Raw genomic sequence first — 52,103 nt, 5'->3', positions numbered from 1 at the left:
TCGGGGTGGGGGTTTTATCGTCCCCGTTTTCCTTGTCTCCGGCGCCCCGGGTTGGCTGGGGGGGCGCCGCCCGCGTGGGTGTCGCGCCCCCCCCCCGCCCCCCCCCCCCCCGCCACCCCCTCCCACGCAGTCCCCCACCCGCACCACCCGCCGTCCCCGCCTGCCGGGGCGGCCGACCCCACCGGAGCAGCAGATGAGCCAGACCGCAGCGATCCCGCTCAGCGGCACGCTCGACCGGCCGGTCCTGCGCGGACGGGCCGTCTCCCGTTCCGAGACCGTCCTCGCCTGGACCGTCGCGGTCGTCGCCGCCGTCCTGCTCACCGCCGCCGTCCTGTTCCTGTCCGCGGGCGGTCGCTGGTTCGTCGTCGAGACGCCCTCGATGGGCGACGCCGCCCCGGTCGGCACGCTCGTACTCGACCTGCCCGTCGACGTGGACACGCTCGCGGTCGGTGACGTCGTCTCCTTCGCGACCGACGCGAACCCCGGTGTCGTCTACACGCACCGCATCATCGGCATCGACGCCGAGGGCCTGCACACCCGCGGCGACATCAACGGCGCCACCGACCCGTGGACGCTCACGCAGCACGACGTCATCGGCGCGCCGGTGCTCCTCGTCCCCCACCTCGGCTGGCTGTTCCGGGCCGCCCCGATCCTGCTCGTCGGCACCCTGCTGATCTGGACCCTCACGAGCGCCTTCACCGACCGCGTGACGCGCACCTGCCTCCGCATCGCCGGCGGCGCCCTCACGACCTCGTACGCGGCGTTCGTCCTGAAGCCGTTCGTCAACGTCACGACCATCACGAACACCTCGAGCCCGCACGGCGTCGAGGCGACGATCGTCTCCTCCGGCATCTTCCCCGTCCGCGTCGACGCCCACGGCGGCAACTCGGTCCACCTGGTGGACGGCCAGGTCGGACGCGTCGTGATCGAGGAACTCACGAAGAACGGGCACTACCAGTTGACCTCGAACATCGACCTCGACCCGATGGGCTGGGCCGCGCTCATCCTGGTGTGCCTCGTGCCGCTCGTGCTCTGCCTGGCCGTCGGTCGTGTCGAACCGGTGCGTACATCGTGACCGGCCGCCCCCTGCGCTCCCTGCGCGACGGCCGGGTCGTCGCCGTCCTGCTCGTCGTCGCCCTCGCCGTGGTCGTGCTGCTGAACCAGTTCGCCCCGACCCGCTCCGCGTACAGCGCGACGGTGACGAACTCGACCAACTCCGCGGCCACCGCGCCGTACTTCACCTGCGGCGCCGCAGCGCTGGCCGACGCGTCTGGTGCGTTGTTCGCGTACGACCTCGACGAGGCCGCCGGGTCGCGCACCGCCGCCGACTCCTCCGGCAAGAACGCTGCGGGCACGTACCAGGGCTCCATGGCCACGACCGCGAACCCCGGGGCCTGCACCCGCGACGGCGGCACCGCCTACACGCTCAACGGGTCGACGAGCTTCGTCTCGACGCCGCGCTCGTACGCGAACCCGACGACCTTCAGCGAGGAGGTCTGGTTCCGCACGACCGTCGCCGGCGGGCTGCTCATCGGGTTCGGCAGCAACCAGGTCACCACCTCGGGGCAGCACGACCGGCAGATCTACGTCAACACCGCCGGACAGCTCGTGTTCGGCGCGTACAACGGCGCGACGCAGGTGATCACCTCGCCGAAGGCCGTCACGGACGGCGCGTGGCACCACGTCGTGTCGACCATGTCGCCGACGAACGGCATGCGCCTGTACCTCGACGGCACGCTCGTCGCGTCGAACTCCGCGTTCAAGGCACCCGAGAACTACACCGGGTACTTCCGCATCGGCTACGACACCATCAGCGGGTGGCCGGGTGCCCCGGGCAACTACTCCTTCACCGGCCAGATGCGCTACGCCGCCGTGTACTCGACGGAACTGACCGCGACGCAGGTCGCGAACCACTCCGCAGCCGGTCGCTGACGCGGCCACGAGCCGGACGGGAGGCGCGTGGCGGTGTTCGCCACGGGCCTCCCGTCCGTCCGTGAGCGGGTGGGGGAAACCCCCACCCGATCGTGCGGCCACCACCGTCGAGGGGTGCTCGCGTCCGCCCCTACTGTGAAGCCGTGCAGAAAGCGACCGCCCTCTGGAGCTCCGCAGTGGACCTCCTCCTCGACGCGTTCCTCGGGTTCGTCTGGTTCGTCCTCGTCGTCACGCTCCTCGCCACTTCGATCGGCAGCATCCCCGCGGCCGGTGTCGGGGTGCTGCTCCTGGTGGCCACCACCCTGACGGCTCGATGGGGCGCCGAGGTCGAGCGCCGCCGCGCAGCGGCCCTCCACGACGTCGAGATCCCCCGTCCGGTCCGCAGGGCGACCCGCGTCACCGGACCCTGGCGCCCCGTGGTGCAGGCGTTCGTCGACCTCGCCGACCCGGTGACCTGGCGGGTCCTGGCGCACCACCTGGTGTCCACCGTGCTCGGCTGGGGCTTCCTCGGGCTCGTGACGCTCGCGCCGTTCGTCCTGACGTCGCCCCGGACCGGTCCGCTGCTGGGCCTGCTGCCGAACGGCACGGCCGGCAGTGTCCTCGCCGGCGTGGTGCTCCTCGTGGTGACCGTGCTGTACGTGTGGGGCGCCGGCAGCCTCGACCGGGCGCTCGCGCCGCTGCTCCTCGGTTCGAGCCGGACCGCGGCGCTGCAGGACCGCATCGACCGCCTCACGGACGCCCGGCAGGGAGCGGTCGACGCCGCGACGACCGAACGGCTCCGCATCGAGCGCGACCTGCACGACGGCGTGCAGCCGCGGCTGGTGGCGCTCGCGATGACCCTCGGCATGGCGCGATCGCGGTTCGACAGCGACCCCGCGGCCACCCGGGAGCTCCTCGACCAGGCGCACCGCGACGCGAAGGACTCGATCACCGAGCTCCGGCAGCTCGCCCGGGGGATCCACCCGGCGATCCTCACCGACCGCGGGCTCGACGCCGCACTGTCCGCCGTCGCCGCGCGCAACGCCGTCCCCACGGCCGTCGACGTGGCGCTCACCGCCCGACCGCGGCCCGAGGTCGAGGCGGTCCTGTACTTCGCCGTCGCCGAGGCGCTCACGAACGTCGCGAAGCACTCCGGCGCCGCGCGGTGTTCGGTCACCGTCGAGCAGGTGACCGGCGGCATCCGCACCGTGGTGTGGGACGACGGCGTCGGCGGTGCCGGCACCGACGGACACCCCGGCGGAGGCCTCAGCGGGATGCGGGACCGCGTCCGTGCGGCCGGCGGCACCCTGCTGACCGAGAGCCCCGTCGGCGGCCCGACCCGAGTGACCGTGGAGGTCCCGTGCGCATCGTGATCGCCGAGGACGCCGTCCTCCTCCGTGCCGGACTCGTCCGCCTGCTCACCGACGCCGGACACCAGGTGACGGCCGCCGTCGACACCGCTCCGGCCCTGCTCGACGCCGTCGCCACCGACCGCCCCGACCTGGCGATCGTCGACGTCCGGATGCCCCCGACCTTCACCGACGAGGGGGTCCGGGCCGCCGTCCTCATCCGGGCGCAGCACCCCGGGGTCGCGGTGCTCGTGCTCTCCCAGTACGTCGAGGAGCGCTACGCCGCCGACCTCATCACGAGCGACACCGCCGGGCTCGGGTACCTGCTCAAGGACCGCGTGGTCGAGGTCGACGAGTTCCTCGGTGACGTCGCCCGGGTCGGCTCGGGCGGCACCGTGTTCGACCCCGAGGTGGTCGCGCAGATCCTCGCCCGCTCCCGCCGCACGGACGGCATCGACACCCTGTCCCCTCGGGAGCTCCAGGTCCTGCAGCTGATGGCCGAGGGACGGTCGAACAGCGCGGTCGGTGCCGAGCTGCACATCACCGAGAGCTCGGTCGAGAAGCACGTGTCCGCCGTGTTCACCAAGCTCGGCGTCCCGGCGGAGGGCACCGGCAACCGCCGTGTGCTCGCCGTCCTCCGCTACCTGTCCGAGGCCGCTGGCCGGGGACGCTGACCGCGCACCTGCCCCGACATCCCATCCCGCACCACCACCCGAAGGAACGAGTTCCCCGTGACGACGACCGCCCCGCCCACCAGCACCACGCCCCCGCCGGCTCCCCGGCGCCCCCGCACCCTGCGGACCGTCCTGCTCGTGGTCGGCTCCGTCCTGCTCGTCGCGCTGCTCGCCCTCGTCGTCGTGCAGTCCGTCGCCGCTGCCGACCGCCAGGACCACTCCCGGACGAGCGCCGTCGACGAGTCCTTCGACCGCATCCGGATCGACACCGGTTCGACCGACGTCCGCGTCGAGCGGGCCGACGTGGACCGCACGGAGATCGTCTTCGTCGCCGGGGACACCCGACTCCGTGAGCGGCACGCGGTCCGCGACGGGGTGCTCGACCTCACGGTCGCCGGCCCGGCGTGGAGCATCGTCGACCTGTCCGTCGGGGTCCGTCAGGGCGCAGGCCTGACGGTGCGGGTGCCGTCGGACGCCGCAGACGTCCCGATCGAGGTCGGCGCCACCGTCGGCGACGTGCTGCTCGCCGGCACCTGGGGCGACGTCGTCCTGACGAGCACCGCCGGTGACGTCGCGTTCGACGGTCGCGCGGACACCCTGACCGTCGAGGCGACCTCGGGGGACGTGGACCTCGCACTCGGTGCGGCACCGCGGAGCATCTCGGTCGACACCACCTCCGGCGACCAGGAGGTCCGCCTGCCGGACGGCCGGTACGCGATCACCGCCGAGGCGACCGTCGGCGAGGTGGACAACGAGCTCGGCACCGACCCGGGTGCCGCGCAGCGGTACCGGTTCACGGCGGTCGCGGGCGACATCGAGATCGAGCGCGCGCCCGGTCGCTGACGGGTCGACGGACGGACGGGAGGAGCGTGGCGGGGTCGCCACGCTCCTCCCGCCGCCGCACCGGAGGCCCCGGGTACGCTCGGGGCGTCCGGTACCAGCCGGGTCCGCCCTCGTCGAAAGGCACCCGTGCGTCTCCGAGCCCTCCTCGCCACCGTCGTCGTCGGAGCGCTCGCGCCCGTCCTGCTCGTCGCCGGACCGGCGTCCGCCCACGACGTGCTGGTCTCGTCCGAACCGGCGGCCGACGCGACGGTCGTGGGAGACCTGGACCGCATCACCCTGACCCTGTCCGAACCGCCGCTCAGCGGCCTGCAGACCGGCATCGTGATCAGCGTCACCGACGCGCAGGACGCCGAGCACACGTCCGGTGACGTGACCGTCGAGGGCAACACCATCGGCAAGGACCTCGACGTCTCCGAGACGGGTTCGTACCTGGTGCGGTGGCGGAGCGTGTCCGTCGACGGGCACCCGATCTCCGGCGAGTACCGGTTCGCGTCGAGCGGCCCGGCAGCGCTCGACCCCTCGACCTCCGGCGTTGCGGAGACACCGGCCCCGACCGCTGCAGCGTCCTCCGCAGCACCGACCGCGACCGCGACGGCGGACGCCGCGTCCGGGACCTCCGACGAGGTGTCGGCGACCCAGGCGGCGGCCGCCCCGGTCGATCACCGACACCACACGATCCTGCTGCTGATCGTCGCGCTCGTCGTCGTCGGGTTCGCCGGCGTCGTCGGCGTCCGCGCGCTGCTGGCTCGTCGGAACGGCGTCCCCGCTGACGGCACGGCTGCGGACGGCCCGTCCGCGGACGGCCCGACTGCCGACAGTACCGCCGAGGACGGCACGCGCCGGTGACCCGGGTGGGGCAGAGCCCGTCGGCTGCGGCTGCCCGCGCGGCGCTCGCCGCCGTCGCCGGTCCCGGCGCCGTCCCGCTCGTGCCCGCGATGCCGAGCACCGCAGACCCGCGGGCGGCCGCCGTGCTCATGCTCTTCGGCGTCCTCGACCGGGTGCCCGCCGAGCGCGCAGCCGCGGCCGACGCCGTGCACCGCGACCTCGACGTCCTGCTGCTCGCACGAGCGTCGACCCTCCGCTCGCACCCGGGCGAGATCGCGTTCCCCGGCGGGCGCATCGACCCCGGTGACGCCGACGCGCCCGCAGCAGCCCTGCGCGAGGCCCGCGAGGAGACCGGGCTCGACCCCGCCGGCGTCGAGGTCCTCGGCACCCTGCCCGCCGTCCCGCTCGCGCACTCGAACCACCTGGTGCGGCCGGTGCTCGGGTGGTGGCGCGAACCGACACCCGTGCGGGTCGTCGACGAGCGGGAGTCCGCCGCGGTCTTCCGGACACCCGTCGCCGACCTCCTCGACCCGGCGAACCGTGGGGTCACCGTGCTGCGCCGAGGCGGTCAGGAGTGGCGCGGGCCGGCCTTCACGGTACGGTCGGACGAGGGCGCGCACACGCTCTGGGGGTTCACCGCGATGCTCCTCGACGCGCTCTTCGACCGGCTCGGTTGGGCGGAGCCGTGGGATGCCTCGCACGAGCTGCCCCTGCCGTCCGGACGCTGACCGGACGTCGTAGGGTCGGGGCATGACCGTCGTCGCCCTCGTGTTCGCCGCCCTCGCCGCGCTCCTGCACGTGTACATCTTCGTGCTCGAGTCCGTCCTCTGGACCACTCCGCGAGCGCGGAACACCTTCGGCACCTCGGAGCAGGAGGCCGCGGCCACCCGCTCGCTCGCGTTCAACCAGGGCTTCTACAACCTGTTCCTCGCCGTGCTCGTGCTGGTCGGCATCGTCGTCGTCGCGTCCGGCGGTACCGCGGTCGGCCTGACCCTCGTCGTCGCCGGGACCGGGAGCATGCTCGCCGCCGCACTGGTGCTGTTCACGAGCGACGCGACGAAGCGCCGGGCCGCGAGCACCCAGGGCGCCCTGCCGCTCCTGGCGCTGGTCGCGCTCGGGATCGCCGCGCTGGTCTAGACGAGGTCGGCGAGCAGCGTCTCGACCCGCCGCCGGACCTCGTCGCGAACCGGACGGACCTGCTCGATCGGCAGGCCGGCCGGGTCGGTGAGCGCCCAGTCCTCGTAGCGCTTGCCCGGGAACACCGGGCAGGCGTCGCCGCACCCCATGGTGACGACGACGTCGGCCTGACGCACCGCGCCGGTGGTCAGGACGGCGGGCTGCTCGCCCGCGATGTCGATGCCCTCCTCGGCCATCGCCTGCACCGCGACCGCGTTGATCCGGTCAGCGGGTTCGGACCCGGCGGAGAACACGTCGACGCGGTCACCGGCCAGGTGCCGGAGCCACCCCGCCGCCATCTGGGAGCGGCCGGCGTTGTGGACGCAGACGAACAGGACGGCGGGCTTCTGGTCGGGCACGGTGACTCCGGTGGTCGGTCGGGAAGGGTGCGCTCATCCTGCCGTACCGAGGTGGACGGACGGGACGGCCGACGACCGGGCCGGGCGACGGACGGGAGGCCCGTGGCGGGCCGGCACCGTGCCTCCCGTCCGTCCCGTGGCGCCGGAGGGTCAGCTCGCCGCGGGCTGACAGCGGGGACACCACCAGACGCGTCGGGGCGCGGAGCCGACCACCTCGACGTCGTCGCGGGCGCGCACCCGCGTCCCGCAGCGCAGGCACGGCCGGCCGGCGCGGCCGACGACCCAGTGGCGCTCGCCGCGACGGAGCACCCCGGTCGTCACCTGGTACGCGTCGGGCGTGGTCGCGGAGTGTCGGAGCATCCGCTGCGCAGCGTCGAGCAGCGCGGTCACGTCGACCGTGCCGATCGGCCGGTCCGGGTGCAGCCCGCGCACGAAGCCGAGCTCGTTCGCCCAGAGGTTGCCGAGCCCCGCCACGCGCCGCTGGTCGAGCAGGACGGTGCGCACGGGCAGGTCCGGATCGGCCGTGCAGCGGCGGACGGCCTCGTCGCGGTCGAAGTCGTCGTGCAGCAGGTCGGGTCCGAGGTGCCCGACCGCCAGGTGCTCGTCGCGGGTGGCGAGCAGTTCGACCACGGGCAGGGCGATCCCCCACACCGTGCGACCGTCGTCGAGGGCCATGCGCACCCGGGCGTCCTGCGCGGCGCGTGTCGGCAGCCGCTTCCCCGCGCCCGTCGTGGTCCACGAGCCGGTCATCCGCATGTGGGTGTGGAGCGTCGTGCCGTCGTCGAACCGGGTGAGCAGGTGCTTGCCGTGCGTGGCGTGCTCGACGATGCGTCGACCGCCGAGCGGGGTGCCGGCGTCGGCGCCGCCGCGGAGCTCGCCACGGGCGACCAGGGCGCCGTCGACCGCACGGAGTCGGGTTGCCAGGCGGTGGACGGAGTCGCCCTCGGGCATGTCGTCACGCTAGGCGGGGCCACCGACAGCGGTGCTGCGTGCGGTAGGTTCCTGCGGAACGCAGTCCACGCTGCCGGGAGGGAGCGCGTCCATGGTCGAAGGACACCGCTCGCCGCCGACGATGAGCGACGTCGCAGCGGTCGCCGGTGTCTCCAAGAAGACCGTCTCGAACGTGCTCGCCGGGTACGAGCACGTGTCGGCGCGGACGCACGACCGCGTCATGGCCGCTGTCGAGCAGCTCGGCTACGAGCTGAACGTGTCGGCCAGGAACTTCCGCTCCGGCCGCTCACGCGTGCTCGGGCTGGCGCTGCCCGAGCTCCGTCAGGCGTACTTCGCGGAGCTCGCGGACGCGGTCATCCGCGCTGCCGGGGCGCTCGGGTACACGGTGCTCGTCGAGCAGACCGCCTCCGGCGAGCGGGAGCCGGACGCCATCACCCGGATGCGCGAGCACTCCATCGACGGGATCATCTACAGCCCGCTCGCGGTGCGACCCGGGGATGCCCCGGCCCTCGACGTGAAGTTCCCGCTGGTCGTGCTGGGGGAACCGGTCGAGGACAGCGACGCGACGTTCATCACGATGTCGAACGCAGATGCCTTCCGTGACGCGACCGAGCACCTCGTGCGGGCAGGCCGGTCGTCCATCGCCTTCGTCGGTGCAGACCCGGACGGTCCGGTGCGGACCGCGGAGGAGCGTCTGCGCGGGTACCGCTCGGCCCTGGACGCACACGACCTGCCGTTCCGGCCGGAGCTCGTCGTGTCGACGCCGCTCTGGCACCGGGCCGACGGGGCGGAGGCCGCGACGCGACTGCTCGCCGGTGGCCGCGCAGTCGACGCCGTCGTCTGTTGCAACGACGCCCTGGCGCTCGGGGCGATGAGCGCCCTGCAGCTCGCAGGTCGGTCCGTGCCGGGCGACGTGGCCGTGGTCGGGTTCGACGACATCGAGGAGTCGGCGTACTCCACGCCCGCCCTGACCACCGTCTCCGCCGACCTCGACCGGGTGGCGGCGACCGCCGTGGACATGCTCGTCGGTCAGCTCGAGCGGGGCGAGGCCGCGGTGGCAGGGGTGGTCCGGTCCCCCCACCGACTGGTGGTGCGGGCCTCGTCGGTGGACGGCGCGCGGACGGACTGACCCCGGGTCGACAGGACTGGTGCTTGACGTCCTCGCCACTGCCCGTTACCTTCCATTTACACCGGTGTAAATCCGGCAACCCGAGAGTCCCGCACGCCGCTGTGCCGGACGGATGGCAGGTGTTCAATGAAGAAGCACGTCGCAGTCGTCGCGCTCGCTGCAGCCGCGGCGGTGGCCCTGGCCGGGTGCGCCGGCTCCCCCGGGTCCTCGTCCTCCGACGCCCACGTCGACCTGACGTTCTGGCACGGGTACACCGAGGCCGACGGCAAGGTCCTCGACCAGATCGTGAAGGACTTCAACGCCTCGCAGTCGAAGGTGACGATCTCCACCCAGACCAAGACGTGGGCGGTCATCGACGACACGATGCTCCCCGCGCTCTCCGCGAAGAAGGGCCCCGACCTCGTCGCGATGACGTCGGACCGCCTGCCGGTGTACGCGCAGAAGAAGGCCCTGGTCGACCTCGACGACTTCTACGACGAGACCTCCAGCAACACGCGCGAGCTCAAGGAACAGGCGGTCGCCATGGAGACCGTCGACGGCAAGCGCTACGGCGTCCCGAGCGGCTTCGTGCCGCTCTCGGTGATCTACAACAAGAAGCTCTTCGCCGAGGCCGGTATCGACTCCTTTCCGACCACCTGGGACGAGTGGGTCGCCGACGCGAAGAAGCTCACGAAGGACACCAACGGCGACGGCACACCGGAGCAGTACGGCCTCGTCCTGCCCGACCACCAGACGGTGGGCAACGGCATCTGGCCGAGTCTGTTCGCGGGCAACGGCGGCTCCGTCACGAACGAGGCGGGCACGAAGTCGACCATCGACTCCGCGGCGAACCGCGAGACGCTCGCGTACTGGACCAAGGCCGTGACCGAGGACGGGATCTCGCCCACGGGTGTCGACGGCATCGCCGCGGACAAGCTCTTCACCGCGGGCAAGACCGCCATGGAGATCGGCGGGCCGTGGATGGCCAGCGTCGCCGAGGGCGCGGGCATCGACTACGGCATCGCGGCGATCCCTGCAGGTCCGAAGGCGCAGACCGCGTCGGCGATCGGCATCTCGCTCGGCGTCACCGCGCAGACCGACGACGCGAAGCAGCGCGCCGCCGAGCAGTTCCTCGCCTACTTCAACGAGAAGACCGTCGCCACGAAGTGGGCGCTCGGCTCCGGGTGGCCGCCCCTGCGCACCGACATCACCGCGAGCGACGTCGGCCAGAACCCGACCGTCGCGACCCTGACCGGGCTGCCCGGCACCACCATCCCGCTGCTGCCGGGTGTGGTGAACAGCGCCGACGTGCTCACCGCCGTCGACACCGCCACGCAGAAGGCGCTCGCCGGCGGCAACCCCGCCGAGCTGCTCGGGGCCGCGGACGCCAGCGTCCGCTCGGCCCTCCGATGAGACCGGCGGGCGGGGACCTGCGCTCCCCGCCCGCCTCCTTCCGCTCCGCCAGCACCGCCCCCAGCAGGGAGACCCCATGACCACCCAGCAGCTCGGTCGCCGCCCGCGCTACCGTCCGCCCGCACAGCTCGGCGGCCGAACCCCCGTCGGCGGCACCTTCCGCCGACGCGCGACCATCGTGGGCTTCCTCGCCCCGGCGATCGTGGTCATGGGCGCCTTCGTCCTCTGGCCGATGGTGTCCGCACTCCGCCTGTCGTTCACCGACGCGAGCGGCTTCGGGGACCCGTCCTGGGTCGGGCTCGCGAACTACACGCGGGTGTTCACCGACCCGGACGTGCTGCGGTCGATCGGCAACACCGCGCTCTACTCGGTGCTGTTCACTCCGGTCGCGATCGCCGTCGCGCTGGTGCTCGCCCTGGTCCTGAACCACCCCGCGCTGCCGTTCCGCGGGTTCTTCCGCTCGGCGCTCTTCCTGCCGTTCATCGTGTCGCTCGCGGTCGCCGCCTTCGCGTGGTCGTACCTGCTCGACCCGCAGATCGGCTTGCTCAACCACTGGCTGCAGGTGGTCGGCATCCGACTCGGCAACGTGCTGCAGGACCCGACCCTGGCCATGCCGACGGTCGTGCTCGTCGCGGTGTGGAAGAACTTCGGTTTCTACATGGTGATCTTCCTCGCCGGCCTGCAGGAGATCCCGACGAGCCTGTACGAGGCGGCGCAGCTCGACGGTGCGAACGCTCCGAAACGCTTCGCCCACGTCACCTGGCCGATGCTCAGCAACACGATGGCGTTCGTCGTCATCGTCGCACTCATCGCAGCACTGCAGGCGTTCGACCAGATCTACGTGCTCACCGGCGGCGGTCCGTACCGCTCGACCGAGACGATCGTCATGCAGGTCTACCAGTCCGGCTTCAAGGACCTGGACATCGGGTTCGCGAGCGCGCTCGCCTACGTGCTGCTCATCGCGACGCTGCTGCTGAGCCTCGTCCAGTTCCTGTTCTTCGGCAAGCGCGGGGAGGACACCGCATCATGACCGCCCTGCCCCGCCCCGCGGTGCTCGCCACCCGCCGCACCGCAGCCCGGAAGCCCCTGCCCCTGCGCTGGCTCGGGTTCGCCGCGGTGCTCGTGGTCACGCTCGCCGTGCTGCTCCCCGTGCTCATCATCGTCTTCACGGCGTTCAAGCCCGCGAGCGAGGTGAACGCCTACCCGCCGACCCTGTTCCCGCACACGTGGACGCTCGACAACTTCCGCGCGATCTTCACGCAGCTGCCCTTCGCCCGACTCATCGGCAACAGCTTCGTGTTCGCCGGCGGGGTCACCCTGTTCGCGCTCGCCTTCGACGCCCTGGCGGCCTACGCACTGGCCCGGCTCGACTTCCGTGGCAGCAAGGTCCTGCTCATCGTGATCATCGCGAGCCTGATGATCCCGTTCCAGGCGACCCTGATCCCGATCTACCAGCTGGTCTCGGACCTCGGGTGGGTGAACACCTTCGCGGGCCTCATCGCACCGCGGGCCGCCGACGCGTTCGGGATCTTCTTCCTCCGACAGTTCTTCGTCGCACTGCCCCGTGACCTCGACAACGCCGCGCGCATCGACGGTGCGTCGGAGTGGCGGATCTTCCGGAGCATCATCCTGCCGAACGCCGTCCCCGCCCTGCTGACGCTCGGCATCTTCACCTTCGTGAACAACTGGAACGACCTGCTCTGGCCGCTCGTGTTCACCACCGACCAGGACATGGGGACGATCACCTCCGGCCTGACCCTGCTCACCGGGCCCGGCGGCATCATCCCGCAGGGCGTCATGATGGCCGGCGCGCTCATCGCCGTGCTCCCCCTCGCCGTGATGTTCCTGCTCGTCCAACGCCGCTTCATCGAGAGCGTCGCGAGCACGGGGCTGAAGTGACCGCCCCGGTCGCACCCGACTCGCGGACGGCCGGCACCCCGACCGTCCCGACCACGAAACGAGACACCATGCACTGGTCCGACGACGGCCGCCTGCACTTCGCCCTGGGCATCGAGGACACCTTCGTCCCGCAGGCCCGGCCCGGCGAACGCGCGATCGACGAGTACGAGCTGACCGACCACTACCGGCGCTACGCGTCCGACCTCGGGCTCGCCGTCGACGTCGGCGCAGAGCTCCTCCGCTGGGGCGTCCCGTGGTACCGCGTCTCGCCCGAGCCCGGCGTCTGGGACTGGTCCTGGGTCGACCGCGTGATGGCCCGCTTCCGCGAGACCGGACTCACGCCCGTCGTCGACCTGCTGCACTACGGCACGCCGCTGTGGCTCGAGGGACAGTTCGCGAACCCCGACTACCCGACGCACGTCACCGAGTACGCGGCACGCTTCGCGGCGCGGTACGGCGACGTCGCCACCGACTACACGCCGGTCAACGAGCCCGTGATCCACGCGCTCTTCACCGGCGAGTACGGCTACTGGCCGCCGTACCTGACGGGCGCGGCGGGCTCCGCGCGGATGGCGACGGCCCTCGCGACGGGGTTCGTGTCGACGCAGCACGCGATCGCCCGGGAGCTCGGTGACGCCGCCCACTTCGTGCACGTCGAGGCCGGCATCCGCTACGTCGGCGACGTCGACGCCCCCGAGCACCGGGACACCGTGGCGCGGCTGCGCGACCAGGCCTTCCTCGTCGAGGACCTGGTCACCGGCGGCGTCGACGCGGACCACCCGCTGGCCGCCGGGCTCCTCGCCCACGGCACGACGCCCGCTCAGCTCGACTGGTTCCGCGAGCACGCCGTCCGCCCCGACGTGATGGGCGTCAACTACTACCCGCTGCACTCCACCGAGGTCTTCGAGCGGGGTGTCCACCACGGCGGCGGCTTCGCCGACCCGCGGCCGTACCGGGACACCGGCACCGAGGGCCTGCGCGACGTCCTGACCACCTACGCCGAGCGGTACGGTGCCCCCGTCATGCTCACCGAGACCTGCGTCACGGGCACGGTCGCGGAGCGGATCGCCTGGCTCGACGACTCGGTGTCGACGCTGCACGAGCTGCGGTCCGAGGGGCTGCCCGTCGTCGGCTACACGTGGTGGCCGTTGTTCGACATGTACGAGTGGACCTGGCGGCACACCGAGGCGCCCCGCTCAGAGCACCTGCTGACCATGGGGCTCTACGACCTGGTCGAGGACGGCGAGGGCGGGCTGGACCGCGTCCGCAACCCGGTCGCGGACGCGTTCGCGCGGCACGCGCGGTCGGCCGCCGCGATCGCGGCCTGAGACGTGTCCGCGGCCGGCCCGCGGACACCGGTCGCGACCCGAGGGCGACCGACACCGGACGGGAGGCCCGTGGCGACCCCACGGCGTGCCTCCCGTCCGACGACCAGCACCACCACACCACCGATCGGAGTCCCATGTCCCTCCGCACCGGCGCCCTCCGGGCGCCCCGACGAGCGCACGCGCTCGTCCTCGCCGCAGCCGCCACGGCTGCCGCGCTCCTGGTCGGCGTCGTCGGGCCCGCGCCCGCCGAGGCCGTCACGACGGGCAACGGTGCCCTCGTCTACTCACCCGCCGCCGGCACGTCCTTCAACCCCGAGGGCGGCCGCGCAGCCGGCACCACCTACGCCAAGATGGTCGTCCTGAAGAACAGCGGCTCCGCGAACGGGCAGCAGTTCGTCACGTTCGACCAGCTCGTGCTCGAGAACGGCGTGCAGGTCTACCCGATCTACCGGTCGACGAACGACGGCACTTCGTGGTCGCGGGTCGCCACGGTGACGCCGAGCAAGCAGTTCCCCGCGCTGACCCGCACCGCGCAGCCGTCGCTGTACGAGACACCGATCCAGCTCGGGTCGATGCCCGCCGGCACGCTGCTGCTCAGCGGGATGATCATGCCGTCCGACCGCTCGAGCAGCCGGCTCGTGATGTACAAGAGCCTCGACCACGGGCTGACCTGGTCGTTCGTCAGCACCGTCGACACCGGCGGCCCCGCGACGTACGACCCGAGTCCGACCTCCACCACCTCGACCGTGTGGGAGCCGTCCGTCGCCGTGGACGCGAACGGCGGCCTGGTGACGTACTTCTCGGACGAACGGCAGAAGGCGAAGGGCGTCCTGCAGGCCGTCAGCTACCGCCGGTCCACCGACGGCGGCGCGACCTGGGGTCCGCTCGTCAACGTGTCCGCGCCCACGAACACGAGCGATCGACCGGGCATGATCACCGTGACGCGGATGCCGAACGGCAACTACATCGCCACGTTCGAGGTCGTGAACCGCCCGAGTCGGACGAACAACACCGCACCGGTGTACTACAAGACCTCACCGGACGGCCTGACCTGGAGCCCGGAGACGAGCATCGGCACGAAGCTCGCGTTCGCCGACGGACGCGGGCTCGGCTCCTCGCCCGAGGTGCGGTGGATCCCCGAGGCCGGCAACCCGAACGGCATGGTGGTCGTGTCGTCGAAGTGGTCGGTCGACGCGTCGGGGAACATCGACGGCGGGCAGACCTTCGCCGTGAACCGGAACCAGGGCTCCGGCGCGTGGGAGCAGCTGCCGTACGCCGTGACCTACGACGCCCGCGACACCGAGGGCGGCACCTTCTCGGGCTTCGCGCAGAGCTTCGACTCGAGCGCTGACGGGAAGACGCTGTACCAGGCGACGAACGTCGAGAACCTGTCGACGACGTACAACGACGTCCGCGTCGGGTCCGTCCCGATCAACGCGCTGCGGTACGAGGCCGAGTCCGCCACCCGCACCGACACGAGCACGGTCACGCAGGTGGACGCCGTCGGTGGGCAGAAGGTCGGCAACATCAACAACGCCACGAGCAAGGTGCAGTTCACCGTCCAGGTGCCGACTGCGGGCACCTACACGATGAACGTCCGGTACGACAACGGCACCGGCGCGACGAGCACGCACACCGTCTCGGTGAACGGGGGGACGCCGTCCGCGGTGAGCTACACGCCGACCGTGAACTGGGGCCGCTTCGGCTGGGCGCAGAAGAGCGTCACGCTGAACGCCGGCACGAACACGATCACCTTCACCAAGGGGACGGGGTTCGCGGAGCTGGACCAGATCCAGCTGTACCGGTGAACGGGCGGGAGGCGCGGTGCCGATCGGTACCGCGCCTCCCGCGCGCCGGGTGCTCAGGCCGCTGCGGCGTGCTCCCGGAGCGCCGGGCAGTGCTCGGCCGTCGGGTGCTCGGTGATCGCGATGACCTCGTCGAGCCGGTCCCGAGCCGCCTCGAGCTCGGCGAGCTGCGCGGTGATGCGGTCGCGCTCGGCCACGAGCAGTGCGAACGACTCGGGTGTCGCCACCCCGGCGTCGACGCACGGCAGCAGCTGCACGATGGTGCGACTCGGGAGTCCGGCGGCGAAGAGCTGCTGCACGAGCTGCACCCGTTCGACGGACGCCGCGGCGTAGGACCGCTGGCCGCCCGCGGTCCGCTCCGCCGTGAGCAGCCCCTGCTCCTCGTAGTACCGCAGCGAGCGCACGCTCGCCCCGGTCGCTGCCGCGAGGTCACCGATCCGCACGTCGTCTCCGATCTGCACTTGCACCTGACACCGATGTGAGGTCCTACCGTAGCCGAGCCGCCGCGGGAAGTGCTCGCCCGGCAGGAGGACACCATGGACATCGCCGGATCCGTCGCACTCGTCACCGGGTCGAACCGGGGCATCGGCCGCCGCTTCGTCACGCAGCTGCTCGAGCGCGGCGCGTCGAAGGTCTACGCGACTGCACGCCGCCCCGAGCTCGTCGACGTCGAGGGCGTCGAGGTGCTGCCGCTCGACATCACCGACGAGGCGTCCGTCGCCGCTGCGGCAGCCGCCGCGCAGGACGTCACGCTGCTCGTCAACAACGCCGGGATCGCCGGGACCGGCTCGCTGCTGCGCGACGACCTGGCCGACGCCCACCGGCTGCTCGACACGCACCTCTGGGGGAACCTGTCGATGCTGCGGGCCTTCGCGCCGGTCATCGAGCGCAACGGTGGCGGCGCGGTCGTCAACGTGCTCTCCGCGCTGTCCTGGTTCGCGTACCCGGGATCGGGTGCCTACGGCGTCGCGAAGGCCGCGGAGTGGAACATGACGAACGCCGTCCGGCTCGAGCTGCGCGACGCCGGGATCACGGTCCAGGGGCTGCACCTCGGCGCGGCCGACACCGACATGATGGCCGGGTACGACGGCCTCATGACCGACCCGGCAGACGTCGCACGGGCCTCGCTCGACGGGGTCGAGCAGGGGCTCTCCGAGGTCGTCGTCGACGAGTGGAGCGCCATGGTCAAGGCGTCGCTCCAGCAGACGCCGGACGTGCTCGCGGCACAGCTCGGCTGACGGCAGGACGGACGGGAGGCGCGGTGCCAGCCGGCACCGCGCCTCCCGTCCGGAGGGTCGCGTCGATGTCAGAAGGCTCGGAGGCCGAACCGGTGGGTCGCCGTCCGGAAGTCGGGGTCGCCGAGCTCGATGGCCCCGCTGGACAGCACGGACAGGTCCCGGGTCCTGTCGAGCCATGTCGCCCGGCACCAGGACTCGCCGTGCTTGCTCCCGAAGTGGATGCCGAGTGGGTGGGTCTGATCGTCGAGGACGGCGTCGTGCACCAGATCGGCGACGGCGGTGGTGACCGCCCGGTCGTCCGATCGGAGGACGGCAGTGGTGAAGGACGACCACCCGCCGACGAGCAGGTGCGATCGGAGGCTGGGTTCGATGGCGCTCAGTGTGTCGGGGTGCTCGACGTCGACGTACCAACCGGTGCTCGGGTGCTCCAACGAGAGGACTGTCCGGTCGTCGCGCCACGATCGCGGGAGCGTTCCGGTCTGCATGGACGACCGTTCGTCCCAGTCGGAGGCGACATCGGCGAGGAACTCCTCGAGGGTCAGCCCGACGGCCGCGGCGTCCACCTCGAGCGCACTGCCCGTGCCGAGCGGGACCTTGAACGCGGCGAGCACCTCGGCGAATGCGCCGGTGCGGAGTTCGGCCGTGTAGTAGGTCTCCGTACCGGCGGCGTCGTAACGACCCCAGCTCGAGCGTTCTGTTGCAGCGTGGTCGCCGTGCCGACCGCGAGTCGGCGCGGACACCGGCGGGTGGTTGCTCTTCGCGACGCGGTACCCGGTGTCGCTCCGAGCAGGGAGGAGTCGAAGCCCCGTCGTCGTGCAGGTGCGTGACCCTCGGCTCGTCACGTGTCCGCGGTGCCGTCCATGAACGACTGCACTGCTCGCCCGAGCTGCGCAGCGTCGTCCTCACGGACGGCGGTCAGCGGAGTGCGCTCCTCGAGGAACGGGTTGGCGCCGATGAACCAGGCGCGGGCGACGTGCGCACCCTCGTGTTCCGCGATGGCGTTCCACGTGCGAGAGAGCAGCCGGAGTCGCCGCTCGAAGTCGTTCCCCGGGCGAGGACCGTCGGACTTGGCCCACTTCAGCGGGAGCTTGCGGTCCTTGCTCCCGGTAGCGGCGGCCACGAGCGTCGGGCCGAGAGCCGCGTTCAGCTCCTGCACGAGTTCCCGCAGGTCGAGCCGCGTCGACCGCGCGTGGTGCATCCCTGCTGCAACTGTCATGCCCCCCGTTTTACACCCTGACCCTTCGCGCCACCACCCGTCGATGCTGCGAGGCGACCGTAGACGGACTGGAGGCGCGGTGCCAGCCGGCACCGCGCCTCCCGTCCGTCACCCGGTTGCGTCAGGACCCGGAGCGCTCGCCCGACCGGCCGACGGACGTCTCCCCCGGTGCCGGATCGTGGGTCGCGTCGACACCGGGGTCGGCCGACGCCGTGTCGGCGTGGTCTACGGGGGCGTCCGAGGTCGCGGTGCCGCCTCCGGTCGACTCCGACTCCGACTCCGTTCGGCCGCGCAGTCGGCGGCGGAGTGCGCGGAGCGGTCCTCCGCCCCCGGTCCGTTGCGCGGGGGCCTCGACCTCGAGGCCGTAGTACGCGCCCACGTGCTCGAGCAGCACCTCGCGCTCGGCCCGGTCGTAGGCACGGCGCTCCCGTCGGAACGCGATCACCATCGACCAGCAGGTGAGGAGCAGCACCACGCTGAAGGGCAGCGCCGTCGTGATCGCCGCGGTCTTCAGCGCGTCGAGTCCGCCGGTCAGCAGGAGGGCGATCGCGAGCAGGGCGGTCACGAGCGCGAAGAACACCCGGAGCCAGTTCTTCGGCTCGAGGTCACCGCCCGAGGCGATCATCGCCATCACGAGGGACCCCGAGTCCGACGAGGTCACGAAGAAGATGCCGATGAGGATGATCGCGCCGAAGGTCAGCACGACACCGGCCGGCAGGTCCTGGAGCAGACCGAACAGCGCGCCCTCGACGTCGACGGTGCCGTCGGAACCGACCAGACCGCCCCGGCCGGAGACCTCGCGGTTGATCGCCGCACCACCCAGCACCGAGAACCACAGGAACGTGAGCAGGGTGGGGACGAGCAGCACGCCGAACACGAACTCGCGCACGGTGCGGCCCTTCGACACCCGGGCGATGAAGATGCCGACGAACGGCGCCCACGACATCCACCAGCCCCAGTAGAACGTGGTCCAGGCGCCCTGCCACTCCTCGCCGGCCGAACCCTGCTGGGCGGTGACGTTGAACGAGAGCCCGACGACGTTCTGCAGGTACGCGCCGATCGACTGCACGAAGTCGCGGAGCAGGTACTGGGTCGGTCCGACGACCAGGACGAACACGAGCAGCGCCGCGGCGAGCAGCAGGTTCACGTTCGACAGGATCTTCATGCCCTTCGCCACACCGGTGACGAGCGACACGATGGTGAGCGCGGTGATCACGGCGATGATCGCGATCTGGCTGACGGTGCTGCTCTCGGCGATGCCGGCGCTCTCGAGGCCCGCGCCGATCTGCAGCACACCGAGGCCGAGCGACGTCGCGACGCCGAACAGCGTGCCGATGAGCGCCACGACGTCGATGAAGTTGCCCCAGCCGCCCCGGACGCGGTTGCCGAGCAGGGGTTCGAGTGCCCACCGGATCGACACCGGGCGGCCGCGGCGGTGGATCGCGTACGCCAGGGCCATGCCGAGGACGACGTAGATCGCCCAGGCGTGGAGACCCCAGTGCAGGAAGGTCTGGGTCATGGCCTCCTGCGCCAGGTGCTGCTCCGACCCGGAGACACCGGGACGCGGGTCGGCGAAGTGGCTCAGCGGTTCGGAGACGCCGTAGAAGACGAGCCCGATGCCCATGCCGGCGGCGAAGAGCAACGAGAACCAGGAGCGCGTGCTGAACTCCGGCTCGTCCTGGTCCTTGCCGAGCTTGATGTCGCCGAACCGGCTGAAGCCCACGAACAGGGCGAAGGCGACGAAGAATGCAGCCGCCAGCACGTAGTACCAGCTGAAGTTCCGGACGATGCCGGCCTGCAGCGCGGTGAAGACGGCCTCGGCCGACGCCGGCGCGACGAGCGTCCACGCGACGAACGCGAGCACGGTGACGGCGGCGGGCCAGAAGACCCAGCGGGACAGCCCCGGGGTGGTCCGGACGGGCTCGCCCGGGCGGAGCTGGTCGGCGGCGGGGTCAGGTGGTCTCGTCGTGGCCATCCGTCCATGGTGCCCGACCTCCTGTGCGGTTGCTCAGGATGACGGACGGGCCCGCGACGGCGGAGGGTCGTCCGTCCGCCGCCGCGAGCGTGCCGCTACCGCTGCTGCAGGAAGTCGGCGATCGCCGTCCCGCCGCCGTTGAAGCGGATCGTGCGGCCGGCGGTCGACGGGTCCTCGACGATGTCGGCGACCACGTGGGCCACGTCGCCGCGCGGGACCTGCGACGCCGAACCGTCCCAGTCCACCGAGCCGGTCGGCTCGTCGTCGGTCAGGGTGCTCGGCGCGACGACGGTCCACTGCAGCCCGGAGTCCCGGAGGACGGCATCGGCGATCATCTTGGACTGCGCGTACGCGAAGAAGTCCTGGTCCTGCGGGATGCCGTGGTCGAGCTTCGACCCGGACCACGAGACCATCACGTACCGGTCGACCCCGGCCTGCGCGGCACCCTGCACGGACAGCACGGCGGCGTCGCGGTCGATCGCCCAGGTGCGGTCGGCGGAACCGCCGCCGGCCCCGGCCGACCACACGACGGCGTCGTGCCCGCGGACCAGGTCGGCGAAGTCGGTGAGCGACTGCTCCTGCACGTCGGCGACCCGGGGTTCGCCGCCGTGGGCGCGCACCTCGTCCTGCTGGTCGGGGTTGCGGATCACGGACGTGACGCTGTGGCCGCGCTCGGTGAGGATGCGGGTGGCGAGGAGTGCGACCTTGCCGTGGCCGCCGAACAGGATGACGTTGCTCATGCCGCGGACGCTACGCGGAGCGGCTCCGAGCGACAGCAAGCCGCCGCGTCCCCCGAGCGTCGCGCGAGTACCGTCCGACCTGACACGACGGGAGAACCATGAGCAAGCAGCACGAACAGCACACCCTGGTCCGCACCCTGGCACTCGGGGTCCTCAGCGGCGGTCGGAGCGGCACCCCGCTGGCCGTCCTCGCCCTGAACCACGACAACAAGGCCCTGAAGGGCGACTGGCAGCAGTGGAAGGCCTTCAGCACGCCGCTCGGCCGCGGGCTGCTCGTCGCCTCGGCGATCGGTGAGCTCATCGGCGACAAGTCCCCGAAGGCCCCTGCCCGCATCTCCCCGATGGGCCTGATCGGTCGCATCGGTGCCGGCGCGTTCGCCGGTGCGGCGCTCGGCACGACGGGCAGCCGTGACCTCCGCATCGAGGGCGCGATCCTCGGCGGTGTCGGCGCGATCGTCGGCAGCTTCGCCGGGTGGGCGGCCCGCAAGCTCCTCAGCAGCTCGGGCCTGCCCGACCCGGTCGGCGCGCTCGCCGAGGACGCGGCGGTCATCGCCGGCTCCGTCAAGGCGATCAGCGCGTCCTGACCGGACCGACACCGGGCGGGAGGCCCGTGGCGGACCCGCCACGGGCCTCCCGTCCGTCCGTCGTCCGCCCCGTCGCCGTCCCGCCCACCGTTCCGTCCGACGGGGAGCACCACCAGTGCCTGCCGCGCACGGGAGCGCGCGCCTAGCGTGGCCCGCATGGACATCGTCGTCATCGGAGCCACCGGACACATCGGCACCTTCCTGGTCCCCCGCCTCGTCCGGGCCGGCCACCGCGTCACCGTCGTGACGCGCGGTACCAGCAGCCCCTACGCGGACTCCCCCGAGTGGAACCAGGTCGAGCGGATCACCGCCGACCGCGAGCAGGAGGACCGCGACGGCACGTTCGGCGCCCGCATCGCCGCACTCGGCGCGGACGCCGTCGTCGACCTCGTCTGCTTCACCCTCGGGTCGGCCGAGCAGCTCGTCCGGGCACTCCGCGGCAGTCGGACCCACCTGGTGCACTGCGGCTCGATCTGGCGCGCGGGTGTCTCGCACGTCCTCCCGATCACGGAGGACACCGCCACACCGCCGTTCGGCGAGTACGGCACGCAGAAGGACGCCATCGCCCGGATGCTCGAGCGGGAGACCGCCGACGGGGGTGTCACCACGACGTCGATCCACCCCGGGCACATCAGCGGTCCGGGCTGGGTGCCGATCGGTCCGCTCGGCAACCTCGACCCCGCGGTCATCGAGCGGCTGGCGGCGGGCGAGGTCGTCGAGGTGCCCGGCCTCGGCGCGGAGTCGATGGCCCACGTGCACGCCGACGACGTCGCGCAGCTGTTCCAGCTCGCGGTCGAACAGCGGGACGCCGCGGCCGGACGAGCCTTCTTCGCGACGGCGTCGACCGCGCTGACCGTGCGCGGGTACGCCCACCTGGTCGCGTCGTGGGCCGGTCGGGAGGCACGGCTCGAGTCCGTCAGCTGGGACCGGTTCCGCGAGACCACGGCTCCCGAGCACGCCGACGCCAGCTGGGAACACCTGTCCCGCAGCCAGGTGTTCAGCACCGAGGAGCCGCAGCGGGTGCTCGGCTACGCACCGGCGTTCACCGCGTCGGAGACGGTCCGCGACGCCCTGCGTTGGCAGGTAGAACACGGCGACCTCGACGTGCCGGAGACCTTCCGGCCCTGACCGCGACCGTCAGCTCGACGCGGTGCGCTCCGGGAGCGCGAGTGCCCCGCGTCGGTGCACCGCCCAGACCGTCGTCGCGAAGCCGACGAGCACGGCGGCGTCGACCGTCACGGCGGTCCACCCGCCCGCGTTCCAGAGCACGCCGGCGACCGCCGACCCGACCGCGCCGCCGGCGAAGTTCCCGGTGACGAACGCCGTGTTCAACCGGCTGCGAGCCGCGGGGTCGATCGCGAACAGCCGTGTCTGGTTCAGCACGTTCGCGGCCTGCACCCCGACGTCGAGCAGCAGCACCGCGACGAGCACGACCACGATCGACCGCGCCCCCAGCCCGGCGACCACCAGCGAGACGAGCACCAGCACGAGCGCGGCACCGGTGACCGGGACCGACCAGCCGCGGTCGTGCAGCCGCCCGACGCGCTGCGCCGCCACCGCCCCGGCGAGCCCGACCAGACCGACGGCGCCGATCGCGGTGGTCGAGTACCCGAAGGGTGCGCTGCTGAGCAGGAACGTCAGCGCCGTCCAGAACATCGTGAACACGGCGAACACCGACGCGCTGACGACCAGCGTCACGCGGACCGCCCGGTGTGCCCGGACGACGCCGACCACCGACGCGAGGAGCTGCGGGTACCGCACCCGCTCGCGCCGTGGCAGGCGCGGGACCGCCCGCGCGAGCAGGAACGCCAGCACGACCGCGACCACCGCGGCGAGGACGTACACGCTCCGCCACCCGGCGACCTCCGCGATCACGCCGCTGACGGTCCGGGACAGCAGGATGCCGGTGAGCACGCCGGACGCGATCGTCCCGACCACCCGACCGCGTGACGCCGGGTCGGCCAGGTCGCCCGCGAGCGGGATGAGGAGCTGTCCGGCGACCGTCGTGGCGCCGACCAGCGCGAGTGCGACGAGCAGGGCGCTGAACCCCGGGGCGAGTGCGGCGGCGAGCAGGGCGACGGCGGAGGCCGCGAGCACGCCCGGCATCAGCCGACGACGGTCGACCACGTCGCCGAGCGGGACGAGCAGCAGGATCCCGAGGGCGTAGCCGACCTGTGTCAGCGTGACGAGGAGCCCCGCGGACGCGGGCGTGGTGCCGAGGTCGGCGGCGATGTCGTCGAGCAGCGGTTGCGCCCAGTACAGGTTGCCCACCGCGGCACCGCCCGCGACGGCGAAGAGCAGCGTGCGGCCGCGGGTCATGGCCGCCGGAGGCTGCTCCCCGCTCACCGGGAGACGCCCTGGTCGGTGTCCGGGTCACGGCGGAGGAGCAGGCCGATCGCCCACGGGCCGGGCTGCAGGCGGACGGCCGCCTCGGCCAGGACCCGTCGCTCGTGTTCCCGGTCGCGGGTGAGCTCGTGGACCCCCTGCTCGGCCTGCCACCGGAAGCGCAGGCGTGCCCACGGTCCCGGTCGCCCGGACAGCGGTGTGGTGACGGCGGAGGTGTCGGTCACGCGAGCTCCTGTTCCGTCGCGTCGGCCGTCGTCCGGCCCGTGCCACGCTCGGCGATCCGCTCCGTCGCGGCCCACGACGCGAGCACCCGCAGTGCGTCGGCGGTCGCGCTGCCCGGGGTCGCCGGGTAGATCGTCAGCGACAGGCCGGGGTCCTCGATGAGTTCCAACGACTGGAAGTGCAGCTCGATCGGTCCGACCACGCCGTGGTCGAAGGACTTCACGCCGGCGTAGTGCCGCCGCACGTCGTGGGACGCCCAGAGCTCCCGGAAGTCCTCGCTGCGGATCGCCAGCTCGCCGATGAGCGCCGCGAGCTCCCGGTCGCCGGGGGCCCGACCGACCTCGCGCCGGAGGATCGCGACGTTCGTGTGCGCCGCGCGGTCCCAGTCGCGGTAGAAGTCCCTCGCCCTGGAGTCGAGGAAGATGTACCGCGCGAAGTTCATCGGTCGGTCGCCCGTGACGATCTCGGCGTGCAACGCCCACCCCAGCGTGTTCGCGGCGACGATGTCCTGCCGGTTGTTCACGATCATCGCGGGCGCCTCGGTCACGACGTCGAGCAGGTACTGCAGCTCCGGGCGCACGGCGGCGACCGGGACGGACCGGCCCGCCCATCGGGGGCTCGTGTTCTGGTGCCGGGCGAGGTCGCGCAGGTGCTCGTGCTCGGCGGCGTCGAGCTGCAGCGCCGTGGCGACGGCGTCCAGCACGCTGTCGGAGACGCCCTGCAGGTTCCCGCGCTCCAGCCGCGTGTAGTAGTCGATGCTCACGCCGGCCAGGCGGGAGACCTCCTCGCGCCGCAGGCCGGGGACGCGCCGACGGGTGCCGGAGGTCGGGAGGCCGATCTGCTCCGGGCGGATGCGTGCGCGACGGCTGGACAGGAAGTCGCGGGCTTCGTCACGGTGGTCCATGCGCCCCACGGTACGGCCGTGCGGGGTCCGCAACGAGGTGCTGCCGGAACCCCCGTCAGCGTCCGGCGGTCAGGGGCACGGACAGGATCCGGTCGTCGCCGTCGCGGGGGTCGCCGCGGCCGTCGGTGTTGTTCGTCACGAACCAGAGCGTGTCGTCCGGGCCGGGGAGCACCGTGCGGATGCGTCCGTGCTCGCCCCGGAAGTACACGGTCGAGCTCGACGGGTCCGAGACCGGGACGGCCCGGACGGACTCCCCCTTGAGGTTGGCGACGAAGACGGTGTCGCCGATGACGGTCAGGCCGCTCGGCGACGCGTCGTCGGTCGACCACTGCTGGACCGGATCGACGAACCCGCGGTCCTCGCCACCGCTGCCCTCGACCTCGGGCCACCCGTGGTTCCCTCCTGGCTCGATGACGTTGAGCTCGTCCCAGCGGTTCTCGCCGAACTCCGCCGCGAACATCGTGCCGTCCTCGGCCCAGCCCATGCCCTGCACGTTCCGGTGCCCGAGCGACCAGACGGGCGAACCCGCGAACGGGTTGTCGTCCGGTACGCCGCCGTCCGGGGTCACGCGCAGGATCTTGCCCGCGAAGGAGTCGCGGTCCTGCGCCTCGGAGCGCTGCCCCGCGTCGCCGACGCTCGCGTAGAGCATGCCGTCCGGGCCGAACGCGATGCGCCCGCCGTCGTGGAAGGTGTTCGCGGGCAGCCCGTCGACCACCGTCGTCGCCCCGCCGAGCCGGTACGAGCCGGTGTCCCCGGCCAGGTCGTACCGCTCGATCCGGTTCCCGTCGTCGGCGGTCGAGTAGACGAACAGGTCGTCGTCGTGCAGCGCGAGGCCGAGGAGCCCGCCCTCGCCGCCGTGCCGGACACCCTCGACCGTGCCGACCTCGCGGGTCGACCCGTCCGCCCGGAGTTCGAGCACGCGCGCGGAGTCCCGTTCGCTGACGAACGCATCGCCGTCGTCACCGACCGGGACCACCGACCACGGTGCCTCGAGGCCGGAGACGACGTCCGTGGTCCGGCCGTCCGGTGCGAGCTGCCCCGCGGCGAGGTCGGCCGGTGGACTCGCGGTGCTGCGCAGCCCGGCGGGGTCGTCCGGCCCGGTCGCCGCTCGGTCGTCGGAACAGGCGGTCAGACCGAGCGTGGCCACGGCGGCCAGTCCGAGGGCGGACCAGGTGCGTCGGCTGCGGCGTGTGCGGGTGGTGTCCACGGTGTTCCTCCCGGGTCGTGTCCCGAGTCCACACGGCCCCGTCGGGAAACGGCTGGGGGTTCCCGCCGGAACCCCTCACCGCTGCGCAGCGCGGCCTACCGTCGGCCCCACACCCACGGAAGGACCACCGCATGACCACCATCGCCATCGTCGGCGCAGGCAAGGGCCTCGGGCGCGCCGTCGCGGACCGCTTCGGCCGCGAGGGCTTCGACATCGCCCTGATCTCCCGCAACCAGGACCGACTCGACGCGCTCGCCGCCGAGCTCCGGTCGTCCGGGTACCGCGCGCAGGGCTTCGCCGCGAACGTCCGCGACGGGGACTCGCTCCGCGCTGCGCTCGAGGCCGCCACCGAGCAGCTCGGCCCGATCGAGGTGCTGCAGTACAGCCCGCTGCCCGCCAAGGAGTACATGCGACCGGTGCTCGAGACCACGGCACAGGACCTCGTCGGTCCGGTCGAGTTCTCGGTCTACGGCGCGGTGAACGCCGTGCGCCAGGTGCTCCCGGGCATGCGCGCGATCGGCACGGGCACGATCCTCTTCGTCAACGGGGGCAGCGCCGTCCGTCCCGGCGCGCGGGTCACCGGCACCTCGGTCGCGTTCGCGGGCGAGAGCGCCTACGCGCAGCTCCTGCACGACGCGGTCGCCGAGGAGCACGTGCACGTCGGCCAGCTGATCATCCCGTTCGGCATCGACGACGGGCAGGACGACCACTCGTCGGCCGCGGTCGCCGAGCGGCTCTGGACGATCCACTCCGAGCGCGGCGAGTTCCGGACGTACGCCGAGCCGCTGCCGGAGTGAGCGGCGACGGACGGAAGGACCGTGGCAGCATCGCCACGGGCCTCCCGTCCGTCTCAGCGCGCGGTCCGCTCGATGGCGTCGGCCATCACCGCGGCGACCGAGCGGTTCGCCTCGGCGGTCGGGTGGATGCCGTCCGGTGTCGTCCCGGGCAGGTATGCGCCGTCGGCCGCGCGGAGCGACCGGAACGGGTCGACGAACGCCCAGCCGTGGGCGTCGGCGTCGGCGCGCAGTGCATCGGTCAGGACGATCTGACCCGAGCGGCGGTCGGCACCCCACCGGCTCCACGTCCAGTCGGACGGCGGACCGGCGACGACGAGCACCCGCGCCGCCCCGACCTTGCGGACGATCGCGCCGACGTCCGCGATGGTGCGGTCGAGCGGCACGCCCTGGTTGACGTCGTTCGTCCCGACCTCGACCACGAGCACGCGGGCCTGCGGGACCGGGCCGATCTCGGCGAGCACCTGGTCGGCGCGGTACCCGCTGTGCGCGTACCCGCCGACGGCGTGCAGCCGGTCGTCGGACTCGAGCTGGTGGAGCCACGAGTCGGGTCGCGCGGTGATCGAATCGCCGGCGTACGCGAACGGCACGGCGTCCGGCAGCGCCGGGGTGTCCAGTGCCCCCGAGACGACCTGGTTCGGTGTGCTCGGACGCGGCAGGTCGGCGTTCCGCTCGACCCGGGACGCCGGTGCAGTCGCGACGGGGCGGTCCTCGGCGCTCGCCGTGTGGGGGGCGGAGACGACGAAGACGCCGGCTCCGACGAGGCAGGCGGCGGAGACGATGCTCGCGACGAGGGCGAGGCGGGTGGTGCGGGACACGGGTACAGGTATCCTCCGGATCGCCCGCCGGAACCAGTCCCCAGACCTGGGGAACAGACGCTCCGACTGAGGGTCCTCGTGGCCGTTCACAGGTTCGCGGCCGGTGACGCTCCCGCGGTCAGTGCGCACGGCGCACCGCCGGACGGGACCCGCGCCCCGCGGTCAGCCAGGTGCCCACCGTCACCACCAGCGGCAGGCCGAGGGCGAGCAGGGCGAGCAGGGGCCAGTCGGGCACGAAGGGCATGTGGGTCGCTCCGAGCGGACCGTCGCCGAACCGGAGGGTGACGGCCCGGATCGGGAGCAGCCCGAGCAGGGTGCCGACGACGGCCCCGATCGTGGTGAGGATCGCCGCCTGCCATGCGGACACCCGGCGCCGCACGACCGGAGCGGCCCCGACCGCGTCGAGCACCTCGTCGTCACGGCGTCCGTCGGAGCGGGCGAGCCCGACCGCGACGGCGGTGGCGCCGATGGTGACGGCGGCGGCCAGCGCGAGGACGAGCGCCTGCACGGTCGCCTGGTCGTCGACCGGGCCGAGTTCGATCATCGGTGTCGGACCACCCCACCGTTCGCGGTCCGCGCCGCCGCCGGCCTGCCACGCCGCGTACAGGTCGTCGTACCCACGCGTGCTGAGGCCCTCGGGAAGGTCGACCGCGAGCACGCCGTCGACCAGCGGGACCCCGTGCGCGGCAGCGGTCTCCCGGGTCATGAACACCCCGACCTGGATCCGCGGCGTCTGGACGTCGGCGATCGCGGGGATCGTCGTCGTCGCGTCCGGACGACGGCGCTCGAGCGGTTCGACGTCGTCGGCAGTGCGGTCGCGCCAGGTGTCGATCCGGACGACGCCGTCGTGGACGTACTCCGGCCAGAGCGACACCGCCCGTCCGTCCTCGAGCGCCTGCCGGACCGCCGCGGACGGCCGGTGTCCGGTGAGCAGGGCGTAGTCGTCGAGGGTCCCCGCGGTGACGTGCGGCGTGCCCGACCCGACGGACTGCAGGAAGCTCGCGCAGGTCGTGGTGTTCGTCGTCGGGCACTCCCGCCGGGCGAAGTCGTGCGGGACGGTGACGGTCGTCGGGTCCTCCCCGGCGCTCTCGCGGTTCACGGCGAGGACGTGCACGTCGGCGCTGCCGAGTGCGCCGGCGACCACGCGGGCCGCCTTCGCGGTGAGCGTGGCGTCGTAGCCGGCGGGGTAGCCCTCCGCGTCCGAGGCCCCGACGTCGACGGTGGCGACCCCGACCGCGGTGGCGTACTCGTACTGGCGGACGTACCGGGCGTGCTCGGACGCACTCCACGTGATGACGACCGAGGCGACGAACACCACGCTCATGACGCTCGCGAGCACCGGGACGGTCCGGACCGGGTTGCGGCGGGCGTCCCGCGCGGCGATCCGGGCCGCGAGCCCGAGTCGTGACGCGGCACGGGCGACCGCGGCCAGGATCCACGGCGAGGCCAGGGCCACGCCGAGCTGCACCAGGCAGGGGCCGAGCGCGACCCCGACGCCGACGACCCACGCCCACCGGTCCTGTTGCACGGGCCGGTCGTTGAGCAGGAGCACCCCGGCCCCGCACGCCAGCGTCATCACCGTGCCCGTGACGACGAGCACCGGGACCCACGCCCGACGGCGCCGCTCGGTGCGGGGTCGGGGAGCGGCAGGGCGCAGGGACCCCCGCAGGGCCGCGAGCACGTCGATCCGGGTGGCTGCCCGGGCGGCGACGAGCGAGGAGACGAGACCGGCCACCACACCGACCGCGGCGACGGTCACCAGGACGAGCACCGGCACGTGCAGCCCCGGCCACCTCGTGACGCTGCCGTCGTCGAGCAGCCGGAACGCCAGCACGCCGATCCCGGTGCCCAGGGCCGTCCCGAGCACGGCGCCGACCAGCCCGAGCGCCAGCCCGGACCCCGCGACGACCGCCCGCACGAAGCCACGCTCACCGCCGAGGCTCGTGACGATCGCGTGCGTCCGGGTGTCCGCGCGGGTGCCGACGAGGAACGCGGCTCCCGCGAGCAGGGCCACCTCGAACGCGGCGAACACCCCGAGCAGCGCCAGGGCACCGTAGTAGGCGGTCGCAGCGTTGCCGATCCCCCCGCCGCTCAGTCGGTCGTCCGGCGGGTCGAGCACGACCGGCCGTGACTGCACCACGACGCCGTGGGCGTTCAGGGCGCGGATCTCCGACCACGTCGGGGCGTCCGTCGGCAGGAACACCGTCAGGTCCGCGCTGCCTCGAGACGACGATGCACCACCGTCGCTCGCGGGCAGGGAGCCCGACGGGACGAACAGGCCCTCACCGTCGGGGTCCTCCGCGGCGTCGCGCATCGTCCCCGTGACGGTGAAGCGCTTCCGCACCGGGTCGGTGACGGTCACGGTGTCGCCGACGGCCACGCGCAGCCGCTCGAGCGTCGCCGGGGTGGCCATCAGCTGGTCGTCCGACGTCGGCGCGCTGCCGCTCAGCACGTGCCAGTGCCCGTCGAGCACGGGCGACCAGGTCGCACCCTCGACGGTGGGGACGGCCACCGGCGCCCCCGGTCCGGCGACGACGACCTGCGTGGTCGACACCGGGATCGCCTCGGCCCCGTCCGGCACCTGGTCGAGCAGGTCGGCCCAGGGGGTGTCCTCGGTGGCGTCGGCCGCCGGGCTGTGCGGAGCGGAGTCGGTGTACTGCCACTGCACCGGGTCCTGGCGCAGGCCGGCGACGTCCGGTCCGACCAGTCGCATCTGCGCGGCTGCGTGCCCGAGGTCGTAGCGCAGGGACTCCTCGGTGGTCGCCTGCGTCGACTGCACGACCACGGCGGCCGCGGCGAACCCCGTCGTCGGGATGCCGATCAGCGAGACGATCAGGGCGGCACGGCCCATCTTCGCGAAGGCCAGGCGGCGTCCGAGTCGGAGCGCCGGCCCGATCCTCACGAGGCTGCTCGACCGACGAGGGTCTCGACGCCGGCGTAGACCGTCTCGTCGACGACCCGCCCGTCGCGCAGGAAGACCACCCGGTCCGCCCAGGCCGCGTGCCGTGCGTCGTGCGTGACGAGCAGTGCACCCGCGCCGTTGTCGACGTGCCGACGGAGCATCCGGAGCACGACCTCGCCGGTCTGCGAGTCCAGCGCGCCGGTCGGCTCGTCGGCCAGCACGAGGCGCCGTTCGCCGACGACGCCGCGGGCGATGGCGACGCGCTGCTGCTGCCCGCCGGACAGGTCGTCGGGGAAGGCGTCGGCGCGGTCCCCGAGCTCGACGTTCTCGAGCGCGAGTTCGGCTGCGCGACGGGCCCTGCTCGCCTTCCAGCCGTCGAGTTCGAGCGGCAGTGCGACGTTCTCGACCGCGGTCAGGGACGGGATCAGGTTGAAGTCCTGGAACACGAAGCCGACCAGGCGTCGCCGGAGCGCCGCGAGCTCGCGGGCCGGACGGTCGGAGACCCACTCCCCGTCGATGCGGACCTCGCCGCTGGTGGGTGGCAGCAGGGTACCGGCGCAGGCCAGCAGGGTCGACTTGCCGGACCCCGAGGTCCCCATGACCGCGACCATCTCCCCACGCGCGACCGCCAGGTCGACACCGGCCAGTGCGGTTACTGACCGCTCGCCGGTGCCGTACTGGACGCTCACCGCGTCGAAGGCCAGCAGCGGAGCCGTTCCGGTCGCGCTCATCGGACGGCCGAACGTGCCGCAGCGGCGATCGATCCGCCGTGGGGGTCTGGATCGCGTACCTCGGGCGGCATGTACCGTGCGACCGAGCTCTCGACGTGGTCGAGCCAACGCACCTCGGCCTCGGCCTGGAAGACCATCGACTCGAGGACCAGGGACCACGCCAGGTCCTCGGACGGATCGGCTGTCCGCTTGAGCCGGGTCAGGTCCTGCAGGGCGCGCATCGCCGACGCCCGCTGGACCTGCACGAGTCGTGGGACGTCGACGCCGGGCACGGTGACGGCGAGGGCGAACTTGATCGCGAGCTCGTCGCGTCCGCGCTTCGCGGGCACCGGCTCGCTGAACCAGCGTGCAACCTCCTCGCGACCCGCGTCGGTCGCCGTGTAGACGACGTGTCCGTCGTCGTCGGCGTCCCCGCGGGCCACGAGGCCATCGCGTTCGAGGCGGTCGAGCGTCGTGTAGACCTGGCCGATGTTGAGCGGCCAGCTCCCTCCGGTCCGGTGCTCGAACTCCCCCCTGAGCTGGTACCCGTACCCGGGTCCTCCCACCAGCAGCGCGAGTACGCCCATCTTGACGCTCATCGTGACTCCCCCGTCTCCGCCCGCCTTGGACATACCGAGTATGCACATACGCGGTAGGCCCGGACAAGCCGAGACGGGTCACGAAGTGGTCACGAGACGACGGGAGGCCCGTGGCGGCGTCGCCACGGGCCTCCCGTCCGGTGTCGGGTGGAACTCACTCCCCCAGCTTCGACAGCTCCTGGAACTCCTCGTCGGACAGCTCGATCGTCGCGCCCTGCAGGTTGTCCTCGAGGTGGTCGACGCTCGAGGTCCCCGGGATCGGCAGCATCACGGGCGAGCGCTTCAGCAGCCAGGCGAGCGCGAGCTGCGCCGGCGTCGCACCCTTGCGCTCCGCGATCTCGGTGAGCGGCGAGTCCTCGCCGGTCAGGCCGCCGGTCGCCAGCGGGAACCACGGGATGAAGCCGATGCCCTGCTCCTCGGACCAGTCGAGGAGTTCCTCGGCGTCGCGCTTCTGCAGGTTGTAGAGGTTCTGCACGGTGACGATCTCGGCGTGCTGCTGCGCGGCCTTGACGTCGTCGACCGACACCTCGGACAGGCCGATGTGGCGGATCTTGCCCTCGTCCTGCAGCTTCTTCAGCTCGCCGACCTGGTCCTCGAGGGGCACCTTCGGGTCGATGCGGTGCAGCTGGAAGAGGTCGATGCGCTCGAGGCCGAGGCGGCGGAGGCTCATCTCGGCCTCCTGGCGGAGGTACTCCGGACGGCCGACCGGCGGCCACTCGTTCGGCCCTGTGCGGGTCAGGCCGGCCTTGGTGGCGATGACGATGTCGTCGCCGTACGGGTGCAGGGCCTCGCGGAGCAGGTCCTCGGCGACGTAGGGGCCGTAGGAGTCGGCGGTGTCGAAGAAGTCCACGCCGAGCTCGACGGCGCGCTTGAGCACGCGGACGGCCTCGTCGTGGTCCTTCGGCGGACCCCAGACGCCCGGGCCGGTGAGCTGCATGGTGCCGTAGCCGAGGCGGTGGACCTCGAGGTCGCCGCCGATGCGGAACGTGCCCGAGGCGGCGGCAGGACGGTTCGTGGTGTCGGTACCAGTGGTCATGATCCCGGTCTACGCCCGTGGCGTGACCCGTTGCTGGGTCGGTGTCCCCCTGGCGTCGGCGCGGGTCGGCGCGGGTCGGCGCGGGCGCCGCGGTCGGCGCTCGCGGGGCTGCGCGGATGCGCCGTGGTCAGCGAGCCGGGCGTGGGTACGGCGTCTCGCCGACCGAGAGCCCGCCCACGAGCTTCGCGATCCGGTTCGCCCGCGCGGTGTCGCTCGGCGCCGTGACGACCCGGTGCAGGACGGCGTACCGGTTCGTCGCGTCGAGCTCGGCGAACAGCGCGGCCGCCGCGGGTGCGGCGTCGAGGGCGGCCCGCAGGTCGTCGGGCACCGTCACGGTGGCGGCACCGGCGTAGGCGCGGGCCCACCGGCCGTCGCCCTTCGCCCGGTCGACCTCGGCGCGACCGCGCGCCCGCATGCGACCGGCGTCCTCGAGCACGGCGACCAGCCCGATGTTGCGCTGTGACCAGAGCGACGCCCGGCGGCGCGGGGTGAACCGCTGCCGGAACGTCGCCGTGTCCCGTCCGCGCTTCTGCCCGTCGATCCACCCGGAGCACAGGGCCTCGTCGAGTGCCTGGTCGTAGGTCAGCGAGGTCGGTTCCGTGGTGCCCTTCTTGGCCAGCACCAGCCAGACGCCGTCGGGGTCGTCCTCGTGCGCGTCGAGCCAGGCACGCCAGGCGGCGGCGTCGGGGAGCACCAGGTCGTCGTCGTCCACGTGGTCATCGTAGGACGGTCGCCGGCCCAGGCAGGCGTCCGGCTCAGCGCACGCTGCCGCCGCTGCTGATCCGCACGGCGTCGGCCCACTCGTGCACCCAGCCGGGCAGGGTGAGGTCCCGCGCCGCGCCGCCCGCCGCGGCCACGACCTCGTCGGGCGTCACCTGGCCGCCCTCGCGCCGGAGGAACCGCGCCTGCACGACCGCCCGCGCGACGACCGCACCCTGCCGGACGAAGGTCTGCTCCATGTACACGGCGCGCTCGTCGACGCCGAGCACCCGGGTGTGCAGGGTGAAGCGTTCCCCGAGCGTCAGGGAGCGCTTGTAGGTGATGGTCTGTGCGGCCACGACGGCGTACCAGCCGCGGCGGGCGGACTCCTGCCAGAAGCCGGACCCGTACAACAGGTGGTACCGGCCGAGGTCCATCAGCGTCAGGTACCGGCCGTTGTTGACGTGCATCAACGTGTCCAGGTCCGTCGGGAGGACCCGGAAGGGCGTCCGGGCCTCGGTCCACAGCGAGGGACGCGGGCCCGGTCGCAGGGCGGTCAGCCGCAGGCGGAGACCGAGCAGGAAGAGCCGAAGGTACAGGTTCACGGATCGATCACACCAGTGCCGGGCTGTGCGTCCGATCCCGTTGGAGGAACCGCACGAGCACGTCCGGTGTCGAGTGCAACACGGTGCAGCGGAACCTGCAACCGCCCGGTCGGGGTCGTTCAGGCGAGCGGACCGCCCCCGGCACCGCTGATGCCCGGGTGTGCCGACTTCGCCTGGCCCTCGATGACCGCGTGCGCGGCCGACGCCTCGGACATCGCGCGCTCGCCGACGCGCGGGTCGACGGGTTCCAGGTGCGCCAGGGCCCTGCGGCGGTGCACGTTCTGCACCTCGAGCACGACGAGCAGGGCGGCGATGACCACCACGACCCCGATGACGATCCAGACCACGGTCATGACGTTCCCCTCCCGTCGCGGACACTGTCCGTCCCCTCAGCGTAGCTGCGCCGGTACCTCCCTGACGAGGGGCGGTCAGGAGTAGACCTGCAGGCATGCAGACACGCACGCTCGCAGACCTCGAGGTCGGATCCGTCGGCCTCGGCACCATGGGCATGAGCGCCTTCTACACGGGCGCCGGCACCGACGACGACGAGTCGATCCGCACGATCCACCGCGCGATCGACCTCGGCGTCACCCTCTTCGACACCGCCGAGGCCTACGGCCCGTACACGAACGAGGAACTCCTCCGCCGTGCCCTCGGCGACCGCCGCGACCAGGTCGTCATCGCGACCAAGTTCGGGCTGTACCGACACGAGTCCGGCGAGCAGACCCCGACCCAGCAGCGCGGCATCTCCAGCGCTCCCGAGTCCGTGCGCGAGGCCCTCGAGGGCTCGCTCCGCCGCCTCGGCACCGACCACATCGACCTCTACTACCAGCACCGCGTCGACCCGGCCGTCCCGATCGAGGACGTGATCGGCCAGCTCGCCGGCTTCGTGCAGGAGGGCAAGATCCGCCACATCGGGCTCTCCGAGGCGAGCGCCGCCACCATCCGCAAGGCCCACGCGGTGCACCCGGTCACCGCGCTCCAGAGCGAGTACTCGCTCTGGACGCGCGACCCGGAGGGCGAGGTGCTCGACACCCTCCGCGAGCTCGGCATCGGCCTGGTGCCGTACTCGCCGCTCGGCCGCGGGTTCCTGACCGGCGCGATCACGAAGCCGTCCGACCTGGACGAGGACGACTTCCGCCGGCAGAACCCGCGCTTCGCGGAGCAGGCCTTCGCCGAGAACATGCGGATCGTCGACGCCGTGCAGGAGATCGCCGACGAGGTCGGCGCGAAGCCGGGCCAGGTCGCCCTCGCCTGGCTGCTCGCGCAGGGCGACGACGTCGTCCCGATCCCCGGCACGAAGCGGGTGTCCCGGCTCGAGGAGAACGTGGGCGCCTCCGACGTGACGCTGTCCGCCGACCAGCTCGACCGCCTGTCGGCGCTGCCCGTCCCGACCGGTGACCGGTACCCGGACATGTCGTCCATCGGTCGCTGACGCGCCCAGGAGACGGACGGGAGGCCCGTGGCGACCCCGCCACGGGCCTCCCGTCCGTGACGTCACCGGTGCACAGCCGGAACGCGCGTTCCGGGGCCGGGTCGCGTGATGCGCGCGACCCGTGCTCGTCACGGCGTGGAAACAGGGGTTCCCTAGCGTCGGGGGGACACGTGACCGGCGACGCGACGGGGGCACCCATGACCAGCACGAGGACACCACGCACGACCACCGCACCGGACGGGGTGGACACGGTCCCGCCGCTCGCACGACTGCTGCCGCTCGGACTGCAGCACGTCCTCGCGATGTACGCCGGGGCGGTCGCCGTCCCGCTCATCGTCGGCGGGGCGCTCGGGTTCGACCGGGCCGACCTGGCCTTCCTGATCAGCGCCGACCTGTTCGTCGCCGGGTTGGCGACGATCGTGCAGTCCGTCGGCTTCTGGCGCTTCGGGGTCCGCCTGCCGCTCGTGCAGGGCGTGACCTTCGCTGCCGTCGGCCCGATGATCGCGATCGGCAGCGCGCACGGCATCACGGCGGTCTACGGGGCGACGATCGCCTGCGGGCTCTTCATGGTGCTCGTCGCGCCGTGGTTCTCGCAGCTCGTGCGGCTGTTCCCGCCGATCGTCACCGGCACCGTGATCCTGATCATCGGTGTCTCGCTCACGAGTGTCGCCGCCGGGTGGATCACCGACGGTGGGGAGGGCGGCGCTGCCGATCCGCTCGACGTGGCCTTCGCGGCCGGCGTGCTGCTGGCCGTCGTGCTCGTCGAACGCTTCGCGCCGCGCGGGCTGGCCCGGGTCTCGGTGCTGCTCGGGCTCGTCCTCGGCACCGTGGCGGCGCTGTTCGTCCCCGGCATGGTCGACGGATCGGGCATCGGCGACGCCGCCTGGTTCGCCGTCGTCACGCCGTTCCACTTCGGCCTGCCGACGTTCGACCTCGCCTCGATCGTGTCGATGCTCGTCGTCGGGCTCGTCATCATGACGGAGACCACGGGCGACATGGTGGCCGTCGGTGAGGTCGTCGACCGTCCGGTGTCGCGCCGCACGCTGGCCGACGGACTGCGGGCGGACGGCCTCGGCACGGTGCTCGGCGGGGTCTTCAACACGTTCCCGTACACGGCGTTCGCGCAGAACGTCGGGCTGGTCGCGCTGACCGGCGTGCGCTCCCGGTACGTGGCGACGGCGGCGGGCGGCATCCTCGTCGTCCTCGGGCTCGTGCCGAAGGTCGCGGCCGTCGTCGAGGCGGTGCCGCACGCGGTGCTCGGCGGCGCCGGGGTCGCCCTGTTCGGCATGGTCGCGGCGAGCGGCATCCGGACGCTGTCGAAGGTGCGGTTCGACAACCGGAACGTGCTCGTCGTGGCGCTGCCGCTCGCGATCGCGCTGCTACCGACCGTCGCGCCGGAGATCTACGGCGCGTTCCCCACCTGGTTCACGCTCGTGTTCGACTCGGGCATCTCGGCCGGGGCGGTCGCGGCGATCCTGCTCAACCTGCTGCTCGGGTCGCACGGGCTGCGGGAGCGGTACGGCGACGACCCCGTGGCGGGGTCCTACGACGCGGTGCGCTCGACGGCGCCGGTCGCGACGGTCGGCGACAGCCGCGCCTGACGGGCCGCGCGGTCAGCTGCCGCGGTAGGTGCTGTGGGCGAAGGGGCTGAGCAGCAGCGGCACGTGCAGGTGCTCGGTCCCGGTCACCGTGAACGCCACGACGACGTACGGGTGGAACGACGGGACCCCGGCGGCGCGGTGGTGTGCGCCGGTGTCGAACCGCAGCTCCAGGTCGCCCCGCGGCAGCACGTCCGGCCCGAGTCCGGCGCGACCGTCCGCGTCGGTCGCCCCGGTGGCCAGGACCTCGCCCTCGGGGGTGCGCAGCGTCAGCGCGACGCCCGAGGCCGGTGTGCCGGTGCGGGCGTCGAGCACGTGCGTGGTCAGGTGCGGGACGCCGAAGGTCGCACGGATCCGGTGCACGGCGATGTCGGCCAGGGCAGCGGTCGCCTCGACGACCTCGGTGTCCGGGTCACCGGCGAGCCGTCGCTCGAGCTCGGCGAGGAGTTCCTCGGGCGTCCGACCGGCGGCACGCACGAGGAACACCCGACCGAACCGGTCCTCGTACGCGGCGTTCCCGCGGGCGATCGCCGCTGCGACGTCGTCCGCTGCCGTCGCCATCGCGCCCTGCTCCCTGGCCGACGACGCCTCGGTGGTGCGCTCACCGATGCGGGGGTGCTCGGCGAGGGCGGCGTCGAGGTCCGCCGCGGTCCACGCTGCCGCCGCCTCGGTCGTCGCGGCGATCAGGGCCGGCACGGTGCGGAACGGACGAGCGGCCACCAGGGTGTCGGCCCAGCCGGGCACCGCCGCCCAGTGCAGGGCGGTCCGTCGAGCGTCGTCGGCGGGGGCGGAGTCGAAGTCGCGGAGGTCCACCCGCCACACCCTAGGGACCCCGCGTTACGCCGGCGTTTCCCGGAGCTCCTCCGAGGGACGCAACGTCGGCGGATGCTCGCAGCGGGACAGCGATGCGAGCATCCGCCATGGTTGCGTCTCACGGGCTCGGTGATGACAGGGCTCGTCGATCTCAGAGCTCGGCGGCGAAGGACGCGGCGCGCAGCTGCAGGTCCTCGATCCGACGGACCCTGGCGGACTCGACGTCGTAGCCCTCGTACGCCGGGGGTACCGGGCGCCGGACGTTCCGGGAGCACTGGAAGTCCTGGCACACGAGCGTGCCGACGGTGTTGCCGTTCCGACCGGCCTTCCCCGAGCGCTTGGCGGCGTAGAAGACGACGTCGTTGGGCAGCTTGACGTCCTGGCACCACGAGCACTGCGCCCGTGCACGCGGCGACGCCTCTGCCTGCCGGAACAGGATGCCGACGAGGTCGCCCGCGAGCGTGGGCACGACGGCGTACGCACGGCGCGCGGTCTTCGGGTCGCGCCAGCCGAGGAAGTCGAGCGACTCCCAGTCCAGCGTCTCGAGGTCGGTCGGCGGGGTCAGGTCGGTGACCTCCTTGCGGGAGGCGTTGACGAAGGACGAACGGATGGTCTTCTCGCTGATGGGCAGCACGGTGTGGTCGCTCTCGACGGGCCCGGGCGCGGATGCGCGCCGCTCGGGCGGAGGGGTGGTCAGGGTTCGACGGACGCGGCCGTGCCGAGCGGCACAGCCGGGGGCGTCACGCCCTGATGCCGGCGCTCTGCGCGCCGACCACCTCCTGCTGACTCACGGTCCCAGCCTACGACGGTGTGTCAAGCCGGGCGTGTCGCGCCGACGACCCGGTCACGGAGCGGGCCGCAGCAGGACGACCGACCCGTCGAGCGTCGGCCGACGGCGGAGCGCCCCGTACCGGCTGTCCCACTCGCCCGACGCGAGCGCGTTCCGCAGGGCGGCGACCGATCGGCGGGCGGTGAGGTCGTCGACCAGGCCCCACGCCGGGTCGGCGGCGCGGACCTCGGCGTCGAGGAGCCGTTCGGGTCGCGCGTAGTAGCTCTCGCCGAAGCCGTCCACGCAGGTGAACGGCACCGGCAGGCGCGCGACCTCGACGGACGGCCCGACGAGCGTCGCCAGTCGGTCGATCGTCGGCAGCGTGTCCGCCTCGGCGGCGACCACCGCGGACGCGTACTCGGCGAGCCATCCGGCGCGGAGGCGGTCCGGGTCGCGCGCGAGCACGACGACACGACCACCGGCGGGGAGGGCGAGCGCGGTGAGTGCGTCCATGGTCGGGAAGGTCAGCAGCGTGGCGTCGGCATCCCCGGCGGCGACGACATCGCGGTCCGCGGGGACGTACGAGACCGGTCCCGGTCGGACCTCGCGCACGGTGCGGGCACCGCCGAGGGCCGTCGCGACCGCGCGGACGAACGAGGGCTCCGGGCGGCGGTGTCGCCGCAGCAGCGCCGCAGTGTCGTCGTCCGCCGGCATCCTCGTCATCGCCCCACCCTACGAACGCACCCTGCTAGCGTCGTCGCATGGTCTCCGGGGGATTCGCCGTCGTCAGCATCGTCTACCTGGCGGTCGTGCTGCTGCTGCTCGTGCTCGTCATCGCGCTCATCGTGCTCGTGTTCGCCGCCATCCGCGTGCTGCGGCTGACCGCGGCCGAGAAGGAGCTGCGCATCGACCGGCTCCGGGTCGACGCGCTCGTGGACACGCTCGACAGCGACGACTCGACCGACGGCAGCCCTCGCCCGGACGGACCCGCAGGACCGTCCGCTCCGTGACGCCCGACCCCGCGGCGCCCGACCGCTGACGACGGCGGTCGTCCGGTCGTCCGGTTGTCCGGTCAGCCGGTCAGTCGTCCTGCTCGGCGTCGCCCGCGCGCACGGCGGCGAGCCGCTCGGACCGCTCCGTCGCGGCCCAGGTGCCGAGCAGCGCGAGCGACCGCTCCGACTCGCTGCCCGGCTCCGCCGAGTACGTGAACATCGTCAGCCCCGGGTCGGCGACGAGCTCGAGCGCCTCGAAGTCCAGCTGCAGCTCGCCGACGATCGGGTGCGCGATGCGCTTGCCGCCCCGCCGGTGCACCCGGACGTCGTGCGCGGCCCACCAGCCGCGGAACTCCTCGCTCCGCGTGGAGAGCTCGCCGACGAGCGTCACGAGACCGGGCTCGCAGGGGTTCGCGACGGCGGCGGCACGGAGGACCGCGACGGCCTCGCGCGCGGTCGCGGCCCAGTCCGGGAAGAAGTCGCGCGCAGCAGGGTCGAGGAACGTGAACCGCGCCGTGTTCACGGGACGGCCCGGGCCCGCGAACATCGGTGCGTACAGCGCGCGGCCGAGCTCGTTCGTCGCGACGACGTCGCCGCGTTCGTTCCGCACCCACGCGGGCGCGCCGGTGATCGCGTCGAGCAGGCGCTGCACGCCCGGTCGGACTCGCGTCGGCACGTTCCGGTGCATGACCTTGACGCCGGCGTTGGCCAGGCGGGCGAGGTCGAACAGGTGCACCCGCTCGTCCTCGTCGAGCTGCAGCGCGCCCGCGAGGCCCTCGAGCACGCTGTCCGACACCCCCTTGAGCGAACCGCGTTCGAGTCGCGTGTAGTAGTCGACGCTCACCCCGGCGAGCATCGCGACCTCGTGCCGCCGAAGGCCCGGCACCCGTCGGACGCCGCCGCCGAACGACGGCATCCCGACCTCGTCGGGGGTGAGCCGTGCCCGTCGCGAGGACAGGAAGTCACGGATCTCGTTGCGCACGTCGATACCCATGTGACGAGCGTACGTGGCGGGACCGTCGCGACGACAGGCACCGGCGGTACCCGTGACGGACGGGAGGCGCGGTGCGCGTCGGCACCGCGCCTCCCGTCCGGTGCGGCCTGGCTAGGCGACGGGCGGGACCGCGTGCACCGGCTCGGCGGTTGTCGGTGCCGCCTCGGCGGCGTCCGCGGCACGCGACGTGACCCGCACGCGCGCCACGCGGTGCCCGTCCATCTCGGTGACCTCGAGGCGGTGCTCGCCGGCGTCGACCACATCGCCGACCTGCGGGACCCGGTCGAGGTGCACCTGCACGAGTCCACCGACGGTCTCGTAGTCGCCGTCCGGCAGCTGGGGGCCGCCGTCGGCCGCGAGGTCCTCGAGCACGGTCGCACCGTCGATGCCGTCGGACTCGGCTGCCGGTGGATCGTACTCGTCGCGGATACGGCCGACGAGGTCCTCGAGCAGCGCCTCGAGCGTCACCATGCCCGCGCTGCCGCCGTACTCGTCCACCACGAGCGCTATCTGGTGCCCCTCGGTGCGCATGTCCGCGATCGCACTCGACAGCGACTTCGTCTCCGGCAGCGCGAGCACCGGACGCACGAGCGTCGAGACGGGCGCCGTCGGGTCGGTCGGTCGGAGCAGGTCGCGGAGGTGCACGAAGCCCGTGACGTCGTCGCGGGAGCCCTCGGTGACCAGGTAGCGGGTGTGGCCGACCTCGATGGCGTGGTCGGTGGCGTCGGCGATGCTGAGCGAGGCGTCGATCGTCGAGACGTCGTACCAGGGGCGCATCGACTCGCGGAGGATCCGGTCGCCGGCGTCGAGCGCGCTCCGGGCGATGCGGCGGCCCTGCGCGTCGATCGCGTCGTGGTCCTCGACGAGGCCGCGGAGCTCCTCGGTGCTCATCGACTCGCTGCGGGCGTCCGGGTCGCCCCCGAGCAGTCGGACCACGCCGTTCGTGGTCTTCGACAGCACCCAGATCACCGGGCGCATCAAGGTCGCGAAGCGGTCGAGCGTCGGCGCGACGGCCATCGAGAAGCCCTCGGCGCGTTGCAGGGCGAGTCGCTTCGGCACGAGCTCGCCGAACACGAGCGACAGGTAGGCGATGACCAGCGTCATCAGGACCAGCGCGAGGGCCTCCGCCGCGCCCTGGTCGAGTCCGAGGCCGAACAGCAGCGGCGCGACGTCCGGGGCGATCGACGACGCACCGTACGCGGCCGAGAAGAACCCGGCGACGGTCACGCCGATCTGCACGGCGGACAGGAAGCGGTTCGGGTCACGGCCGAGGGCGGCGACCCGGGCCCCGCGGGACCCGCGTCGCTCGAGCTGCTGCAGCTGGGACTCCCGGAGCGAGACGAGGGCGATCTCCGCGGCGGCGAAGACACCGCCGACGAGCACGAAGAGGATGACGAGCCCGAAGGCGATCCAGGTGTCGGCGTCCATCAGCGGGACACCGCCGAGGGTCGGCGACGGGCGGGCGGTCTGTGGTGATCGTCCATGCTGTGATCCTGCACAGGTCCGCTGGGACGTCGCCGCACCCGTGCTGCGCGAGTGCTGTGGGTCCGGGTCCGGGTCCGGGTCCGGGTCCGGGTCAGGTGGTGAGCGAACGGCCGATGCGCGCTTCGAGCCACGTCTCGGGGTCGATCGGTGTGACGCCGTCCATGAGGACCTCGAGGTGCAGGTGCGCGCCCGTCGAGACGCCGGAGGAGCCGACACTGCCGATGAACTGCCCGGCGGCGACCGTGTCACCGGCACGCAGTGGCGAGGAGCCGGGGATCATGTGCCCGTAGAGCGTCGAGACGCGACGGCCGTCGATCACGTGGTCGATGATCACCGCGGTGCCGTACGAGAAGTATGTGCCGGAGACCCGGACCTTGCCCGCGGCGACGGCACCGATCGGCGCCCCCATGCCCGGGTTGAAGTCGAGACCCTGGTGCAGCGAGGAGCACGCGGCGCACGGGGCGGAGCGGTAGCCGAAGCCCGAGCTCATGCGCACCGGGCCGGGGAAGGGCGAACGGACCTCGCCGCCGTACGACACCGCGCCCGCGGCACTGCCGTCGCCGGCGACGACGACCTGCTGCCCGCCGCCGACCGTGAAGTCGTCGCGGTCGAGGTTGCTCGCCGTGACCGCCTGGGTGACGGCGTAGTCCTGCGTCCGGACCTGCGGCGCCAGTGTCGAGGTCGCGACCGACGTCCCGGCACTGGCGTGCGCGGGCATCGCGGACGCGGCGAACATCGCGAGCGCGGCTGCGGCGCTGGTGAGGGTGATCCGGCTGGCACGGCGCGTGCGGCTCGGGCGGGCGGGGCGTGCTGCCGCGGCCTCCGGAGCGCTGCGGCGGACGACGCGGGTGATCCGGGCGTCGACGTGCTCGGTCGTGGCTCGTGCTTCGGTCGCGCGGCGTCCCGAGTGTGCGGCGACGGCGACGGTGTGCGGCTTCGGAACCGGTGCCGGCGTGGTCGCGGCGGTCTCCGGCGTGGTCGCCGCGGGAAGCGGCGCGACCGCCGGGGCGGGGGAGCCGGCCGCGGTCGCGGGGGAGCCGGCCGCGGTGGTGGGGGCGACGTCCGGGCGAGCGGGACGGGGGGTGCGGGAGCGGCGAGCTGGCTTCCCGGCTGCTGCGCGCTCGGCCTCGAGGGCGGCGCGACGGGACAGGTGCACGACCGGGGTCTCCGGCTGCTGCTGGTCGGTGTCGTGTGTCGTCGTCATGGCCGCAGACCATTCTGCACGAGTCTGTCGCTTTGTACAGGCCCTGTCGTGATCTTCTCGTTACCGAACGGCTGGCAGTCCGCTGACGTGTCACCGGCGATGCGTGCCTGCTGGGCGAGGCATCGGTAGTGTCCGAGTCCAGCGACCGGAAGGACCTGCGCCATGGCCCGAACGCCGCGCGAACGCCACGAACCCATCGACCTCGCGACCGCCGAGGTCGTGCTCGCGGGCACGCAGGAGCTGCTCCCCGTGCTCCGGACCTCCGCCGTCCGCGCGGGTGTCGACGCAGCCAGGATGCGGGTCGTCGGCGTGGACGACCTGCCGGACCCCCACGACCACGCCGAGGCCGACCTGGCCGTCATCGCGATCCGACGTCCGGGCGACGACCCCGCGTTCCACCGGGCGCAGGAGGCCGCCGAGCTCATCGCGCCGCTGCTCGCGCCGAACGCCGTCCGCATCGTCATCACGGTCTCGGGCGTGACCAGGCTCGCGCCGAAGGTCGAGCGCACGCTGACGTCCGAGGTCCTCCACCAGATCGGCGTGGCCTCGGCCCGATCTGGCTTCACGCGACCCTTCCGGAGCATGCGGACCCGCCTCGGCACCGCAGGGCTGCGTGCCGCCGGTGTCCGGGTGTTCCGGATCACGGTCTGACCCCACCCCACGGCAGGGCCCGGACCCGGTATCTTGACGTCGAGAGAATCCGCGCCGCGAGTACCGTGGACGGACCGAGGTCCGGCACGGTCGAACAAGGGAGTACCCGCCAGCATGGCCAAGATCATCTACACGCTCACGGACGAGGCACCGTTCCTCGCCACCCACTCGTTCCTGCCCGTCGTCGAGGCGTTCGCGCGCACCGCGGGGGTCGACGTCGAGACCCGCGACATCTCGCTCTCCGGCCGGATCATCGCGCAGTTCCCGGAGCGGCTCACCGACGAGCAGCGCCTGGACGACGCCCTGGCCGAGCTCGGGGACCTGGCGAAGACCCCCGAGGCGAACATCATCAAGCTGCCGAACATCTCGGCATCGATCCCGCAGCTCAAGGCCGCGATCAAGGAACTGCAGGCGCAGGGGTACGACCTGCCCGCCTACCCGGACGAGCCCACCACGGACGAGGAGCGCGACGTCCGCGCCCGCTACGACCGCGTCAAGGGCAGCGCCGTCAACCCGGTCCTGCGCGAGGGCAACTCCGACCGCCGCGCGCCGCTGTCGGTGAAGAACTACGCGAAGAAGCACCCGCACCGCATGGGCGTCTGGAGCCACGACTCCGGGACGAACGTCGTGACGATGGGCAAGGACGACTTCCGCTCGAACGAGCAGTCGTGGATCGCACCGGCCGACGACACCCTGACGATCGAGTTCGTGGCCGCCGACGGCGACACCACCGTGCTCAAGCAGTCGATCCCCGTCCTCGCGGGCGAGGTCGTCGACGGCACCGTCCTGCACGTCCGCGCGCTCGAGGCGTTCCTGCGCGACCAGATCGCCGCCGCGCAGGAGCAGGGCGTCCTGTTCTCCGTGCACCTCAAGGCCACGATGATGAAGGTCTCCGACCCGATCATCTTCGGTCACGTCATCCGCGCGTTCTTCCCGACCGTGTTCGAGCGCTTCGGGGCCGACCTGGCCGCCGCCGGGCTGAACCCGAACGACGGCCTCGGTTCGATCCTCGCCGGCCTCGACGGCGTGCCGAACGGGGCGGAGATCGAGCAGGCGTTCGCCGACGGGATCGACGCGGGCCCCGAGCTCGCGATGGTCGACTCCGACAAGGGCATCACCAACCTGCACGTCCCGAGCGACGTCATCGTCGACGCCTCGATGCCCGCGATGATCCGCACGTCCGGCCACATGTGGGGCCCGGACGGCGAGGAACACGACACCCTCGCGGTCATCCCGGACTCGAGCTACGCCGGCATCTACCAGGCCGTCATCGAGGACTGCCGCGCGAACGGTGCCTTCGACCCGTCGACCATGGGGTCCGTGCCCAACGTCGGACTCATGGCGCAGAAGGCCGAGGAGTACGGCTCGCACGACAAGACCTTCGAGCTGCCGGGCGACGGTAAGGTCCGCGTCGTCACGAGCTCCGGTGAGACGGTCATCGAGCACGACGTCGAGCAGGGCGACATCTGGCGCGCCTGCCAGACGAAGGACGTCGCGATCCGCGACTGGGTGAAGCTCGCCGTGACCCGCGCCCGTGCCTCGGGGACGCCCGCCGTGTTCTGGCTGGACGAGACGCGTGCGCACGACGCGAACCTGATCGGGCTCGTCCGCACGTACCTCGGCGACCACGACACCGACGGCCTGCAGATCGAGGTCATGGCACCCGAGGACGCCATGCGCTTCTCGCTCGAGCGGATCCGCCGCGGCGAGGACACCATCTCGGTCACGGGCAACGTGCTCCGCGACTACCTCACCGACCTGTTCCCGATCATGGAACTCGGCACCTCGGCGAAGATGCTCTCCGTCGTGCCGCTGCTCGGTGGTGGCGGCCTGTTCGAGACCGGCGCCGGCGGGTCGGCCCCGAAGCACGTCCAGCAGCTCGTCGAGCAGGACTACCTGCGCTGGGACTCCCTGGGTGAGTTCCTCGCGCTCGCGGTGTCGTTCGAGCACCTCGCGGGTGTGACCGGCAACGCGCGGGCGAAGGTCCTCGCGGACACGCTCGACCGCGCCACGGGCACGTTCCTCGACGAGAACCGGTCGCCGGGACGCAAGATCGGCACGATCGACAACCGCGGCAGCCACTTCTACCTGGCGAAGTACTGGGCCGACGAGCTCGCCCGGCAGACCGAGGACACGGAGCTCGCGGCCGCGTTCCGGGGCCTGTCGACGCAGCTCGACGAGCACGAGTCGCAGATCGTCGACGAGCTCAACGCGGTGCAGGGTCGGCCGGCCGACATCGGCGGGTACTACCGCCCCGACACGGCGAAGACGAACGCCGTGATGCGGCCGTCCGCCACCCTCAACGAGGCGCTCGCCGCCCTGTAGGCGACGACCCGACGCAACGGGAGGCGCGGTGCCGGCTGGCACCGCGCCTCCCGTCCGTCGTGGGGCGCGTCCCGACCGGGCCCGCTCGGGTGCCCGAGCGGGCCAGATCTGTCGCGCTCGGCTCTCGCACGCGACGGAACGCACCCGCTCGGCGGACGTGAGCGGCGTGTCTCGCCCGCTCGCCGCGCCGCCGCACCGCCGCACCGCCGCACCGACGGGGGGACGGCCGCCGCGGCGCCGCGTCAGCCCTTGGGGACCGGGGGACCGACGACCAGCAGGGCGGAGAACACGAGGGCGACGGCGACGACACCGATGCCCGCCGCCACCGCCGGGCGCCGCACCACGAAGAAGAGCAGCCGGTCCCAGGCGCCCGAGCGATCGTCCGGCGATCGACGCCACGGGCCCTCGAGCATGCCGCGCCGGGCGACGGCGACCTCGAACGGCACGGTGGCGTACGGCACGACGGCGCTGACCCACCCGAGCACGAGTGCCCCGACCGACCACCGCTGGTTCACCGCGACCACCGTCGTCACCACGAGGTACGCCAGGAACACGAAGCCGTGGATGCTCCCGCCGATCCGCACGCCCCAGTCGCCGGCGTCCAACCCGTACTTCAGCACCATCCCGGCGATCAGGAGCGTCCAGGTCACGAGTTCGGCCACCGCGGCGGCGCGGAACAGGGAGCGAGGGGTCATGCCCCACATGGTCGCGCACCCGTCCGGGAGAAGCCCTGACACGCCCCCGCCACATCCCCGACACACCGCCGGTCGTATCGATTCGACCGGGGGAGCGGGTAGCGTCGGGGACATGTCAGCGCCGACCGAGAGCCGTCCCCTGAACATCGTCGTCTGGAACGAGAACGTGCACGAGAGCCGCGGTGACGCGACCGTGCTCGGGCACTACCCCGACGGCATGCACACCGTCATCGCCGCCGCACTCCGGGAGCACCACCCCGAGGCGTCGGTGAGCACCGCCACGCTCCAGGAGCCCGAGCACGGTCTCACCGCGGAGCGCCTGGCGCAGACCGACGTGCTGTTCTGGTGGGGACACGTCGCGCACCAGGACGTCTCGGACGAGGTCGTCACCCGCGTCGTCGAGGCCGTGCACGCCGGCATGGGCCTGGTGGTGCTGCACTCCGGGCACTACTCGAAGCCGTTCACCCGGCTGATGGGCACCACGTGCTCGCTGAAGTGGCGGAACGACGGGGAGCGCGAGCTCGTCTGGACGATCGCGCCCGAGCACCCGATCGCCGCCGGCGTCCCGCACCCGATCGTCATCGACCGCCAGGAGATGTACGGCGAGTACTTCGACATCCCGCGCCCCGACGAGGAGGTCTTCCTGTCGACCTTCGCCGGCGGCGAGGTCTTCCGCTCCGGTGTCGCCTACCGCCGCGGTCTCGGCCGGGTGTTCTACTTCTCGCCGGGCGACCAGGAGTACCCCGTCTACCACCACCCGGACGTCCAGCGGGTGCTCGCGAACGCGGCGGCCTGGGCCGCTCCGGTGTCCGAGCGGCGCGAGCTGACCGCCGACCCCCACCCGCGGGACTGGTTCCTCGGCGCGGGTGCGGGTACACAGGAGGGGTGACCAACCAGCTCGACGGTGCGGACAGGCGCACCGCGGTGATCGAGGCGCTCGCCGTCCTGGGCTCCGGCCCGGAGGAGCGCTTCGACCGCATCACCCGCATGACCCACGAGGCCTTCGGCGTCCCGCTGACGTTCCTCAACCTCGTCCACGCCGACCTCGTCACCACGCAGTCGACGTACGGGTTCCAGCAGGGCACGAGCGTGCCCGCCACCGGGCAGTTCTGCGCGACGACCGTGCTGACGCCCGGACCGATGGTGATCCCGGACACGCTCCTCGACGTCCGCTTCGCCGACACGCCCGCCGTGACCGAGTACGGGGTGCGCTTCTACGCCGGCGCGCCGCTGACGATGCCGGACGGCACGCGCGTGGGGACGCTGTGCGTGATGGACGCGCAGCCCCGGGTCTTCTCGGACGAGGACCTCGCGCTCCTCGGGGACCTCGCTCGGTGGGCGGAGCGCGAGCTCGGCCACTCGATCGAGCGCGGCCGGGTGCGGCGCGTCCTCACCGGGCTGGTGCCCGACCCGGTCACGGTGCCGGGTGCCTCGGTGGACGGGTTCCTCGAGCCGGACGAGCACGGCGGCGACCTGGTCGACTGGCGCGCCGCTGCTGACGGGACGGTCCAGGTCACGGTCGGGACGGTCTCCGCTGCGGGTCGGGCCTCCGCGCTCCTCGCCGCCTCGGTGCGGGCCGCGGTCGTCGCGCGCGGCGACCTGGCGCTCCGAGACGCCCTCACCGGCCTGGAGGCGCAGCTCGCCCCCGACCTGTCGGCCGTCGGCGCCGTCGGGTCACTCCTGCACGTGCGCCTCGACCCGACGACGGGTCACGCGGAGTGGGTCGGTGCCGGACACGGTCCGGCACTGCACGTGCGGGCCGACGGGACCGCGACGGCGCTCCGGTCCACGGACCTGCCGATCGGCCTGCAGCCCGGATCCGCGCCCCGGACCGTCGGCGCCCTCGACCTCGCGCCGGGGGACCGCCTGGTGCTCGTCACCGACGGCACCCTGGCACTCGACGGGATCGGCGACGCGCAGGCCCTCGCGGCGACGGCGGTGGCCCACCCCGGGGACCTCGTCGGGCACGTCCGGTCGCTCGTGCCGATCGGTGGCAGCGGCCCAGGCGTCGCCGTCGTGGTGCTCACGCGCACCTGACCGCACGGAGCCCGGGGGAGCAGGCGGTCCAGCGGCTCCGGTCGACCGAGCGGTTCAGCGACCCCGCGGAGCCGGGCGACCGGTCGCGGCGGCGACGAGCAGCGTGGCCAGGAGCGCGAAGCCGGCGAGTTCGACGCCGAGGCCGGCGGTCTTCCAGTAGGCGCTGCCGACGACCTGCGGCTGCGTGATCGCGTCCGGCCACCACGGGTCGAGGAACGGCACGGTGCCGGGGAACGGGTCGAGCCCGAGGACGACGAGCCCGCCGAGGAGCAGCACCACCCCGAGTCCTGCCATCGCGCCGCGGGAGCGGTGCAGCATCCGGACGACCAGCGCGGCCGCCATGCCGGCCATGCCGAGCACAGCGACCAGGAACGCGATGACGACGACGGGCTGCGGAGCGAGCGCCACCCAGTCGAGCACGGCGATCGGCAGCAGCAGCCACCGTCCCGCCCGCACCCAGCGCCGCGGGTCCCGCCATCCGTCCATGCCGGTCACCGTACGGCAGCGCTCGGGGGGTCCCCTGAGGGCCTCCTTCCCGCAGCACCGGCTGGCTAGCATCGACGGCATGGCGCAGGACGGCCGGGTCAGGCAGGAGCGGGCGGTCGCGACCCGTGCGGCCCTCATCGAGGCGGCGGCGGCCGAGTTCGACGAGCGCGGGTTCGTGGGCGCGTCGATGGACGGCGTCGCCGAGCGCGCCGGCATGACGAAGGGTGCGCTGTACTTCCACTTCCGGTCGAAGGTCGACATCGCCAGCGCGGTGATCGCCGGGCAGGACGAGATCTCCCGGCGCTACGCCGAGGTCGCGGCCACCCGGTCGACCTCGCCGCTCGAGTCCCTGATGTGGATGTCGCAGGGCGTTGCCACCCAGATGGTGGAGGAGGTCGTGGTCCGTGCGGGACTCCGGCTCGCCACCGACCCGAACGCCCGGGCGATCCCACGTGACCGCCCCCACGAGTACTGGGTCGAACACACCGCCGACCTCATCCGACGTGCGATCGACGCGGGCGAGGTCGACCCGTCGTGGGACCCGCGGGTGATCGGCCAGGTGGTGAGCCCGGCGGTGGCGGGCGTTCAGATGTTCTCGGACATGCTGCACGACCGCGCCGACCTGTTCGAGCGGCTCCGTGAGCTGTGGACGGTGTTGCTGACGGCGATCGCCAGCGACCGGACCCGGCCGGACGTGCCGCGACTCGTGGCGATCATCCGACCCGGCGCGCCCGAGGACCGAGGCCCGCAGGCGGCTGACCCGGGCCCTGGGGAGGTCTGAGCGACGCGGGTCCCCCCAGGGACACCCACGTCACTTCCCTTGGAGGATACCAAGGAGTACGTTTCCGCAGCAGCCCCACGTTCGCGGGGATCGCACCGCCGCCCTACCCTGGCGTGATGGGCACCCCGGCCGCCGAGTTCCACGTCGACGTCGCGCTCGTCGCCGCACTGCTCCGCGACCAGCACCCGGACCTCGCCGACCTGCCCCTGCGGGTCGTCGCGAGCGGGTGGGACAACGTCGTGGTCCGTGCCGGGGAGACCCTGGCCGTGCGCATGCCCCGCCGCGCAGCCGCCGCCACCCTGGTCGAGCACGAGCAGCGCTGGCTGCCGACGATCGCCGCGCTGGTCGGCGACGCCGCGCCGCTCCCGGAGCCCGTCCGCACCGGCCGCCCGGCGCTCGGGTACCCCTGGGCGTGGAGCGTCGTGCCGTGGCTGCCCGGCCGCCCCGCGGGGGATCGGGCCCAGGGGGTCCGGATCGCCCGCGACCTCGCCGCCGTGGTGACCCGCCTGCACGTGCCCGCCCCGCCGGACGCCCCCGTCAACCCGGTCCGCGCCGTCCCGCTCGCGACGCGGAGCGACGCCGTCCTGACGCGACTGGCGGAGGAGGACGTGCCCCGTGCCGTGGAGCTGGCCGCGCTCTGGCGGACCGCGGCCGGTGCGCCGACGCACGCCGGGCCTCCCGTCTGGGTGCACGGGGACCTGCACCCGTTCAACCTGCTCGTCGAGCCGACGCCCCTCGGCGACCGACGCCTGTCGGCGGTGGTGGACTTCGGCGACGTGACCGCGGGGGACCCGGCGGTCGACCTCGCTACCCGGTGGCTGACGCTCGACGACGCCGGCGCACGGACGTTCGCGACGCTCGTCGACGCGGACCCCGACACCTGGACCCGGGCGCGCGGATGGGCGGTGTCGATCGCGTCGGCGCTCGCCGTGACGGACGACGACGCCTTCCGGACGGTCGCGGCCCGGGCGATCGACGCGGTGCTGGACGGCTGAGCCCGCAGGGGTTACCGTTCCCTCACCTGTCCGTGCACTGGAGATCGGAGGGGCCTGATGACCCTCGAGTTCCGCGTCCCGCACGACGTCGACACCGACGCCTCTCCCGCCCCGTCCGCCCGAGCCGACACCGCCCGAGCCGCCACCCGGCGCACCGGTCTGCGTGGCCTGCTCGACCGCCTGGCCGTCCGTCGCGCGGTCGCCCGCGATCGTCGTGCGGTCGCCCACCTGCACGAGCTCGACGACCTGCAACGCCTGCTCACCGGCGCGCGCGGCGTGGTCGAACGCGGGTGGATCCAGCACTCGTGGTTCGCCTACCTCGACGAGCACGGGCGGCTGCGCAAGGCGTCGAGTGCCGCGGCGCTCGCCGCACAGGGCCGACCGCTCGTCGCAGCCTGCCTGGTCGGCGCGGTCGTCTCGGCGGCGGGCGGACCGCACGTCGTGCACTCGCAGCAGGTGCAGCGCGCCCTCGACCTCGTGTGGCACGCCCTGGCCGCCGACGAGGGCCGACCGGTCGTCTGGTGTCCGGCGCAGGACGTCCGGATGGCCCGGGTCCGCGACCTGACCACCTGGAACGACCGCCCCGGACGCACCGGCGCGGAGGTCG

At 72.9% G+C, this 52,103-nt stretch carries 55 protein-coding genes and 1 pseudogene (1 of these 56 only partly in view); 28 read left to right on the top strand and 28 right to left on the bottom strand.

The features are described from left to right. Nucleotides 1-193 precede the first annotated feature (193 nt). The 8 genes from ABIC52_RS03795 (at nucleotide 194) to ABIC52_RS03760 (ending at nucleotide 6,739) form a co-directional block, all read left to right on the top strand. Nucleotides 194-1,075: a S26 family signal peptidase gene (locus tag ABIC52_RS03795; RefSeq protein WP_354026657.1), complete on the top strand. Its 882-nt coding sequence runs from the start codon at nucleotides 194-196 to the stop codon at nucleotides 1,073-1,075. Then, complete coding sequence (locus tag ABIC52_RS03790) at nucleotides 1,072-1,932, top strand: LamG domain-containing protein (protein ID WP_354026656.1); 861 nt, start codon at nucleotides 1,072-1,074, stop codon at nucleotides 1,930-1,932. The genes ABIC52_RS03795 and ABIC52_RS03790 overlap by 4 nt, the downstream gene beginning before the upstream one ends. 143 nt (nucleotides 1,933-2,075) lie before the next feature. After that, a complete protein-coding gene (locus ABIC52_RS03785) occupies nucleotides 2,076-3,284 on the top strand; it encodes a sensor histidine kinase (protein ID WP_354026655.1) in 1,209 nt (402 codons plus the stop codon). Then, the gene (locus ABIC52_RS03780; protein ID WP_209823722.1) at nucleotides 3,272-3,934 is read left to right on the top strand and encodes a response regulator transcription factor; all 663 of its coding nucleotides are present in this window, start codon (nucleotides 3,272-3,274) and stop codon (nucleotides 3,932-3,934) included. The genes ABIC52_RS03785 and ABIC52_RS03780 overlap by 13 nt, the downstream gene beginning before the upstream one ends. Before the next feature lie 57 nt (nucleotides 3,935-3,991). Further along, nucleotides 3,992-4,777, top strand: coding sequence for a DUF4097 family beta strand repeat-containing protein (locus tag ABIC52_RS03775; RefSeq protein ID WP_354026654.1), 786 nt, complete (start codon nucleotides 3,992-3,994; stop codon nucleotides 4,775-4,777). A gap of 126 nt (nucleotides 4,778-4,903) precedes the next feature. After that, a complete protein-coding gene (locus tag ABIC52_RS03770; protein ID WP_354026653.1) occupies nucleotides 4,904-5,623 on the top strand; it encodes a copper resistance CopC family protein in 720 nt (239 codons plus the stop codon). Beyond that, nucleotides 5,620-6,330 (top strand): NUDIX hydrolase, encoded by a 711-nt coding sequence (locus ABIC52_RS03765; protein ID WP_435526058.1) that lies wholly within the window; start codon nucleotides 5,620-5,622, stop codon nucleotides 6,328-6,330. Before ABIC52_RS03770 ends, ABIC52_RS03765 begins: the two co-directional genes overlap by 4 nt. 22 nt (nucleotides 6,331-6,352) lie before the next feature. Then, nucleotides 6,353-6,739: a DUF1304 domain-containing protein gene (locus ABIC52_RS03760; RefSeq protein WP_126891089.1), complete on the top strand. Its 387-nt coding sequence runs from the start codon at nucleotides 6,353-6,355 to the stop codon at nucleotides 6,737-6,739. Here ABIC52_RS03760 and ABIC52_RS03755 read toward each other — a convergent pair. Continuing rightward, nucleotides 6,736-7,137, bottom strand: coding sequence for an arsenate reductase ArsC (locus ABIC52_RS03755; protein WP_126891088.1), 402 nt, complete (start codon nucleotides 7,135-7,137; stop codon nucleotides 6,736-6,738). The two genes, ABIC52_RS03760 and ABIC52_RS03755, sit on opposite strands and share 4 nt — an antisense overlap. 150 nt (nucleotides 7,138-7,287) lie before the next feature. Next, the gene (locus ABIC52_RS03750) at nucleotides 7,288-8,088 is read right to left on the bottom strand and encodes a DNA-formamidopyrimidine glycosylase family protein (protein ID WP_354026652.1); all 801 of its coding nucleotides are present in this window, start codon (nucleotides 8,086-8,088) and stop codon (nucleotides 7,288-7,290) included. Nucleotides 8,089-8,179: 91 nt separating this feature from the next. On the opposite strand from ABIC52_RS03750, the gene ABIC52_RS03745 reads away from it, so the two are divergent. The 6 genes from ABIC52_RS03745 (at nucleotide 8,180) to ABIC52_RS03720 (ending at nucleotide 15,644) form a co-directional block, all read left to right on the top strand. Then, the gene (locus ABIC52_RS03745) at nucleotides 8,180-9,217 is read left to right on the top strand and encodes a LacI family DNA-binding transcriptional regulator (RefSeq protein ID WP_354026651.1); all 1,038 of its coding nucleotides are present in this window, start codon (nucleotides 8,180-8,182) and stop codon (nucleotides 9,215-9,217) included. Nucleotides 9,218-9,343: 126 nt separating this feature from the next. Continuing rightward, complete coding sequence (locus ABIC52_RS03740; RefSeq protein WP_126891085.1) at nucleotides 9,344-10,609, top strand: ABC transporter substrate-binding protein; 1,266 nt, start codon at nucleotides 9,344-9,346, stop codon at nucleotides 10,607-10,609. Nucleotides 10,610-10,685: 76 nt separating this feature from the next. Beyond that, a complete protein-coding gene (locus ABIC52_RS03735; protein ID WP_126891084.1) occupies nucleotides 10,686-11,639 on the top strand; it encodes a carbohydrate ABC transporter permease in 954 nt (317 codons plus the stop codon). Beyond that, the gene (locus ABIC52_RS03730; protein ID WP_250366377.1) at nucleotides 11,636-12,508 is read left to right on the top strand and encodes a carbohydrate ABC transporter permease; all 873 of its coding nucleotides are present in this window, start codon (nucleotides 11,636-11,638) and stop codon (nucleotides 12,506-12,508) included. Before ABIC52_RS03735 ends, ABIC52_RS03730 begins: the two co-directional genes overlap by 4 nt. Nucleotides 12,509-12,576: 68 nt before the next feature. Beyond that, a complete protein-coding gene (locus ABIC52_RS03725; RefSeq protein WP_354026650.1) occupies nucleotides 12,577-13,836 on the top strand; it encodes a family 1 glycosylhydrolase in 1,260 nt (419 codons plus the stop codon). A gap of 134 nt (nucleotides 13,837-13,970) precedes the next feature. Further along, nucleotides 13,971-15,644: an exo-alpha-sialidase gene (locus ABIC52_RS03720; protein ID WP_354026649.1), complete on the top strand. Its 1,674-nt coding sequence runs from the start codon at nucleotides 13,971-13,973 to the stop codon at nucleotides 15,642-15,644. Between the two features lie 53 nt (nucleotides 15,645-15,697). Here ABIC52_RS03720 and ABIC52_RS03715 read toward each other — a convergent pair whose 3' ends face one another. Further along, nucleotides 15,698-16,102 (bottom strand): MerR family transcriptional regulator, encoded by a 405-nt coding sequence (locus ABIC52_RS03715; RefSeq protein ID WP_250366375.1) that lies wholly within the window; start codon nucleotides 16,100-16,102, stop codon nucleotides 15,698-15,700. A 75-nt stretch (nucleotides 16,103-16,177) separates the two neighbouring features. Between ABIC52_RS03715 and ABIC52_RS03710 the strand changes: the two genes are divergently transcribed. Continuing rightward, nucleotides 16,178-16,879, top strand: coding sequence for an SDR family oxidoreductase (locus ABIC52_RS03710; protein WP_209823732.1), 702 nt, complete (start codon nucleotides 16,178-16,180; stop codon nucleotides 16,877-16,879). 68 nt (nucleotides 16,880-16,947) lie between these two features. Here ABIC52_RS03710 and ABIC52_RS03705 read toward each other — a convergent pair whose 3' ends face one another. The 4 genes from ABIC52_RS03705 to ABIC52_RS03690 all read right to left on the bottom strand — a co-directional run bounded on the left by ABIC52_RS03705 (nucleotide 16,948) and on the right by ABIC52_RS03690 (nucleotide 20,810). After that, nucleotides 16,948-17,619, bottom strand: a complete 672-nt coding sequence (locus ABIC52_RS03705; protein ID WP_354026648.1) for a hypothetical protein — start codon at nucleotides 17,617-17,619, stop codon at nucleotides 16,948-16,950. Nucleotides 17,620-17,717: 98 nt separating this feature from the next. Then, nucleotides 17,718-18,095, bottom strand: coding sequence for a hypothetical protein (locus tag ABIC52_RS03700; RefSeq protein WP_126891079.1), 378 nt, complete (start codon nucleotides 18,093-18,095; stop codon nucleotides 17,718-17,720). Nucleotides 18,096-18,216: 121 nt separating this feature from the next. Beyond that, nucleotides 18,217-20,070 carry a BCCT family transporter gene (locus ABIC52_RS03695; protein ID WP_354026647.1) on the bottom strand — a complete coding sequence of 618 codons (1,854 nt, stop codon included), beginning with the start codon at nucleotides 20,068-20,070 and terminating at the stop codon, nucleotides 18,217-18,219. Between the two features lie 95 nt (nucleotides 20,071-20,165). After that, nucleotides 20,166-20,810: an SDR family oxidoreductase gene (locus ABIC52_RS03690; RefSeq protein WP_209675746.1), complete on the bottom strand. Its 645-nt coding sequence runs from the start codon at nucleotides 20,808-20,810 to the stop codon at nucleotides 20,166-20,168. A gap of 98 nt (nucleotides 20,811-20,908) precedes the next feature. On the opposite strand from ABIC52_RS03690, the gene ABIC52_RS03685 reads away from it, so the two are divergent. Together ABIC52_RS03685 and ABIC52_RS03680 are read left to right on the top strand one after the other, a co-directional pair. After that, nucleotides 20,909-21,394: a DUF4126 family protein gene (locus tag ABIC52_RS03685; protein WP_209675744.1), complete on the top strand. Its 486-nt coding sequence runs from the start codon at nucleotides 20,909-20,911 to the stop codon at nucleotides 21,392-21,394. Between the two features lie 156 nt (nucleotides 21,395-21,550). Continuing rightward, nucleotides 21,551-22,522 carry an NAD-dependent epimerase/dehydratase family protein gene (locus ABIC52_RS03680; protein WP_354026646.1) on the top strand — a complete coding sequence of 324 codons (972 nt, stop codon included), beginning with the start codon at nucleotides 21,551-21,553 and terminating at the stop codon, nucleotides 22,520-22,522. Between the two features lie 9 nt (nucleotides 22,523-22,531). Here ABIC52_RS03680 and ABIC52_RS03675 read toward each other — a convergent pair whose 3' ends face one another. The 4 genes from ABIC52_RS03675 to ABIC52_RS03660 are packed head-to-tail and all read right to left on the bottom strand — an operon-like array spanning nucleotide 22,532 to nucleotide 26,073. Continuing rightward, the gene (locus tag ABIC52_RS03675) at nucleotides 22,532-23,713 is read right to left on the bottom strand and encodes an MFS transporter (protein ID WP_354026645.1); all 1,182 of its coding nucleotides are present in this window, start codon (nucleotides 23,711-23,713) and stop codon (nucleotides 22,532-22,534) included. A gap of 23 nt (nucleotides 23,714-23,736) precedes the next feature. Then, a complete protein-coding gene (locus ABIC52_RS03670) occupies nucleotides 23,737-23,964 on the bottom strand; it encodes a hypothetical protein (protein ID WP_354026644.1) in 228 nt (75 codons plus the stop codon). Then, nucleotides 23,961-24,866: a helix-turn-helix transcriptional regulator gene (locus ABIC52_RS03665; RefSeq protein WP_354026643.1), complete on the bottom strand. Its 906-nt coding sequence runs from the start codon at nucleotides 24,864-24,866 to the stop codon at nucleotides 23,961-23,963. Before ABIC52_RS03665 ends, ABIC52_RS03670 begins: the two co-directional genes overlap by 4 nt. A 55-nt stretch (nucleotides 24,867-24,921) precedes the next feature. Further along, a complete protein-coding gene (locus ABIC52_RS03660) occupies nucleotides 24,922-26,073 on the bottom strand; it encodes a PQQ-dependent sugar dehydrogenase (RefSeq protein WP_354026642.1) in 1,152 nt (383 codons plus the stop codon). Between the two features lie 131 nt (nucleotides 26,074-26,204). On the opposite strand from ABIC52_RS03660, the gene ABIC52_RS03655 reads away from it, so the two are divergent. After that, nucleotides 26,205-26,870 (top strand): SDR family NAD(P)-dependent oxidoreductase, encoded by a 666-nt coding sequence (locus ABIC52_RS03655; RefSeq protein WP_126891073.1) that lies wholly within the window; start codon nucleotides 26,205-26,207, stop codon nucleotides 26,868-26,870. A gap of 53 nt (nucleotides 26,871-26,923) precedes the next feature. On the opposite strand, the gene ABIC52_RS03650 is transcribed toward ABIC52_RS03655, so the two are convergent. The 8 genes from ABIC52_RS03650 to ABIC52_RS03615 all read right to left on the bottom strand — a co-directional run bounded on the left by ABIC52_RS03650 (nucleotide 26,924) and on the right by ABIC52_RS03615 (nucleotide 34,589). Then, complete coding sequence (locus tag ABIC52_RS03650; protein WP_354026641.1) at nucleotides 26,924-27,685, bottom strand: SGNH/GDSL hydrolase family protein; 762 nt, start codon at nucleotides 27,683-27,685, stop codon at nucleotides 26,924-26,926. Nucleotides 27,686-27,803: 118 nt separating this feature from the next. Then, a complete protein-coding gene (locus tag ABIC52_RS03645) occupies nucleotides 27,804-30,587 on the bottom strand; it encodes a hypothetical protein (RefSeq protein ID WP_354026640.1) in 2,784 nt (927 codons plus the stop codon). Beyond that, the gene (locus tag ABIC52_RS03640; protein WP_354026639.1) at nucleotides 30,584-31,318 is read right to left on the bottom strand and encodes an ABC transporter ATP-binding protein; all 735 of its coding nucleotides are present in this window, start codon (nucleotides 31,316-31,318) and stop codon (nucleotides 30,584-30,586) included. The genes ABIC52_RS03645 and ABIC52_RS03640 overlap by 4 nt, the downstream gene beginning before the upstream one ends. Beyond that, nucleotides 31,315-31,896 carry a PadR family transcriptional regulator gene (locus ABIC52_RS03635; protein WP_126891069.1) on the bottom strand — a complete coding sequence of 194 codons (582 nt, stop codon included), beginning with the start codon at nucleotides 31,894-31,896 and terminating at the stop codon, nucleotides 31,315-31,317. The genes ABIC52_RS03640 and ABIC52_RS03635 overlap by 4 nt, the downstream gene beginning before the upstream one ends. 154 nt (nucleotides 31,897-32,050) lie before the next feature. Beyond that, the gene (locus ABIC52_RS03630) at nucleotides 32,051-32,932 is read right to left on the bottom strand and encodes an aldo/keto reductase (RefSeq protein WP_126891068.1); all 882 of its coding nucleotides are present in this window, start codon (nucleotides 32,930-32,932) and stop codon (nucleotides 32,051-32,053) included. A gap of 127 nt (nucleotides 32,933-33,059) precedes the next feature. Further along, nucleotides 33,060-33,644, bottom strand: a complete 585-nt coding sequence (locus ABIC52_RS03625) for a YdeI/OmpD-associated family protein (RefSeq protein WP_354026638.1) — start codon at nucleotides 33,642-33,644, stop codon at nucleotides 33,060-33,062. Nucleotides 33,645-33,687: 43 nt separating this feature from the next. Beyond that, nucleotides 33,688-34,236 carry an acyl-CoA thioesterase gene (locus ABIC52_RS03620; protein WP_126891066.1) on the bottom strand — a complete coding sequence of 183 codons (549 nt, stop codon included), beginning with the start codon at nucleotides 34,234-34,236 and terminating at the stop codon, nucleotides 33,688-33,690. A gap of 119 nt (nucleotides 34,237-34,355) precedes the next feature. Then, nucleotides 34,356-34,589: a hypothetical protein gene (locus ABIC52_RS03615; RefSeq protein ID WP_354026637.1), complete on the bottom strand. Its 234-nt coding sequence runs from the start codon at nucleotides 34,587-34,589 to the stop codon at nucleotides 34,356-34,358. A gap of 95 nt (nucleotides 34,590-34,684) precedes the next feature. Between ABIC52_RS03615 and ABIC52_RS03610 the strand changes: the two genes are divergently transcribed. Then, the gene (locus ABIC52_RS03610) at nucleotides 34,685-35,671 is read left to right on the top strand and encodes an aldo/keto reductase (protein WP_354026636.1); all 987 of its coding nucleotides are present in this window, start codon (nucleotides 34,685-34,687) and stop codon (nucleotides 35,669-35,671) included. Nucleotides 35,672-35,868: 197 nt separating this feature from the next. Further along, the gene (locus ABIC52_RS03605) at nucleotides 35,869-37,272 is read left to right on the top strand and encodes a nucleobase:cation symporter-2 family protein (RefSeq protein WP_354026635.1); all 1,404 of its coding nucleotides are present in this window, start codon (nucleotides 35,869-35,871) and stop codon (nucleotides 37,270-37,272) included. 12 nt (nucleotides 37,273-37,284) lie between these two features. On the opposite strand, the gene uraH is transcribed toward ABIC52_RS03605, so the two are convergent. The 4 genes and pseudogenes from uraH to ABIC52_RS03585 all read right to left on the bottom strand — a co-directional run bounded on the left by uraH (nucleotide 37,285) and on the right by ABIC52_RS03585 (nucleotide 39,574). Then, nucleotides 37,285-37,623 (bottom strand): hydroxyisourate hydrolase, encoded by a 339-nt coding sequence (gene uraH / locus ABIC52_RS03600; protein WP_209676528.1) that lies wholly within the window; start codon nucleotides 37,621-37,623, stop codon nucleotides 37,285-37,287. Further along, nucleotides 37,624-38,082: pseudogene (gene uraD, locus ABIC52_RS03595) on the bottom strand (2-oxo-4-hydroxy-4-carboxy-5-ureidoimidazoline decarboxylase); the annotation flags it as partial. 151 nt (nucleotides 38,083-38,233) lie between these two features. Next, complete coding sequence (locus ABIC52_RS03590) at nucleotides 38,234-38,716, bottom strand: FBP domain-containing protein (RefSeq protein ID WP_354026634.1); 483 nt, start codon at nucleotides 38,714-38,716, stop codon at nucleotides 38,234-38,236. Nucleotides 38,717-38,926: 210 nt separating this feature from the next. Next, nucleotides 38,927-39,574, bottom strand: a complete 648-nt coding sequence (locus tag ABIC52_RS03585) for an SAM-dependent methyltransferase (RefSeq protein ID WP_126891062.1) — start codon at nucleotides 39,572-39,574, stop codon at nucleotides 38,927-38,929. A gap of 38 nt (nucleotides 39,575-39,612) precedes the next feature. Between ABIC52_RS03585 and ABIC52_RS03580 the strand changes: the two genes are divergently transcribed. Next, nucleotides 39,613-39,861, top strand: a complete 249-nt coding sequence (locus ABIC52_RS03580; protein WP_354026633.1) for a hypothetical protein — start codon at nucleotides 39,613-39,615, stop codon at nucleotides 39,859-39,861. A 70-nt stretch (nucleotides 39,862-39,931) separates the two neighbouring features. Here ABIC52_RS03580 and ABIC52_RS03575 read toward each other — a convergent pair whose 3' ends face one another. From ABIC52_RS03575 to ABIC52_RS03565, 3 genes are all read right to left on the bottom strand, one after another. Beyond that, nucleotides 39,932-40,837, bottom strand: a complete 906-nt coding sequence (locus ABIC52_RS03575; protein ID WP_209675726.1) for a helix-turn-helix transcriptional regulator — start codon at nucleotides 40,835-40,837, stop codon at nucleotides 39,932-39,934. Between the two features lie 111 nt (nucleotides 40,838-40,948). Further along, nucleotides 40,949-42,265, bottom strand: coding sequence for a hemolysin family protein (locus ABIC52_RS03570; RefSeq protein WP_126891060.1), 1,317 nt, complete (start codon nucleotides 42,263-42,265; stop codon nucleotides 40,949-40,951). A gap of 148 nt (nucleotides 42,266-42,413) precedes the next feature. Further along, a complete protein-coding gene (locus tag ABIC52_RS03565) occupies nucleotides 42,414-43,526 on the bottom strand; it encodes a M23 family metallopeptidase (protein ID WP_354026632.1) in 1,113 nt (370 codons plus the stop codon). A 162-nt stretch (nucleotides 43,527-43,688) separates the two neighbouring features. Between ABIC52_RS03565 and ABIC52_RS03560 the strand changes: the two genes are divergently transcribed. Together ABIC52_RS03560 and ABIC52_RS03555 are read left to right on the top strand one after the other, a co-directional pair. Next, entirely contained in the window at nucleotides 43,689-44,177 is a 489-nt protein-coding gene (locus ABIC52_RS03560; RefSeq protein WP_126892471.1) for a hypothetical protein, read from the top strand. Nucleotides 44,178-44,291: 114 nt separating this feature from the next. Further along, nucleotides 44,292-46,502: an NADP-dependent isocitrate dehydrogenase gene (locus ABIC52_RS03555; RefSeq protein ID WP_209675724.1), complete on the top strand. Its 2,211-nt coding sequence runs from the start codon at nucleotides 44,292-44,294 to the stop codon at nucleotides 46,500-46,502. 242 nt (nucleotides 46,503-46,744) lie between these two features. On the opposite strand, the gene ABIC52_RS03550 is transcribed toward ABIC52_RS03555, so the two are convergent. Continuing rightward, entirely contained in the window at nucleotides 46,745-47,197 is a 453-nt protein-coding gene (locus ABIC52_RS03550; protein ID WP_354026631.1) for a DUF3817 domain-containing protein, read from the bottom strand. 112 nt (nucleotides 47,198-47,309) lie between these two features. On the opposite strand from ABIC52_RS03550, the gene ABIC52_RS03545 reads away from it, so the two are divergent. Together ABIC52_RS03545 and ABIC52_RS03540 are read left to right on the top strand one after the other, a co-directional pair. After that, complete coding sequence (locus ABIC52_RS03545; protein ID WP_174234760.1) at nucleotides 47,310-48,086, top strand: ThuA domain-containing protein; 777 nt, start codon at nucleotides 47,310-47,312, stop codon at nucleotides 48,084-48,086. After that, a complete protein-coding gene (locus ABIC52_RS03540; protein WP_209823748.1) occupies nucleotides 48,083-49,234 on the top strand; it encodes a PP2C family protein-serine/threonine phosphatase in 1,152 nt (383 codons plus the stop codon). The genes ABIC52_RS03545 and ABIC52_RS03540 overlap by 4 nt, the downstream gene beginning before the upstream one ends. A gap of 54 nt (nucleotides 49,235-49,288) precedes the next feature. Here the strand turns inward: ABIC52_RS03540 and ABIC52_RS03535 are convergent, their stop codons facing one another. After that, nucleotides 49,289-49,720 carry a hypothetical protein gene (locus ABIC52_RS03535; protein WP_161972679.1) on the bottom strand — a complete coding sequence of 144 codons (432 nt, stop codon included), beginning with the start codon at nucleotides 49,718-49,720 and terminating at the stop codon, nucleotides 49,289-49,291. A 79-nt stretch (nucleotides 49,721-49,799) separates the two neighbouring features. Here ABIC52_RS03535 and ABIC52_RS03530 point away from each other — a divergent pair, with 79 nt between their 5' ends. The 3 genes from ABIC52_RS03530 to ABIC52_RS03520 form a co-directional block, all read left to right on the top strand. Next, nucleotides 49,800-50,501, top strand: coding sequence for a ScbR family autoregulator-binding transcription factor (locus ABIC52_RS03530; RefSeq protein ID WP_354026630.1), 702 nt, complete (start codon nucleotides 49,800-49,802; stop codon nucleotides 50,499-50,501). A gap of 116 nt (nucleotides 50,502-50,617) precedes the next feature. Continuing rightward, a complete protein-coding gene (locus tag ABIC52_RS03525) occupies nucleotides 50,618-51,496 on the top strand; it encodes an aminoglycoside phosphotransferase family protein (RefSeq protein ID WP_354026629.1) in 879 nt (292 codons plus the stop codon). 57 nt (nucleotides 51,497-51,553) lie between these two features. Continuing rightward, on the top strand, nucleotides 51,554-52,103 hold the 5' portion of the coding sequence (locus ABIC52_RS03520) for a DUF6197 family protein (protein ID WP_354026628.1). 95 nt of this gene lie beyond the right edge of the window; 550 of the gene's 645 nt are visible here — the first part of the coding sequence; the start codon lies at nucleotides 51,554-51,556; the stop codon falls past the right edge of the window.

Origin of the sequence: Curtobacterium oceanosedimentum, assembly GCF_040545555.1 — a bacterium.
Taxonomy (GTDB): Bacteria; Actinomycetota; Actinomycetes; order Actinomycetales; family Microbacteriaceae; genus Curtobacterium.
The sequence above is the reverse complement of the archived record's forward strand: the minus strand, read 5'-3'. Positions and strand labels throughout refer to the sequence as shown.

What these genes read in the sequence shown, in the direction of transcription:
- ABIC52_RS03795 (WP_354026657.1), top strand. Translation starts at nt 194, where the DNA reads ATGAGCCAGACCGCAGCGATCCCGCTCAGCGGCACGCTCGACCGGCCG.
- ABIC52_RS03760 (WP_126891089.1), top strand. Translation starts at nt 6,353, where the DNA reads ATGACCGTCGTCGCCCTCGTGTTCGCCGCCCTCGCCGCGCTCCTGCAC.
- ABIC52_RS03750 (WP_354026652.1), bottom strand. Translation starts at nt 8,088, where the DNA reads ATGCCCGAGGGCGACTCCGTCCACCGCCTGGCAACCCGACTCCGTGCG.
- ABIC52_RS03745 (WP_354026651.1), top strand. Translation starts at nt 8,180, where the DNA reads ATGGTCGAAGGACACCGCTCGCCGCCGACGATGAGCGACGTCGCAGCG.
- ABIC52_RS03740 (WP_126891085.1), top strand. Translation starts at nt 9,344, where the DNA reads ATGAAGAAGCACGTCGCAGTCGTCGCGCTCGCTGCAGCCGCGGCGGTG.
- ABIC52_RS03735 (WP_126891084.1), top strand. Translation starts at nt 10,686, where the DNA reads ATGACCACCCAGCAGCTCGGTCGCCGCCCGCGCTACCGTCCGCCCGCA.
- ABIC52_RS03730 (WP_250366377.1), top strand. Translation starts at nt 11,636, where the DNA reads ATGACCGCCCTGCCCCGCCCCGCGGTGCTCGCCACCCGCCGCACCGCA.
- ABIC52_RS03725 (WP_354026650.1), top strand. Translation starts at nt 12,577, where the DNA reads ATGCACTGGTCCGACGACGGCCGCCTGCACTTCGCCCTGGGCATCGAG.
- ABIC52_RS03720 (WP_354026649.1), top strand. Translation starts at nt 13,971, where the DNA reads ATGTCCCTCCGCACCGGCGCCCTCCGGGCGCCCCGACGAGCGCACGCG.
- ABIC52_RS03710 (WP_209823732.1), top strand. Translation starts at nt 16,178, where the DNA reads ATGGACATCGCCGGATCCGTCGCACTCGTCACCGGGTCGAACCGGGGC.
- ABIC52_RS03700 (WP_126891079.1), bottom strand. Translation starts at nt 18,095, where the DNA reads ATGACAGTTGCAGCAGGGATGCACCACGCGCGGTCGACGCGGCTCGAC.
- ABIC52_RS03695 (WP_354026647.1), bottom strand. Translation starts at nt 20,070, where the DNA reads ATGGCCACGACGAGACCACCTGACCCCGCCGCCGACCAGCTCCGCCCG.
- ABIC52_RS03690 (WP_209675746.1), bottom strand. Translation starts at nt 20,810, where the DNA reads ATGAGCAACGTCATCCTGTTCGGCGGCCACGGCAAGGTCGCACTCCTC.
- ABIC52_RS03685 (WP_209675744.1), top strand. Translation starts at nt 20,909, where the DNA reads ATGAGCAAGCAGCACGAACAGCACACCCTGGTCCGCACCCTGGCACTC.
- ABIC52_RS03680 (WP_354026646.1), top strand. Translation starts at nt 21,551, where the DNA reads ATGGACATCGTCGTCATCGGAGCCACCGGACACATCGGCACCTTCCTG.
- ABIC52_RS03675 (WP_354026645.1), bottom strand. Translation starts at nt 23,713, where the DNA reads ATGACCCGCGGCCGCACGCTGCTCTTCGCCGTCGCGGGCGGTGCCGCG.
- ABIC52_RS03665 (WP_354026643.1), bottom strand. Translation starts at nt 24,866, where the DNA reads ATGGACCACCGTGACGAAGCCCGCGACTTCCTGTCCAGCCGTCGCGCA.
- ABIC52_RS03655 (WP_126891073.1), top strand. Translation starts at nt 26,205, where the DNA reads ATGACCACCATCGCCATCGTCGGCGCAGGCAAGGGCCTCGGGCGCGCC.
- ABIC52_RS03640 (WP_354026639.1), bottom strand. Translation starts at nt 31,318, where the DNA reads ATGAGCGCGACCGGAACGGCTCCGCTGCTGGCCTTCGACGCGGTGAGC.
- ABIC52_RS03635 (WP_126891069.1), bottom strand. Translation starts at nt 31,896, where the DNA reads ATGAGCGTCAAGATGGGCGTACTCGCGCTGCTGGTGGGAGGACCCGGG.
- ABIC52_RS03630 (WP_126891068.1), bottom strand. Translation starts at nt 32,932, where the DNA reads ATGACCACTGGTACCGACACCACGAACCGTCCTGCCGCCGCCTCGGGC.
- ABIC52_RS03615 (WP_354026637.1), bottom strand. Translation starts at nt 34,589, where the DNA reads ATGACCGTGGTCTGGATCGTCATCGGGGTCGTGGTGGTCATCGCCGCC.
- ABIC52_RS03610 (WP_354026636.1), top strand. Translation starts at nt 34,685, where the DNA reads ATGCAGACACGCACGCTCGCAGACCTCGAGGTCGGATCCGTCGGCCTC.
- ABIC52_RS03605 (WP_354026635.1), top strand. Translation starts at nt 35,869, where the DNA reads ATGACCAGCACGAGGACACCACGCACGACCACCGCACCGGACGGGGTG.
- ABIC52_RS03585 (WP_126891062.1), bottom strand. Translation starts at nt 39,574, where the DNA reads ATGACGAGGATGCCGGCGGACGACGACACTGCGGCGCTGCTGCGGCGA.
- ABIC52_RS03580 (WP_354026633.1), top strand. Translation starts at nt 39,613, where the DNA reads ATGGTCTCCGGGGGATTCGCCGTCGTCAGCATCGTCTACCTGGCGGTC.
- ABIC52_RS03575 (WP_209675726.1), bottom strand. Translation starts at nt 40,837, where the DNA reads ATGGGTATCGACGTGCGCAACGAGATCCGTGACTTCCTGTCCTCGCGA.
- ABIC52_RS03570 (WP_126891060.1), bottom strand. Translation starts at nt 42,265, where the DNA reads ATGGACGCCGACACCTGGATCGCCTTCGGGCTCGTCATCCTCTTCGTG.
- ABIC52_RS03565 (WP_354026632.1), bottom strand. Translation starts at nt 43,526, where the DNA reads ATGACGACGACACACGACACCGACCAGCAGCAGCCGGAGACCCCGGTC.
- ABIC52_RS03560 (WP_126892471.1), top strand. Translation starts at nt 43,689, where the DNA reads ATGGCCCGAACGCCGCGCGAACGCCACGAACCCATCGACCTCGCGACC.
- ABIC52_RS03555 (WP_209675724.1), top strand. Translation starts at nt 44,292, where the DNA reads ATGGCCAAGATCATCTACACGCTCACGGACGAGGCACCGTTCCTCGCC.
- ABIC52_RS03550 (WP_354026631.1), bottom strand. Translation starts at nt 47,197, where the DNA reads ATGACCCCTCGCTCCCTGTTCCGCGCCGCCGCGGTGGCCGAACTCGTG.
- ABIC52_RS03545 (WP_174234760.1), top strand. Translation starts at nt 47,310, where the DNA reads ATGTCAGCGCCGACCGAGAGCCGTCCCCTGAACATCGTCGTCTGGAAC.
- ABIC52_RS03535 (WP_161972679.1), bottom strand. Translation starts at nt 49,720, where the DNA reads ATGGACGGATGGCGGGACCCGCGGCGCTGGGTGCGGGCGGGACGGTGG.
- ABIC52_RS03530 (WP_354026630.1), top strand. Translation starts at nt 49,800, where the DNA reads ATGGCGCAGGACGGCCGGGTCAGGCAGGAGCGGGCGGTCGCGACCCGT.
- ABIC52_RS03525 (WP_354026629.1), top strand. Translation starts at nt 50,618, where the DNA reads ATGGGCACCCCGGCCGCCGAGTTCCACGTCGACGTCGCGCTCGTCGCC.